This is a genomic window from Echinicola shivajiensis, from assembly GCF_018642165.1.
GTDB classification, from domain to species: Bacteria; Bacteroidota; Bacteroidia; order Cytophagales; family Cyclobacteriaceae; genus Echinicola; species Echinicola shivajiensis.
The window spans coordinates 1-57,671 of sequence record NZ_JAHHZM010000011.1 but is presented as its reverse complement, the minus strand read 5'-3'; the positions used below and the strand labels follow the sequence as shown (position 1 = coordinate 57,671).

At 37.8% G+C, this 57,671-nt stretch carries 41 protein-coding genes and 2 pseudogenes (1 of these 43 running past the window's edge); 24 read left to right on the top strand and 19 right to left on the bottom strand.

The features are described from left to right. On the top strand, positions 1 to 626 hold the end of the coding sequence (locus KMW37_RS16760) for a Gfo/Idh/MocA family oxidoreductase (protein WP_215225809.1). 856 nt of this gene lie to the left of the window's left edge; only the last 626 of its 1,482 coding nucleotides appear in the window; the start codon falls outside the window, past its left edge; it ends in the stop codon at positions 624 to 626. Positions 627 to 1,152: 526 nt separating this feature from the next. Beyond that, the gene (locus KMW37_RS16755) at positions 1,153 to 2,883 is read left to right on the top strand and encodes a DUF6044 family protein (protein ID WP_215225808.1); all 1,731 of its coding nucleotides are present in this window, start codon (positions 1,153 to 1,155) and stop codon (positions 2,881 to 2,883) included. A gap of 69 nt (positions 2,884 to 2,952) precedes the next feature. Here KMW37_RS16755 and KMW37_RS16750 read toward each other — a convergent pair whose 3' ends face one another. Next, positions 2,953 to 3,717 (bottom strand): SDR family NAD(P)-dependent oxidoreductase, encoded by a 765-nt coding sequence (locus KMW37_RS16750; RefSeq protein WP_215225807.1) that lies wholly within the window; start codon positions 3,715 to 3,717, stop codon positions 2,953 to 2,955. Positions 3,718 to 4,720: 1,003 nt separating this feature from the next. Between KMW37_RS16750 and KMW37_RS16745 the strand changes: the two genes are divergently transcribed. Genes KMW37_RS16745 through KMW37_RS16735 form a run of 3 tightly spaced genes read left to right on the top strand, consistent with a single transcriptional unit; the run spans position 4,721 to position 10,450 of the window. Next, positions 4,721 to 5,872, top strand: coding sequence for an efflux RND transporter periplasmic adaptor subunit (locus KMW37_RS16745; protein ID WP_215225806.1), 1,152 nt, complete (start codon positions 4,721 to 4,723; stop codon positions 5,870 to 5,872). Positions 5,873 to 5,876: 4 nt separating this feature from the next. Continuing rightward, the gene (locus KMW37_RS16740; protein ID WP_215225805.1) at positions 5,877 to 9,029 is read left to right on the top strand and encodes an efflux RND transporter permease subunit; all 3,153 of its coding nucleotides are present in this window, start codon (positions 5,877 to 5,879) and stop codon (positions 9,027 to 9,029) included. Next, on the top strand, positions 9,029 to 10,450 hold the full coding sequence (locus tag KMW37_RS16735; protein WP_215225804.1) for an efflux transporter outer membrane subunit: 1,422 nt from the start codon (positions 9,029 to 9,031) through the stop codon (positions 10,448 to 10,450). Before KMW37_RS16740 ends, KMW37_RS16735 begins: the two co-directional genes overlap by 1 nt. Before the next feature lie 80 nt (positions 10,451 to 10,530). Here KMW37_RS16735 and KMW37_RS16730 read toward each other — a convergent pair whose 3' ends face one another. Beyond that, positions 10,531 to 10,920 carry a VOC family protein gene (locus KMW37_RS16730; protein ID WP_246581542.1) on the bottom strand — a complete coding sequence of 130 codons (390 nt, stop codon included), beginning with the start codon at positions 10,918 to 10,920 and terminating at the stop codon, positions 10,531 to 10,533. A gap of 642 nt (positions 10,921 to 11,562) precedes the next feature. Here KMW37_RS16730 and KMW37_RS16725 point away from each other — a divergent pair. From KMW37_RS16725 to cysC, 6 genes are all read left to right on the top strand, one after another. Further along, on the top strand, positions 11,563 to 12,618 hold the full coding sequence (locus tag KMW37_RS16725) for a hypothetical protein (protein WP_215225803.1): 1,056 nt from the start codon (positions 11,563 to 11,565) through the stop codon (positions 12,616 to 12,618). Positions 12,619 to 12,843: 225 nt separating this feature from the next. Beyond that, positions 12,844 to 14,064, top strand: a complete 1,221-nt coding sequence (locus KMW37_RS16720; protein WP_215225802.1) for an NAD(P)/FAD-dependent oxidoreductase — start codon at positions 12,844 to 12,846, stop codon at positions 14,062 to 14,064. Positions 14,065 to 14,417: 353 nt separating this feature from the next. Next, positions 14,418 to 15,902 carry an MBOAT family O-acyltransferase gene (locus KMW37_RS16715; RefSeq protein WP_215225801.1) on the top strand — a complete coding sequence of 495 codons (1,485 nt, stop codon included), beginning with the start codon at positions 14,418 to 14,420 and terminating at the stop codon, positions 15,900 to 15,902. Between the two features lie 40 nt (positions 15,903 to 15,942). Next, positions 15,943 to 16,827 (top strand): hypothetical protein, encoded by an 885-nt coding sequence (locus KMW37_RS16710; RefSeq protein ID WP_215225800.1) that lies wholly within the window; start codon positions 15,943 to 15,945, stop codon positions 16,825 to 16,827. 1 nt (position 16,828) lies between these two features. Then, positions 16,829 to 17,875 carry an alginate O-acetyltransferase AlgX-related protein gene (locus KMW37_RS16705; RefSeq protein WP_215225799.1) on the top strand — a complete coding sequence of 349 codons (1,047 nt, stop codon included), beginning with the start codon at positions 16,829 to 16,831 and terminating at the stop codon, positions 17,873 to 17,875. 238 nt (positions 17,876 to 18,113) lie between these two features. Then, positions 18,114 to 18,710, top strand: a complete 597-nt coding sequence (cysC, locus tag KMW37_RS16700; protein ID WP_215225798.1) for an adenylyl-sulfate kinase — start codon at positions 18,114 to 18,116, stop codon at positions 18,708 to 18,710. A 132-nt stretch (positions 18,711 to 18,842) separates the two neighbouring features. Here cysC and KMW37_RS16695 read toward each other — a convergent pair whose 3' ends face one another. Next, a complete protein-coding gene (locus KMW37_RS16695) occupies positions 18,843 to 19,586 on the bottom strand; it encodes a hypothetical protein (protein WP_215225797.1) in 744 nt (247 codons plus the stop codon). A gap of 203 nt (positions 19,587 to 19,789) precedes the next feature. Next, a complete protein-coding gene (locus KMW37_RS16690; protein WP_215225796.1) occupies positions 19,790 to 20,671 on the bottom strand; it encodes a TraB/GumN family protein in 882 nt (293 codons plus the stop codon). A gap of 285 nt (positions 20,672 to 20,956) precedes the next feature. Here KMW37_RS16690 and KMW37_RS16685 point away from each other — a divergent pair, with 285 nt between their 5' ends. The 3 genes from KMW37_RS16685 (at position 20,957) to KMW37_RS16675 (ending at position 23,167) form a co-directional block, all read left to right on the top strand. Beyond that, positions 20,957 to 21,586, top strand: a complete 630-nt coding sequence (locus tag KMW37_RS16685) for a hypothetical protein (protein WP_215225795.1) — start codon at positions 20,957 to 20,959, stop codon at positions 21,584 to 21,586. A gap of 74 nt (positions 21,587 to 21,660) precedes the next feature. Further along, on the top strand, positions 21,661 to 21,933 hold the full coding sequence (locus KMW37_RS16680; protein WP_215225794.1) for a hypothetical protein: 273 nt from the start codon (positions 21,661 to 21,663) through the stop codon (positions 21,931 to 21,933). A 265-nt stretch (positions 21,934 to 22,198) separates the two neighbouring features. After that, positions 22,199 to 23,167, top strand: coding sequence for a hypothetical protein (locus tag KMW37_RS16675; RefSeq protein ID WP_215225793.1), 969 nt, complete (start codon positions 22,199 to 22,201; stop codon positions 23,165 to 23,167). Positions 23,168 to 23,377: 210 nt separating this feature from the next. Here the strand turns inward: KMW37_RS16675 and KMW37_RS16670 are convergent, their stop codons facing one another. Together KMW37_RS16670 and KMW37_RS16665 are read right to left on the bottom strand one after the other, a co-directional pair. Beyond that, positions 23,378 to 23,911 carry a zinc-binding dehydrogenase gene (locus KMW37_RS16670; RefSeq protein WP_215225792.1) on the bottom strand — a complete coding sequence of 178 codons (534 nt, stop codon included), beginning with the start codon at positions 23,909 to 23,911 and terminating at the stop codon, positions 23,378 to 23,380. Positions 23,912 to 24,273: 362 nt separating this feature from the next. Further along, positions 24,274 to 25,848, bottom strand: coding sequence for a sulfatase-like hydrolase/transferase (locus tag KMW37_RS16665; protein WP_215225791.1), 1,575 nt, complete (start codon positions 25,846 to 25,848; stop codon positions 24,274 to 24,276). A gap of 424 nt (positions 25,849 to 26,272) precedes the next feature. Here KMW37_RS16665 and KMW37_RS16660 point away from each other — a divergent pair, with 424 nt between their 5' ends. Genes KMW37_RS16660 through KMW37_RS16645 form a run of 4 tightly spaced genes read left to right on the top strand, consistent with a single transcriptional unit; the run spans position 26,273 to position 32,618 of the window. Next, entirely contained in the window at positions 26,273 to 27,007 is a 735-nt protein-coding gene (locus KMW37_RS16660) for a hypothetical protein (RefSeq protein ID WP_215225790.1), read from the top strand. A gap of 3 nt (positions 27,008 to 27,010) precedes the next feature. Then, positions 27,011 to 29,770, top strand: coding sequence for a TonB-dependent receptor (locus KMW37_RS16655; protein ID WP_215225789.1), 2,760 nt, complete (start codon positions 27,011 to 27,013; stop codon positions 29,768 to 29,770). 7 nt (positions 29,771 to 29,777) lie between these two features. Continuing rightward, positions 29,778 to 30,965 carry a DUF4249 domain-containing protein gene (locus KMW37_RS16650; protein WP_215225788.1) on the top strand — a complete coding sequence of 396 codons (1,188 nt, stop codon included), beginning with the start codon at positions 29,778 to 29,780 and terminating at the stop codon, positions 30,963 to 30,965. Positions 30,966 to 30,977: 12 nt separating this feature from the next. After that, positions 30,978 to 32,618, top strand: coding sequence for a hypothetical protein (locus tag KMW37_RS16645; RefSeq protein WP_215225787.1), 1,641 nt, complete (start codon positions 30,978 to 30,980; stop codon positions 32,616 to 32,618). Positions 32,619 to 32,903: 285 nt separating this feature from the next. Here the strand turns inward: KMW37_RS16645 and KMW37_RS16640 are convergent, their stop codons facing one another. The 3 genes from KMW37_RS16640 to KMW37_RS16630 form a co-directional block, all read right to left on the bottom strand. Further along, entirely contained in the window at positions 32,904 to 33,596 is a 693-nt protein-coding gene (locus KMW37_RS16640) for a DUF4386 domain-containing protein (RefSeq protein WP_215225786.1), read from the bottom strand. A gap of 79 nt (positions 33,597 to 33,675) precedes the next feature. After that, positions 33,676 to 34,248, bottom strand: a complete 573-nt coding sequence (locus KMW37_RS16635) for a Crp/Fnr family transcriptional regulator (protein ID WP_215225785.1) — start codon at positions 34,246 to 34,248, stop codon at positions 33,676 to 33,678. A gap of 314 nt (positions 34,249 to 34,562) precedes the next feature. Next, positions 34,563 to 35,129 (bottom strand): cysteine hydrolase family protein, encoded by a 567-nt coding sequence (locus KMW37_RS16630; RefSeq protein WP_215225784.1) that lies wholly within the window; start codon positions 35,127 to 35,129, stop codon positions 34,563 to 34,565. A gap of 499 nt (positions 35,130 to 35,628) precedes the next feature. On the opposite strand from KMW37_RS16630, the gene KMW37_RS16625 reads away from it, so the two are divergent. Next, positions 35,629 to 36,225 (top strand): dihydrofolate reductase family protein, encoded by a 597-nt coding sequence (locus tag KMW37_RS16625; RefSeq protein WP_215225783.1) that lies wholly within the window; start codon positions 35,629 to 35,631, stop codon positions 36,223 to 36,225. 741 nt (positions 36,226 to 36,966) lie between these two features. Here KMW37_RS16625 and KMW37_RS16620 read toward each other — a convergent pair. The 5 genes from KMW37_RS16620 to KMW37_RS16600 all read right to left on the bottom strand — a co-directional run bounded on the left by KMW37_RS16620 (position 36,967) and on the right by KMW37_RS16600 (position 45,348). Continuing rightward, positions 36,967 to 38,352 carry an FAD-binding oxidoreductase gene (locus KMW37_RS16620; protein ID WP_215225782.1) on the bottom strand — a complete coding sequence of 462 codons (1,386 nt, stop codon included), beginning with the start codon at positions 38,350 to 38,352 and terminating at the stop codon, positions 36,967 to 36,969. A 482-nt stretch (positions 38,353 to 38,834) separates the two neighbouring features. Continuing rightward, positions 38,835 to 39,485, bottom strand: coding sequence for a class I SAM-dependent methyltransferase (locus tag KMW37_RS16615; protein WP_246581541.1), 651 nt, complete (start codon positions 39,483 to 39,485; stop codon positions 38,835 to 38,837). Between the two features lie 853 nt (positions 39,486 to 40,338). Continuing rightward, positions 40,339 to 41,691, bottom strand: a complete 1,353-nt coding sequence (locus KMW37_RS16610; RefSeq protein WP_215225781.1) for a hypothetical protein — start codon at positions 41,689 to 41,691, stop codon at positions 40,339 to 40,341. Between the two features lie 615 nt (positions 41,692 to 42,306). Beyond that, on the bottom strand, positions 42,307 to 43,743 hold the full coding sequence (locus KMW37_RS16605; RefSeq protein WP_215225780.1) for an amidohydrolase family protein: 1,437 nt from the start codon (positions 43,741 to 43,743) through the stop codon (positions 42,307 to 42,309). Positions 43,744 to 44,301: 558 nt separating this feature from the next. Beyond that, a complete protein-coding gene (locus tag KMW37_RS16600; RefSeq protein WP_215225779.1) occupies positions 44,302 to 45,348 on the bottom strand; it encodes an alpha/beta fold hydrolase in 1,047 nt (348 codons plus the stop codon). Positions 45,349 to 45,763: 415 nt separating this feature from the next. Between KMW37_RS16600 and KMW37_RS16595 the strand changes: the two genes are divergently transcribed. Both KMW37_RS16595 and KMW37_RS22560 read left to right on the top strand, forming a co-directional pair. Further along, positions 45,764 to 46,069 carry a nucleotidyltransferase family protein gene (locus KMW37_RS16595; protein WP_215225778.1) on the top strand — a complete coding sequence of 102 codons (306 nt, stop codon included), beginning with the start codon at positions 45,764 to 45,766 and terminating at the stop codon, positions 46,067 to 46,069. Beyond that, positions 46,059 to 46,187: a hypothetical protein gene (locus KMW37_RS22560; RefSeq protein WP_262898203.1), complete on the top strand. Its 129-nt coding sequence runs from the start codon at positions 46,059 to 46,061 to the stop codon at positions 46,185 to 46,187. The genes KMW37_RS16595 and KMW37_RS22560 overlap by 11 nt, the downstream gene beginning before the upstream one ends. Positions 46,188 to 47,174: 987 nt before the next feature. Here KMW37_RS22560 and KMW37_RS16590 read toward each other — a convergent pair. Then, the gene (locus tag KMW37_RS16590) at positions 47,175 to 48,257 is read right to left on the bottom strand and encodes an alpha/beta hydrolase (RefSeq protein ID WP_215225777.1); all 1,083 of its coding nucleotides are present in this window, start codon (positions 48,255 to 48,257) and stop codon (positions 47,175 to 47,177) included. A gap of 95 nt (positions 48,258 to 48,352) precedes the next feature. On the opposite strand from KMW37_RS16590, the gene KMW37_RS16585 reads away from it, so the two are divergent. Continuing rightward, positions 48,353 to 48,583, top strand: coding sequence for a hypothetical protein (locus KMW37_RS16585; protein WP_215225776.1), 231 nt, complete (start codon positions 48,353 to 48,355; stop codon positions 48,581 to 48,583). Between the two features lie 116 nt (positions 48,584 to 48,699). Here the strand turns inward: KMW37_RS16585 and KMW37_RS16580 are convergent, their stop codons facing one another. After that, entirely contained in the window at positions 48,700 to 49,650 is a 951-nt protein-coding gene (locus tag KMW37_RS16580) for an alpha/beta hydrolase (protein WP_215225775.1), read from the bottom strand. A gap of 1,100 nt (positions 49,651 to 50,750) precedes the next feature. Next, positions 50,751 to 53,096: an arylsulfatase gene (locus tag KMW37_RS16575; RefSeq protein WP_215225774.1), complete on the bottom strand. Its 2,346-nt coding sequence runs from the start codon at positions 53,094 to 53,096 to the stop codon at positions 50,751 to 50,753. A gap of 772 nt (positions 53,097 to 53,868) precedes the next feature. Here KMW37_RS16575 and KMW37_RS22665 point away from each other — a divergent pair. Further along, a pseudogene (locus KMW37_RS22665) lies at positions 53,869 to 54,252 on the top strand (transposase); the annotation flags it as partial. 283 nt (positions 54,253 to 54,535) lie between these two features. Here KMW37_RS22665 and KMW37_RS16565 read toward each other — a convergent pair. Together KMW37_RS16565 and KMW37_RS16560 are read right to left on the bottom strand one after the other, a co-directional pair. Then, positions 54,536 to 55,519, bottom strand: coding sequence for a PDDEXK nuclease domain-containing protein (locus tag KMW37_RS16565; protein ID WP_215225773.1), 984 nt, complete (start codon positions 55,517 to 55,519; stop codon positions 54,536 to 54,538). Positions 55,520 to 56,038: 519 nt separating this feature from the next. Further along, a complete protein-coding gene (locus tag KMW37_RS16560; RefSeq protein ID WP_215225772.1) occupies positions 56,039 to 56,530 on the bottom strand; it encodes an SMI1/KNR4 family protein in 492 nt (163 codons plus the stop codon). A gap of 447 nt (positions 56,531 to 56,977) precedes the next feature. Here KMW37_RS16560 and KMW37_RS16555 point away from each other — a divergent pair. Further along, a pseudogene (locus KMW37_RS16555) lies at positions 56,978 to 57,671 on the top strand (DDE-type integrase/transposase/recombinase); the annotation flags it as partial.

Below are 57,671 nucleotides of genomic sequence, written 5' to 3'. Positions count from 1 at the left end.
CCTTCCATCAGTTTTTAGACTGCGGATTGCCATATGAAGTTGACCCAGTAAAAATTGAAGGTTATAATAAATTGTTCTATCCCCAATCAACTACTTTGGCCTTTAAGTTCCCTAAACGAGGTAAACATCCGAAGTTGACGGTTACTTGGTATGATGGAGTGGATAATGTTCCCGAGGTACCAGCAGGTTATGGAAACTCTGAATTGGATGCCAATATCCCTGCAGCTAGTAACGGGAAAATCCAACCTTCTAAATTGAATCCAGGAAAAATTATTTATGGTAAAGATTTGACCTTTAAAGGTGGATCCCATTCAAGTACGCTTTCGATTATTCCAGAAGAAGCAGCTAAGGACATGGCTGGTAAGCTTCCTGTGGTTCCTGAAAGTCCATCTGATCATTTTGAAAACTTCTTGTTAGCTTGCAAAGGTGAGGAGAAAACAAGATCTCCATTTGAAGTGGCAGGCCCATTGAGCCAAGTATTTACACTTGGAACCTTGGCGCAGCGTTTGAATACCAAATTAAAGTTTGACAGAGAGAAAAAGGTAATCACCAATAATTCCTTGGCCAATGATCTATTGGTAGGAGAGCCTCCAAGAAAGGGATGGGAAGATTATTATAAAGTGTAATTAGCTAGAATCGATAAAATTGGCCGCAGTAATATATTCATTATTGCGGCTTTTTTGTTCTTATCTGATAGAACGATCTATTTTATAAGCTTTCGGAGTGTTATTCGTAGGTTTGACAAAGCAGTAAATTATAAGCAGATCATTAAAGACGGCCCTTGGAATATCCGGTTTTGAACAATTGTGTAAGGTGTTAAGAAAATGAGTTAGCTTGCGAAGTGTACGAGTAAGCTAACTCATTTTTAACCAGAAGCAATTATTCAAAATGAAATTGGGGAAAAAGGAACATTATCTAAAACTAAAATGGCCAATTTGAAGGATATTCCACAGGCCTAGATTCCTGCCTGCAACAGGCAGGTTTGGTCCTTTTTATCAATAGAAAAGAACAGAAAGACAAATTAAAATTATTAGCCCATGGAAGTAAAACATGTGAAACTTAGCACTATGTTATTATTCCTATAGTAAATCAAATGCTATCTTTACCAGATCGATTTTTTAATGATCACCGTAATTCCCTTGAAATATTAATATGCCCAATGAATCTTTTTCTTTCGATTTAAAAGCCAGCAACACTTTCTGGTGGGGAATTATTGGGGTATTTGTTTTCATGTCTCCCTATATCATTCTAGGACAGGATAGCGTTTGGTATGCCAATGATTATTTGGAACTGGTGATTCCTTGGTATAAGTTGCTGGTTGATCAAAAGGCTGTATTTAAGCCAAATAATTTTGAGATTACTGGCATGATTGACTGCTTGCCAAGGGGAGTATTTGCTAGTGAATGGTACCTTAAAACCTGGTTGTTCTATTTTTTTGAGCCCTATAAGGCAATAATATTGAATAAACTGCTCATTCATTTGACAGCCTATATCAGTGCCTATCATTTCTTGACAAAGGTGACAGGGAAATGGCTTAATGGCCCCATTTATTTATATGGATTGCTATGGGCTACTCTTCCATTTTGGCCCGAATCGGGAATAGGCTCGGCTTTTTATCCAACGATCTTTTATGTGTTTTATAGGCTGAATAAAGGAAACTCGCTGCGTTTTATTGATGTTGGTTTGATTCTGTTTTACTGCTTTTATTCTCTACTTCACCTGCATGGTTTTTTTGTTGGTCTAGCCCTATTTATTTGGGGAGTTAGTCACTTGCTAAAGCATAAAAGAATGAATTGGGGATATTGGGCTGCACTTAGCTTGTTTACCCTGATTTACTGCCTGTTCAATTATCGATTATTTGCAATTTACTTTTTTGGAAGGGATTGGTTCATTCCTCACAGGGTGGAGTATAATATGTATGACTTTGCCTATTATCATCAAGACTTTTTTGGCGTTATCTGGCAGCATTTGGCGAAGGGAAACTTACACGGAGCGATGTTCAGCCCTTTACCTGTCTTGGTCATTTTGGTGTTTTTAATTTTTAAGCTTTTTAAGGGAATCAATCAATGGGATATGAGGTCTAAGTTGATATTCAACTTATTCCTGCTTGGTTTTTTCTTGGCAATTAGTGCCTCTTTAATAAAATACACTCCTTTTGTGGAGCAGGTATCTATACTGAAGCTAATGAATACTTTTAGCTATGACCGGTATGTGTTATTTATTGCTCCTATTTTGGTACTGGCTTTTATTATGGTAGTTGACCAGGGATATGTCAGGTATAAATGCTTGTTTTATGGGCTTGTGGGTTTGGTGTTTTGCTATAACATCCTAGTTCTGGACGATAACTATCGCAATAAATTTTTAAAGCCATTGACTGGAAAAGGAGAGCATTACCCTACTTATAGGGAATTTTATGCTGTTGATCAATTTCAAGAAATAAAGGCTTTCCTTGAAGGGAAAGAAGAGGTTGGTTATAAAGTGGGAAGCCTTGGTTTACATCCTGCTGTGGCCACTTATAACGGGGTACATAGCATTGATGGGTATACAGGGAATTATCCTTTGACTTATAAACATCGTTTTTTCAAAGTGCTGCAAAATGAGTTGCAGCCGGGAGATCCAGAAGGGCTATATGGCCATTTTGTTGGTTGGGGCAATAAGTGCTATTTGTTTAATCATGTGCAGGGAGATAATTTCCTTCGATGCAAATGGTTTGATAGAGTGGAGCTGGAAAATGTAAAGTATGATTTTGTGGCTTTAAAGGAATTGGGCTGCAAATATTTGCTGAGTACTGATCCATTTGTGGGAGAAGAAAAAGTAGATTTGCTCAAGGTTTTCAAAAATGAGGAATCAGCTTGGGATATTTATTTATATGAAATTGATTAAATGAATTTGAAGATAAGAGGTTTAATAAACAACTATACCAAAGTGGTCAGAATATTATGAACATTGGGACTATAAATTCTGTCCACCAGAAACTTCAATTCTCTGGGCATTTATCCATTTTGCATCTTCAGTACATAAAAAGGCCACAACTCCTCCTACATCCTCAGGAAGACCGGCTCTTTCAAGAGCATTGGATTGAGAGATGAACTGATTGATTTCCTTATTATCTCTGACAGCTCCACCTTCAAAATCTGTCTCAATAGGTCCTGGAGCAACCACATTTGATCGGATACCCCTGGAACCTAGTTCTACTGCCTGATAGCGGCTTAAAACTTCAATGGCCCCTTTCATTGATGCGTATAGGGAATATCCAGGGATGGCAAAGCGGGTAAGTCCGGTAGAAATATTAATGATTCCACCACCGTTTTTCATATAAGGTATCAACTTTTGGCTTATAAAAAACACGCTCTTCAAATGGACATTCATTAATTCATCAAACACCTTTTCTTCGGTATGACCTTGAGGACTCTTGAGTCCTATTCCTGCATTATTGATTAAAAAATCAATGGCTTCTTCTTCAAAATTAACTTTTAAGCTTTCCAACAAAAGGGCAACAAATCCATCTAAAGTGGCGGTTTTGGAAGCGTCCAACTGTAAGGCATCAGCTTCTTGACCTAAGGATTGTATTTCTTTGACCACCTGATAGGCAGCCTCTTTATGGGTTTTGTAAGTAATTATTACATCTAGTCCTTTTTCTGCTATTCTAAGCGCCATGTTTTTACCAAGCCCTCTGCTGCCTCCAGTGATCAATGCAATTTTCCTTTCAGTGCTCATGGTCCAATGTCTTTTAGAGTAGATATATACAGACAAGAAGTTACAAAAAAATCCCCGCAATTTGGAGCAAGGGATCTTATGGCTTTGGGAATTAGCTTATTTAATGGCCCTAAACGGAAGCATAAATATATTTCTTATCAATGAAAGGCTTAAGTCTATTCCCCAACCCAACAACTTAAATGGCAGTAGGATCAGCCAAACAAATGGATATAGAAATATAAGGATAATGGCCAATGGCCAGCATAGTACGAAAAGGATGGTCCAAAGAACTAAATTCAGAAATAAATTCATGTTATATAATTGATATGTCACTTTTGGGGCTTCTAAAATTATGCCAATGGGCTGAAGCATTAATACTACGGATTCTTGGATTTTCTTGTCTTGGAATCGTACACAATATGATCGATTTTGGACATTATATCATTTGTCTTTATGGTTGATCTGATGAAAAATCAATGTATTCCTCCTGAATCTAAAGGAAGAATATTCATTAATTGTTATGGTATGTCTTATAATAGCGATAATGAAAAAAATTAATTAATGTCGTTTTGAAAATGTAATATATGTGTTAAGTATGGGCAGATACAGGAAAAACACCTATATTTATAAGGTAAGTTGAATGTGGGATCATGGGATTGGCATCTATGTCCTTAATTCAGGTAAAATAGAAAGGGGAGTAGTTGAAGTCCCTTTTTAACATCCTTGTTTTAATGGAAAATGGTCCCTACTTGCCAATGGGTTTATTGTTTAATTGACTAAGGCTATGAAACTTTGTTTCGTAGCTTTTTTATTTTTAAGGAAGGGGCTAAAACCTCGAGAAACTAGCTTCAAGTAGTATTTTTAAGAAGGTGAAATATTGCTCAAAATTATAATTATTTACAAAGCTAGTCCTATTTGCTTTGTTAAGTCACATGGAATTATCAATGTTTGTTTATACACCCTGCTTTTGGTCACCCAAGCCATAAGGAGTGTTTGAAAGGCTGTGTGTTAATCTTAGCTGACTATGGAAAAATCTCTTTACATAGCTTTATTGCTTCTCCTGATGGCCTGTTCCAAGGATTCCAAAAAGCAAGCCCAAATGCCAATTCCCTCTTTAAAGGTAGTAGAAGTACAAAAGTCAAATGTTCCTCTTTACAATGAGCATGTAGGGCAGGTTTATGGATTTTTTGATATTCCAGTTAGAACTAGGGTAGAGGGTTTTTTGGAGGAGATGGAATTTAAGGAAGGCTCGAGAGTAGAAAAGGGTCAGCACCTTTATACCATAGATCCCCAAGTTTATCAGCAAAAAGTGCTGGCCCAAAAGAGCATGGTTGCGGCCTCCGAAGTAGAAGTAATCAATGCAGAGAACAATTTGAAAAGGATCAAGCCCCTTGCCGAAATTAATGCAGTTTCCCAAAGGGAACTTGATGAGTCTGAAGCTTATTATCAAGGGGCAATGGATAAATTTAGGGCTGCCCAAGCCGAATTAAAAATGGCTGAGATAGAATTGGGGTATACTCGGATTACATCTCCTATTAGCGGTATAATTGGGAAGTCAGAGGCCAAGATAGGTGAGTTTGTGGGCAGATCACCTAATCCGGTCATATTAAATACTGTATCAAAAATTGATTCTGTCCACGTTAGATTTTTTATTTCAGAGAATGATTACTTGTTATTGGCCAGGGCTGTAATAGATGTTCAGGAGAAGTTGGTGATGCATGAGGGCTATGAACTGACCTTTAATTTGGTTTTTTCGAATCAAACAGTCTATGAATTGCCTGGAAGTTTTGATTTTATAGATAGAAGCATCAACCCTGAAACTGGAGCAGTTTTGATCCAGACTACTTTCCCCAATCCTGACCTTTTAATTCGACCTGGCCAATTCGCAAAAATTAGGACTACCATAAAACGTAATAAAGCCAGCATACTGATTCCCAAACGTTGTGTATCTGAATTACAGGGGGAATTATTTGTTTACACGATTAATGCAGAAAATACCCTTGAGAGAAAATTAATTCAGGTTGACTTTTCTTATGGAGATTTATATGTCATTTCATCAGGGCTTTCCGATGGTGAAAAGGTGCTTTTGGAAGGTTTAAAGACTGCACGTTCAGGTATGGAGATTCAGCCTGAATTGGTGAAATTCGAGTCAAAATCAGGCCTTGAAACCAAGTGAAACTATGAAGATAGAAGATCATCATTTTTTTGTCAGAAGGCCCATAGTAGCTTTTGTCATTTCTATAATAATGGTCATTGTCGGCGCCGTTTCTCTACTGAGTTTGCCAATAGAGCAATATCCTGATATTACGCCTCCAGTGGTAAGGGTAAGTGTAGCATATACTGGTGCCAATGCGGTTTCTGTAGAACAATCTGTCGCAGCCCCTTTGGAGCAGGAAATCAATGGGGTGGAGAATATGATTTATATGAATTCTACCAATTCCAATGATGGAACCATGTCATTATCCGTTTCCTTTGATGTGGGTTCTGACCCGGATTTAAGCACTGTATTTACTCAAAACCGTGTAGCGGCGGCCACTGCAAAATTACCTGAGGAAGTTAAGCGTCTAGGAGTAAAAACCGAGAAGTCTTTACCAAATATATTGATGCTCATCACCCTAACTTCGGATGGAGATAAGTATGATCAGAACTTTTTGGGCAATTATGCCCTGATTAATATCAAAGATCAGTTAGCCAGGATCAAGGGAATTGGCCGTGTGGATGTCTTGGGAAGTAGTGACTATTCCATGCGGATTTGGGTGAAACCTGACCTGCTATCAAAAATGGGGATTACCATTCCTGAAATGCTCAATGCAATACGTTCTCAAAACGTAATTGTTCCAGGCGGTAAGTTTGGCGCTGAACCAGCTCCAGCTGGAACAGAATTTACTTATACTGTTCGTCTGCCGGACAGGTTGCAGACAGAAGCTGAGTTTGGCGAAATTGTCATTCGTTCGGATTCAAATGGCTCGCAGGTCAAGATTAAAGATATTGCCAGGGTAGAGTTGGGTGTTGAGTCTTATTCAGCTATTACCCGTATGAATGGGAAAAAGAGTAGTATTTTGGCCATTTATCAGGCTCCAGGTTCTAATGCAGTTGAATTGGCAGAAAATATTACTGGAACTATGGATCGTCTAGAAAGAAGTTTTCCAGAGGGTATGAAATACACTGTTTCATTAGATTCTACCGAGCCCATTACGGCAGGTATTGAGGAAATTGTGGTAACCCTGGTCATTGCTTTGCTCTTGGTGATTTTGGTCGTGTTTATTTTCATTCAAGATTGGCGGGCAACCCTTATTCCAACCTTGGCCATTCCTGTTTCTCTGGTAGGCGCCTTTATGCTTTTTCCGATTTTGGGTTTTACCTTAAACGTACTTTCATTGCTGGGATTGGTATTGGCCATTGGTATAGTGGTGGATGATGCCATTGTAGTGGTGGAAGCAGTTCAGGTTAATATTGAAAAGGGCATGTCACCTAGAGATGCTACCACTTTGGCCATGAAGGAGGTAACCGCCCCGGTTATTGCAACCACTTTGGTTTTGGTTGCTGTTTTTATTCCTGTGGCTACCATGGCGGGAATCACAGGACGATTATACCAGCAATTTGCCATTACGGTTGCTGTTTCTGTGGTGTTTTCTTCCATGAATGCCTTATCCCTTAGTCCGGCCTTATGTGCCATGTTATTGAGAAAACAAGAGCCATATGGGGGCATACTAGGTAAGTTTTTCAACGGATTCAATAATACATTTGAAAAATCTACCATTGCCTATGCAAAATGGACTAGGGTAATCACAGGTAAGTTGAAAAGGGGATTTTTGTTCCTGTTAATTGTATGTGTTGCAGCTGCATTTATCGGTTCAAAAGTTCCAGGAGGCTTTATTCCTGAGGAAGACATGGGGTATTTGTTTGTCAATATTCAATTGCCGGATGCAGCTTCTTTACAAAGGACCGATGTGGTAGCAAGAAAAATAGAACAGATATTGGCTCAGGAAGAGCAGATTGAAATGGTGACGACAGCCTCGGGATTCTCTCTTTTAACAGGTGCCCTGTCCACAAATGCAGGCTTTATGTTTATTTCATTGAAGAACTGGAATGAGCGGGAAAATACGGTAAAAGAACTAACAAGGAAGATTAATGGAGCATTGGTGATGAATATTAAGGAAGCTGCTGCATTTTCATTTGGTCCACCGGCTATACCAGGACTTGGTAGTGGATCTGGTTTTTCCATAGTCATCCAAGACCAAGCCGGTAATAGTCCTGAATATTTAGCAGAGAATACTGCCAATTTTGTTAAGATGGCCATGGAAAAACCTGAAATTGCCACTGCATTTAGTCCTTATCAGGCAGCAGTTCCTCAGCGTTTTATTGATATAAACAGAGATAAAGTATTGAAAACTGGTGTGCAACTGAATGACCTGTACACCACCTTTGGTGCGTTTTTGGGAGGGGCATATGTCAATGACTTTAATCGCTTTGGACGCCTTTATAAGGCTTATATACAAGCTGAACCTGAGTATAGACAGGATGAAGAAAGCTTGAACTTGTTTTTTGTGAGAAATTCAAAAGGAGATCAGGTCCCGCTGAATACCTTAGTTGCAGTTAAAAATTCCTATGGACCTGAATATACCAATAGGTTTAACTTATACAGATCAGCTGAAGTTACAGGCTCACCAGCTTCAGGATACAGCTCCCAACAAGCCTTGGAAGCCTTAGAGGATGTGGCGAACGAGATCTTGCCAGAAGACATGGGCTACGCTTGGTCTAATATGTCTTTTCAGGAGAAGCAATCCTCAGGATCCACTTCAGTTGTCTTTATCTTTTCACTTGTATTCGTTTACCTGATTCTTGCAGCCCAATATGAAAGCTGGACTTTACCGTTTAGTATTTTGTTGGGGACTCCCTTTGCTATTTTCGGAGCATTGTTGTTCTTGTTTATTTTTAGGTTGTTTAGTGAATCCTATGAGCTGAATGTTTTTGCGCAAATTTCATTGGTTATGCTAATTGCCATGGCCGCTAAAAACGCCATTCTAATTGTGGAATTTGCCAAAATCAAATTTGACGAGGGGATGAATTTGTATGAGGCAGCCTGTGAAGCTGCAAAACTGAGATTTCGTCCTATTCTAATGACGGTGTTTTCGTTTGTACTGGGGATTTTGCCTCTGATTTTTGCTTCTGGAGCAGGGGCCGAGGCCCGGAAAGTTATGGGAGTAGCCTTGTTGGGAGGTATTGTTTTGGCTACTTTGATAGGGGTGTTTATGTATCCGCAATTTTTCTTGTTAATAGGTAAATTGGGCAGATATGAGGAGGCAAAATCAAAAGAGAAATCCGATACCTGATGAGAATAAAAGGGAAAATATTATGGATGCTTTTGCTCCCTTTATTTCTGAGTTGGGGATGTAAGGTAGGGAAGAATTACCATGGAACAGAAATTATTGTCCCAGAGAGATTTTATCTTGAAGATCCCAGCTTGGCAGTGGATACTTCGCTGGTGAATACGGATACATTAGAGGTAGATTCCTTGGCCGCAATCCAATGGTGGGGGATTTTTGAAGATCCGGTTTTGGATTCACTGATTCAGGTTGCCTTACTCAACAATCAGGATCTAAACATTGCTTTAGAATCTATTATTCAGGCCAGCTATATGCTTCAAATCCAAAGAAGGGAAATGCTTCCCAAAATTGATTTGCAGGCCGGATATGCCAGGGGTAATTATCAGGGGATCAGGCTTCCTGATCCTACCAATAATGTTTTTGTTACCGGTAATTTGAAATGGGAACTTGATTTTTTTGGTAAACTAAGGAGATTGAATGAGGCAGCAATGGCCAGCTATATTTCGACTGTTGAAGGAACAAGAGCCTTAAAGATCAGTTTGGTAGCAGGAATAGCCCAAACTTATTTTAACATGTTAGAGTTTAAAGCTCTTTGGGATATTTCAGAGCGGACTCTTAGGTCCAGGGATTCCGTGCTTTATATTGTAGAAAGAAGGTTTGAAGAAGGTATTATTCCACAATTGGATGTGGATCAATCTCAGATACAGCAAGCTATTGCAGCCTCAGCCGTGCCGTTTTACCGGAGACAGTTTTATCAAAGTGAAAATGCTTTACATGTCTTATTAGGGGATAGACCTGGCGCTATTGAAATGGGTGTTGCTTTGGAAGATCAAGATATCAATATTGATATTCCTATGGGTTTGCCCAGTGAACTGCTTTTTAGAAGGCCTGATTTGGTGGCCGCCGAACAGGAGTTGATTGCTGCTAATGCCTTTGTCGGAGTTGCGCAGGCGCAAAGACTGCCATCAATAAGTTTGACAGGATTATTGGGACTTGCCAGTGATGACCTATCAGACCTTACTTCAAATGGTATGGCTTGGAATATTGGGGGTGGATTATTTGGCCCCCTCTTTTATTGGGGGCAAAACGCCAAGCGCGTGAAAATTGAGAAAAGTAGGCGCAATCAGGCGGTGCTCAATTACCAAGCTTCTGCAATTAATGCGTTCAGAGAAGTAGAAGATGCTTTAATTCAAATTGCCACATTAAAAGAAGAGCTGAAGGCCACCCAGGTAAGGGTAACAGCTGCTGATCATGCAGAGATGCTTTCTTTCCAAAGATACGATAAAGGGGTGACTTCCTACCTTGAGTACCTTGAGCAACAAAGGCAGGCTTTTGATGCGGCCCAGATATTGATCTCTACTAAAAGCCAATTATTGTCCTCTTACGTGAATCTTTATAAGGTTCTCGGCGGGGGATGGGATTTGTAAATACCATCCTGGGAGTTGAACTTTGAAGGAATTACTAGATTATTGTTTTTTTTACCTTCGTTTCTAGGAGAACAAGTCTTTTACTTTTTACCTGCGGAACTATCTTCCTGAAAAATTCCAAAAACATTATTGTCAGCATCCATGAAATATCCTTGCCAGCCTTTTCCAGGAATAGAGAACATGGGCATAGCTAGCTGCCCGCCATTTTTTAGAATTAATCTTTGAGTAAGTTCAAATGACTTGACTACTACGGAACACGTAAATGCATTGGTGCCATGTTTCTTGGGAGGAACTTTGGCAGGCCTTTTAAATAGCGCTGCATTTAATCCAGCGTTGTCTAATTGGTAAAATTCTATAGGTACGCTTTCGTCTCTAATAAATTCCCAACCAAATACATTCCTGTAAAAATCTATTTCTCTTGCAGGTTGGGAAGATTGGATTTCAAAATAACAAATGGTATTCATTGACATACTAACTCGGGTTTATGATTTGCTGATCAATTAATTGTATAATGATTGCCTGTTTCTGATTACTAAAGTAATAAAGTGAAAGAACTTAAGCCATACCTATTATTTAATATGGCTGGTCATGGATTTTGTTAGTTTAGCCCAGTTGGAAGGGGAGTGCAAACACTTATTTTATAAAGGAGTTTTATGTATCTGTATAGCATGAAAGTTTTATAAATGAAGTATATCATTCAGCATTAAAGGAGCAATTGTAATTAATTATATTTTATTTGGTAAAAGAAAATATAATTAATTACAATTTACCTGAATCGGGGTTTTTTATAATTATTCTATCAATTATCCTATTTTGTCTAAATTTTTTGGTTGGATTTTTGTACTCTAATTAGTCTAAAGAAGTTCATTTCAATTAAAGTGCAAATAATGACATTGTACCTACTTAGGCTTACGATTTTTGATAAATTCATGATTCTTTAATCCAGTCAGGTAAATTTGTTCGTATTTGTTTGTTGAAATTGAAATGACGCAATAGCATCGCAGCATTAAGCTGTGTACTTGTTTTGATTAAGGCATTCAAATATCCTTTTTAGGTATTTTTTGTCGCCATTATTTTATTAATATTTTGTTTAACCAATTCATGTTAATGATATGGCTGTTAATGCATTGTTTCAACGATTTAATGATTTCTTATTTAGTAATAAGAAATCTAAAAAAGGGGATGAGTTTCCCTTTTCCATGCCTGATGGATTTAATGGGAATGCCGATATTTACCTCTTAATTTTTCAATCCAATATGATCAAAGCTAAAATTCAAAGGGTTTTGGAAAGTGTTCCTGAAGCTTTTCATGGAATTGGCTTGTATCGTGATGTTTTATTTCAAGAAAGTAAGCTTGAAGAATTACTAAAGTCAAAATTCGGTGAATCACATGTACTATATACCAAGAAGGGAGCTGGAGAATCCAAATTCATTTCCAAAGATGAATTTGCTTCTCAATTGGAAAGTGTTCTAGACCAGGTGGATGATTTGCTAAAAGCCTCTGAATTATCTGTTTCCCTACTTAAACAAAGCTCGTTTTCCTTTTATAATGATAAATGGGGGCAATTATCTAGGGAGTTGAAGTTGGCTGTCCATAATGAAGGTTTTTTACCCAACCAGTTGAGTGAAGTAGAACACTTATGTATTGAAATGCCATACAGGTTGAACAGATTTCATTATGATGTATTTAAAGGAATCAATGCCTTAGAAAATATATTTGAATTGGAAATAAAAGGCAAATTGGATAGCGAATCTGATTTCAATAAGTTGGCACAATTGTCAAGACTGAATAAGCTAAGTCTAGAAGAGGGACCAAAAATAAAATGGCCAAATGATAGCCTACATATTGATAAAGGCTTTATGCTGGAAGAGGTTTTCGTTAGGAATGCCCAAAAATCAGAAGCGTATCAATTTATTTATAGCCTTGAAAGAGTGAAAAAGATTACCTTAATGAATTTCAATAAACAGAATATTTATCACATTCTAGACTTCTTGATTTATAAGGACCTTGAGGAGATAAATATCCATTTTAGTTCTAAGATAATAGGTGCTAAGGATGGATTGTTGGAGGATATTATAAACCCTTATAGTGGTAATGTGAAAGTCAATTTTTACCAACCAACCGAAGGTATGGAGGAAAGAGTCCTAAAGGATAATATTTATTGGTAAGCTTATTACATAAACTTCAGAAAAGTTTAGTGTAATTCGGAGATAGTCAATTTTTATGAGGACTATCTCATCATTTTTTAACTGTTCTTACTCACTTTCTAGGGACCAAAAGGCTCAATTTTTCTGGTCTTTAAACATGACAAATTTCAGGTTTCAGTGTGCCAAAAGTTACACAGGATCAGTGTGTAATAATGTAAATTTATTATAGACAAAAATCGGATCGTCATGAAAAATATAATTATTCTGGGTAGTAATTTTGCTGGCTATACTGCAGCCATCCAAATTCAAAAGGGGCTTGGAAAACACAAAGCCGATTATAATGTCGTCGTTGTCTCACCGAGCCATGATTTTCTTTATGTTCCCTCATTGATTTGGGTTCCCTTCGGCAGAAGGAAAGTAGAGGATATACGTTTTGACCTTAGGCCAATATTCAATAAGAAGCGAATAGATTTTATTCAGCAGGCTGCCAAATCTGTAGATCCTGATAATAACCAAGTGATTTTGAATAATGGCGAGATCCTAGATTATGAATACCTTGTGGTCGCCACTGGGGTGAAAATGAATTTTGACATTCTTGATGGGCTTAAACCTGAGGACAATAAGATCAATAATATTGTGATTCCTAAATTGGCATTGAAAACTTATGAGGCTTTTGAAGAATTGGTTAAAAACCCTGGTCCGGTGGTTATTGGCGCCACTCAAGGAGCTAGCTGCATGGGAGCCGCCTACGAATACCTTTTCAATATGGATAAGGAGCTAAGAAGAAGAAATGTTAGGGATAAAGTAAAACTATATTGGATCACTCCCGAGCCATATCTAGGTAATTTTGGTATTGATGGAATGCCTGGAGGAGAGTCCATGCTCAAGACATTTATGAAAATGTACAATATTAAGTGGATTACAGATGCCAGCATAGACAAAATTGAGGACAATAAGATCATCCTTAAAACTGGAGAGGAACTGCCCTATAAAATGGCTATGCTTATGCCTCCATTTGAAGGAGCCGAGGTGATGAAAGCCAGTCCAAAATTGGTGGATCAAAAGGGGTTTGTTGAAACCAATGCTGCGTACCAGCATATAGGCTATAAAAATGTATTTGCGGCAGGTTTGGCAGTCAAGGTGGCGGTACCATTTGAAATAAGGAATACGCCATTTGGTGTACCAAAAACAGGATACCCAAGTGATGTGACTGGTAAAATAGTTGCCAAGAATATCCTAAGGTTAATTAATGGTAAGGAAAACTTGATTGAAAAAGAATGGGGAAAAATTCCTGCAGTATGTGTTATGGATGCAGGGCATAAGGAAGTGTACCTATTAGCGAATCACCTTTTTAAACCTAGACAGTTTGCCATTATGATCCCAAATATCTTTAATGACCTAGGTAAGGTGGCCTTAGAAAAATATTTTATATGGAAAAATAAACATGGTTATGCTCATCTACCATAAGGCTGAGGGTAGAAGATAGATTTGTCAACTTTTTGCTTAAACCAGCCCAGAAAGTCCCCTAAGCCCTTACTTTCTGGGCTTTTTATAGTAAATGGGAGCGATTGATGCTTGAAGCGGGTAGTGGGAAGGAACAAGAGTTCAAAATGTGGTTAACTTTTCAAAGTTGGAATACTGAGTATGAAGACTCCTATTATTAATTGTTCCAAGTCATCGCTTTGTTAAAGATTTGGAACAGATTTATTTTGATGTTTTTTCGATTTAGATCAATTACTTGAACTTTCTTCTTTTAATAATAATCGCTTTTGATTAATTTAAATTTACCTTATTGATCCACACCCTAGCCTAAATATTATATGCTTTTTAATTCCATAGAGTTTTTAATATTTCTTCCTATAGTATTTCTGCTTTATTGGTCAGTGTTCCAAAAGAACCTGAAGGCTCAGAATGCATTTTTGCTTTTGGCCAGCTACCTCTTTTATGGTTGGTGGGATTGGCGTTTTTTGAGCCTCATTGCTGCCAGCTCCTTAGTGGATTATTTATGTGGATTAAAGTTAGGTGCTATTAAAGAATATCAAATTTCTGAAAATATATCAAAAGGTCCTTTATCATGGTTTAGGGGAAGGAAGAAATACCTTAGTCTCAGTATGGCCTTTAATTTGGGGCTATTGGGATTTTTCAAATATTTCAATTTCTTCATTGGGTCTGCAACTGACTTAATAAATAGTTTGGGTTTCCAGGCAAATGATTACTCGTTGAAATTGATCCTGCCTATTGGGATTAGCTTTTATACTTTTCAGACGATGAGCTATACTTTGGATATTTATAAGGGTAAATTAAATCCCACCAAAGGTCTAATTGCATTTTTTGCCTATGTGAGCTTTTTTCCTCAGTTAGTGGCAGGGCCAATTGAACGTGCTAAGCATTTATTGCCGCAATTTATGAAGAGAAGGACATTTGATTATGCTAAGGCCATGGATGGGATGCGACAAATTCTTTGGGGGCTATTCAAGAAAATGGTGATCGCGGATAACTGTGCCGTATTTGTTGATCAAGTTTTTACCAACCCTTCCGATCAGCCAGCAAGTAATTTGGCAGTGGGGGCGGTATTTTTCAGCTTTCAGATTTATGGGGATTTTTCAGGTTATTCTGACATTGCGATAGGTGTTGGAAGGCTGTTGGGCTTTGATCTTATGAAGAATTTTGCTTATCCATATTTTTCAAGGGATATAGCTGAATTTTGGAGAAGATGGCATATTTCTTTGTCCTCATGGTTTAGGGATTATGTTTATATTCCTTTAGGAGGAAATCAAGAAAATAAAATGATGACCATGCGCAATGTCTTGATTGTCTTTTTGGTTTCAGGCCTATGGCACGGGGCCAATTGGACCTTTGTGGTTTGGGGTGGATTGAATGCCTTGCTATTTTTACCATTAATGCTCAATAATAAACATAGGAATCATATGGAGATTGTGGCAAAGGGACAAACCTTTCCACATTGGAAGGATATGGGCTTGATATTGGTCAATTTTGTTTTGGTAACATTGGCATGGGTGATTTTCCGCTCCGCTTCCTTATCAGATGCATGGGTGTATTTTCAGGGCTTGTGGTCAATGGATCTTTTCTCAAAGCCACAGATGGATATAAGAATCTATTTATTTACAATTTTGATTATTTGTTTTGTCTTTATTGAATGGATGGGCAGGGAAGATGATTTTGCAATCCAAAGGATGGGTTTTAAGTGGCCTTCTCTTGTGCGCTATGGCTTTTATTATAGTATTGTGATGATGATATTCCTGTTTGCCACCAAGGAGCAGGAATTCATTTATTTTCAGTTTTAGTATGTGGGGTTTTCTGAAGAAATGCATATTGTTTTCGTTGGTGCTTGCATTAAGTTTTTGGGCAGTTTGGGCCGTTGAAGGTGGTAATGCGGATCCATTTGGTATGCGTTTTACTACAGGAAAAAAGAGCGCATTGATTGTTGGGAATTCAAGGGCTGCTCAGGGATTGATACCTGAGTTTGTAGAAGAGGGAATTGATACACCATTATCCTCAGGTCTGTATAATTATAGTTTTGGAATAGGTTATTCTGCCTATGGTCCAATCTATCTTGAAAGCATTATGGATAAGTTGGATCAAAAGACAATCGATGGACTTTTTATAGTTACTGTTGATCCTTGGGCATTGGTGGAGGGAGGTAACCATCCAAATGATCCGGTATTTTTCCCAGAGAGGGATTCACCTTTGGCTGAACTGCAAAACCAAAATTTTAAGCCTCATTTGGTTTATATGATGAATTGGTTTGGTCCATCCTATTACGAAATTATACACCGTTACTTCAGACCTGCCAATGAACGCTTACACAGAAATAATGGCTGGCTGGAACTAGTATTGCCTATGGATACAGCAACGGTAAATTATAGAATACAACAAAAGGTGAGGCAGTTTGAAAGTGGTTACAAAAGTCTCCAGCTTTCAGAAACCAGATTGAAGTATTTGGAAAAAACCATTATCGAACTCAAGAATCATGGAAAGGTTGTATTGGTTTATATGCCAGCGCATCCTAAGATATTGAAATATGATCAGTTGGTTCTTCCTGACTTTCAAAAAATGATGGACAAAATAAGCGACAAATATAAGGTCGCCTATAAAGATTATAGTTCTCAGGCAGGGAAATTCATCTACACTGATGGTATTCACTTGTATCAAGAGTCCGGGAGAACGATATCAAAGGATCTTGGTAGATGGATTAAAAGTCAATTGTAACATGAAAGCTTTTTTTATTAAGAAAATAGGAGTTTTTCTTATTCCGGTCATCTTTTTGGGCTGTGTGGAAGTATTTGTTTTGCCACATACATTTTGGACTCATAGGTTTTGGGAGGCTATTTCCTATCAAAAAGATATGTTGACTTATGGTCAGTTCTATCAAAGCCAATCTCTGGAAATGTTGGAGAGGGGGGATTTGAGTGATGGAGCAGACTCTGCAATATATTCTCTGAACAGCTGGATTACTGATGAATATGGTTTTAGAAATGATTACTTTATTAAAAATCCTGATATCATTTTGTTGGGAGATTCTTTTATAGTGGGAACTGGCTTGAACCAGAGTCAAATATTGTCCAACCAATTGACAAGATTATACAATGGGCAGATAAAGGTATATAATATGGCCCCTGTTCCTTTAAGGACCTTTGATATAATGTTAAAAAAAGGATTGGTAGAAAAGCCGGATATTTTGGTTTATGAATTTGCTGAAAAATTGTTCCCTGAGACTTTTGTGCCTTATACATCCGGAAAATATGATATGATTAAGGTACCTGTTACTAATTGGATAAATGAATATCAACTTAATTTGGTTTGGGATAAGATCAGCAGGGTTCATTGGGCATATTTTTTACGCCATAAATTGTTTGAGGAAAAGCCAGTGTATCCAAAGCTTAAGGACCAGTATTTATATAAAGGTGAAAATTACAAGATTTTCAATAATCAGGACAAAATTCATTCTCTAACTAGCTTGATTGGCTATAAGGATTATTGTGATAATCAGGGAATAAAATTAATTGTCATGCCTATACCGACTAAAGAAACGGTTTATAATAAAGTCTTACAAAAGTCTGATTTCCCTAAGTACCTTAATGGTATTCATGCAGGACTGGATTGTCTTGGGATCAATAATATCAATGTGTTAAAAGTAATGTTGGAGGAGGATGGAGAGTATTACCAAAGGCAAGATACCCATTGGAATGAATATGGAGTGGACTTGGCAGCGGGGCTATTGAAAGATAAAATCGAGGAAATTCAAAACTTAAACTAAACCAATATTGGGTTATAGAAAACCATTGACCTAATCTCATTTATTAAGAAAATAGGAATGCTTTCACTAGCTCTTTTATTGATCTTCTTCTTTTACAGGATTTATATTATAACAGTTTCTTTATCCAGGATATGATTTAAAAAGATACGATCCAATTATTAGGAATTGTTTATTTTTAGATATTGCGAACACCGGAATTAGCGGAATTTCCCGCCTTTTTGTGAAAATATTATACCTTATGACTGCTCATGTTTTTCCAAATCAGTTTAAGATTACGCAATCAGATAGGATAATTTTGCTTAAGCAAAAACCATTTTTACTCTGGTTTACGGGATTATCAGGTTCAGGGAAATCAACTCTGGCTAGTTTAACCGAGACCATTTTATATAATAAGGGATATAAAACCTATTTACTGGATGGTGATAATTTGAGGTCAGGTCTCAATAAAGATTTAAGTTTCACTAAAGAAGGCAGAATAGAAAACCTTCGTAGAGTAGGGGAAGTGAGTAAGTTAATGTTGGATGCAGGACTGATTGTTATTGCGGCTTTTATTTCCCCTTTTGAAAATGAACGTCAGATGATCAGTGAATTGGTGGGAGAAGAAAATTTTGTTGAGGTTCATGTTGACTGCCCACTGAAAGTTTGTGAGGAAAGGGACGTCAAAGGTTTATATCAAAAGGCCCGATCTGGGATAATTACCAATTTTACTGGTATAGATTCACCTTATGAAAAGCCAAGAAATCCCCATATTCAAATAAAGACACATCAATTATCTATTGATACATCAGTGGAAAGGATTATTGAATATTTAATGAAATTTCAATTAAATAGATAATTTAAATGGCTTTCAATTCATTCCTAGTGTGATTGCAAAAGATTAAAATAAGAATCTTAATAAGATTTAAGGGAGGGTAAAATATATGGTCTAATATGGTTTTCTGATAAATAACTCTGAATGCTTATAAGTCTATTTATTTTTCATCCGCTCTAATTGTTCATTAGCCTCCTGGAAGATTTTTCTAATTACTTCACCGTTGGACGGTTCTTCTTTTAGTGTTTCAGGATCCCATTGACTACGCGCGGTGGCAAAGAAATCTCCTCCGTATATATGAATCCCGCCTGTAAAACGCTGTAAGGGATTGGTTACTGAGTGAATGGCATTGGGATTTAGCGTAGCAACATCTCCCTCAAATAAACACCTAACATCATTTGCTTCTAATGTTTCTGAAGATCTTTCCCATAGAATATTATCTTCCCGACCAGTATAAATACCAATGTTTGCCCACATTAGATGATTATGTGGCATGAGGTTCATTTGAGGGGTCCAAGTAGCAGCAAATATGGTCAGCTCTTTTGAGCGGAGAAAGACTTTTAAGCCAGCTTCCCTGGGTTCTCCAATATTTTTTAAAATTTTAGATGGATCTGAAAGAGCCCTGGTTAATACTTCCTTTACAGCTTCTTGAGGATTACTTTCTTTGTTTGCTTCAATACATTCTTCGATAAATTTCTGCATCTCCATAAATGTCCTTTCATTCAAAGGAATTATAGTTTCGCCATGATCAAGAGATTCTTCAGGTATGTCCATCATATGATAAGGGATAAAAGGAGGCAATGATGCCAGGCTTAATCCAAATCCCAAGGTTTTGATTAAGCCTCTTCTTGATTGTGCCATTTTTCCCTTGTTGTTTGAGGTATTCTGTTTATCTGACATTGCGCCTTTTTTATTTAATATACGATATATATATTGATTAAACTATCAGATATTCAATATGTTATGATTGTTTTTGAGTGAGGGTCGTACCGGTTTCAGGAATGAATCAAACAGCTTAAATTATAGGGAAGTAGGTTTAATACAGTATTGAGTGGGCTTTACCGAATTGATTGAAGAGGCTTCAAAATATAAGCTTCACTGTATTATTTTACATTTATGGCTTGTACAGTATAACCAAGATCTTGGATCTGGTTAATCAGTCCGCATTCATACATTAAATGGCTTAATCCAACAGCAATGAAGCAGTTGTTCGTTTTTAGCAAACTCTCTAAAGTTTGCATCCATCTATTGTTTCTGTCAGTTAAAATAAGTGTATTCCTGCAGGGAGTGTTCAATTGATAGTCAATTTGCATGTTACTGTACCCGTTGGTTTCTACACAGTCCTTGATGTTTTTTGTCCTCATTTTTTCGATGATGTTTTTTAACCTTCTTTGATGCGTTTTTCGAGGCATTCCTTCCACATCTTTATTGATCAGTTTTATTTGTTCTTCAGCTGTTTCAAGCCCCAATAGTTCTATGTTTTGTTGTTTGGCGATTGAACCGATATAATCATCTAAAGACATTGAAGTGTCCGAAGGGACTTTTGAAAGGCAAACTTCCTGCTTAAAATGCCTGTTAAGAAAAACGTACATTTCAGTGGGAGTCATTTTGTTGAAGTTCGTTGGACTTGTGGCAAATAGGCTTTCTACAAATGCCAAATCCTTTTTGCTCAAATATTTGTCCCAATCAGTAATCAATGTACGCCTATTGATGATTTGCTCAGCCGAATTCTCCGGATCGTTTAGGTTTTCTTTGATTAAGAGATCACTAGCAGACAAAACTTGATTGGCATTGGTCAAGGAGTCAAAAAATTCTTTTCCAAAAGCATGATGTGTTCCAAATAAATAGGAAACATTTTGGGAATAGGGGTGAGTAATTTTAAATAAGATTGTAGGCTTTGAAAAAGTATCCTGTGCGCTTTGCCCCATTGAAAATATAGAAATCAGCAATAAGAATAATGTTATAAACTGTCTTACAAGTGCCATGATTGTTTTATGTCCAGTGAACTAAAATATGATCTTGTTTTTTCAACTGATAATGTGCTGGTTTTAAATATAAATAGTCTATTTAAAGGTGTTTAATGTTTCTTTGTTCATTGTCAAAATGAAAATCAGCAATGATTAGAAACGTTTAAATTGGAGAAAACAAATTCCAAGACACCATTTTCAATATAAATTCACCCAAGGCTGATCTTTTAAAAATAAAAAAACTTTTAGCTTCAATTTAAAGTTTAACTACTTTATTATAAACTTAGATTTTATTGAAATTGGATGAAGACGATATTGTTTTTGATCGCCTATTTAGTCATGGCAGTTTCTTTTACTGCATGTACAACCGATAATCATGAATTTCCAAAATTTGAACTTGATGGTGCAGACCTCCAAGATCTGGAGGATTACTCGGTTTATCAAACGATTTTGGAGGATTATTCCTTAAGTAATATGCTTGTCAAGCAGGAAACGTCAATTATTCTTCCCTTATCAAAGGATTTACAATTGTTTTTTAATTCAAATACTTTAAAGATGATGGAGGATGGATTGTTTCAAAAGTTTATGGAAGAAAATACCTCTGTTTCTTTCCTTGACCAAAACAAGATCAATTTCCATAAAGAAGTGAAATTAATTTCAAATGGTGAATATTCCTTTATTTTCGGAAATGACGATCACAAAGCCTGGGAAATTATGCAAAGCCGATATGATGTGCCTGATGGCTATCATACAGTTCTAAATAAAATTGCATATAGTGCTGACCGAAATCAGGCATTTGTCGGTGGACAGGATTATTATTTTTTGATGGTGGATGGAAAAAGACAGACTAAAAAAATGGGCTGGGTAAATTATATGGAAAAGGAAAATAATGAATGGATTAGTAAAGGTCAAGCTAGCTATTTTTTTGACTAAATTTCATAATGCTCTATGAATCTATGTAATTGTTTCTGTATTTAGATTAAGGGCTGTCTCGATTAGATTCCAAGATGGACTTTTCAATTTGGTACACTAATTATATTCTTCCAAGTCATTGGCAAATAGACTCACTTGAAAAAGTGCTCTACCAGTTCCTTAGTAGGTATTACAGATCAGTTATGGCTGCTGTTCCAAATATTTATCGGAATAATGATGGGAATGAAAATAAGGGAGCCTTCCAACTCGCTTCTTCGGTCTCTCCAATTTCGCGTCCTAACTTGAAGTCGACAATAAAAAACAAGGGAACACTGACATTGCTCAGGTTAAAAGTTCCTTTACATTAATGCCGAAGCACCATTTTCAACCTTTTGGACTTTACCATTGTTCCACAACATAAGTGTACACTTGGGGAATGGGTAGTGATTTCAGTACAGAGTAAAGGAGTTACAGCTTTAGTGTTAAGTTTATCTAAAGCTTTGAAGATGAAGTTTTCTGTTGATGGTGTTAAGTAGTTGGTAAACAGTTTTTTATGATTTGTTTTTTAGATCGAAATCTTTGGTGAAAAAAAATAATCTCTTCAAAAAATAGTAGTAAATTAATGCTTATTGGATGATAGGATCGAATGATATGATAAGGTTTTTTACTAAAATAGTCTTGTTTTCCATATTCCCGATCACTTCTTTTTGGTTGGTTTTATTTTTCGACCAAGGGCGGACAGATTCCTTTTATAGAAGGTTTACTACCCCTAAGCAAAGCGCATTGATTATAGGTAATTCCAAAGCCGCTCAAGGAATAGTTCCAAATGTATTGGACGCTGAATTAATGGAGCTATTTAATGCCCCCATTTATAATTATAGCTTTTCTGTTAATAATTCCCCCTATGGCTCTATATATCTTAATAGCATAAAAAGAAAGTTAGATGAGAATGCTAGGGGTAGTTACTTTATCGTAACTATTGATCCTTGGGGAATATCCAGTTATAAAGAAGATCCAAATGACACCTCAATTTTTGATGAAAATAATAAGTTCTTACATGAAGTGAAAAAAGTGGATTTGGATCCCAATTGGTATTATTTAAATGGTCATTATAAAAATTCTTTTTACGAAATACCATTACAATGGCTTAGACCTGGTCCATCCAAACTGCATGACAATGGTTGGTTTGAAACCAAAAGGGAGATGTCAGAGAATGCAATTTCATACAGGACTGGCGTTATGGTAGAAATGTTCGAGGGCTATCTGAGGGAATTTACTTTTTCTGAAGTAAGATTAAAATATTTAATGGAAACCATTTTATTTTTAAAAAACTTTGGTGAGGTATACCTTGTTAGAATGCCTTTAGAAAAGCCAATTCTTCAAATTGAGGAAAGATTAATGGGTGATTTTGATCAATTGATGATGGAGTTTTCCTCAGATTTAGAAGTGCCTTATATTGATTTTACCAAGCAGGAAACGAGCTATGAGTTTAAAGATGGTCTTCATCTATCCTCGAAAAGTGCCAGGGCTTTTACTGCCGACCTTGCCAACTGGATTAAGTTAAATTCCTCTTCTGCTGTTACCACTATAACAAGTAAATAGTACTGATTTGAACCTTAGATAATAAATAACTTTATAATTCAGTTCCTATCTTTCCAGATTTATGCTGCTCTAAGCTTTTGGGTAAACAGTGACTTGGAATAAAAAATAAGGGAGTCTCCCAACGCTCCTATTCGATTTTATGAATTCCTTTTTCTGCTTTAGATTTCCTTTGAATTCGCTAGTTATCGAATGAAGTACAATTGCCCAAGTCTAAAAGTCTTTCATGTCAATGACAAAGCGGTATTTAACATCCCCTTTAATTACCCTGTCCCAAGCTCCATTGATATCTTCCATTTTTATCATTTCTATGTCTGAAACAATATTGTGCTCTGCACAAAAGTCTAGCATCTCCTGAGTTTCCTTTAGTCCACCTATCAACGAACCGGCAATATTTTTCCTCCCGAAAATGATCCCCATAGTATGTAGGTCCACAGGCGTTGCCCCCAATACCACCATGGTTTTTCCGACCTTTAGTAAGGGAATATATGGATTGAGATCATGCTTTACAGGTACAGTATTTAAAAGAAAGTCAAAACTGCCAATGTTGGCCTTCATTTGCTCTTCATCTTTTGATATAAGGACTTCATTGGCTCCTAAGTGCATGGCATCTTTACCCTTTTCTGGCGAAGTAGTGATCATCACTACATGTGCTCCCAAGGCAGCTGCAAATTTAACCCCCATATGTCCAAGACCTCCAAGACCAATAATTCCAACCTTTTGGTCTTTACCTACCTTCCAATGCATAAGCGGGGAATAGGTAGTAATTCCTGCGCATAATAAGGGAGCTACGGCTTTAGTGTCTAGCTTCTAGGCGGCATATCCTTCTGTATTGCTCATGACTCTGATATTTATGCTTGTTAGATTAAAGTTCAGTTAATACAATTTACAAAATACACAGTGTAAAATATGTAATCTGTTGATAAAAAGCTGGTTAGTTGGTGTTTGGGTGCCTCGCTTCACACGGTCTAGGTAACAGTCTTACATCTAAATAAAGAACAAAAAAAATGGAACCCCGAGGATTCGTTACCGAAAGTAAAAAGGTTCCAGTTTCATTCTTAAAATCCTTTGATCCTGCTAAGTGAGGTGAATCAAATCTAGTTTCTAAATTAAAAGCCTAATCCTATATCAGTATTGGGAAACTTTTTCATGGTAGCAATATGTCTCTTATAAAAGGCCAATGAAGCGGGCATACCCCATTCGAAATAGCGGTGTCCCTCGCTAGCCATTTCTTTTGGATCAACATTTAGATTGAAGACCCATGGAGCAGTGCCAACCTTTGAGAGGGTAGAGGCATCAATATTTCTTCTTGTTTCAGTTACGTCAAATACCTGGAAGTGGACTTTGTAATCTTTCCATCTCAAAGCACAGAAATCAGTTGAGTTCCATAAAAATACTACTTGACGATGGGAGCGTCCGTTTTCAGTTAACAAATATGAAGTTTGGTCTATACCATCAAAATATAAATTATTTGGAAGTTGATCCAATACGCCTCCTAAACGCAAGCAAACCATATAAAGATCAGAAAGGTCTATCAGTTCATTGGTTTCTTGTCCTGGTTCGATCATTCCCTTCCAGTAAGCTATTCCAGGAACTCTGACACCACCTTCCCAGGTCGTTCCTTTTCCGCCACGCCAAGGGTGGTATCCCGCATCTGGAAATACATCTTCATTTGCTCCATTGTCTGAGGTAAAAAAGACCAAGGTGTTTTCAAGCAGACCATTATCTTCAAGTACCATCATAATCTCTCCCACAATATCATCCATTTGAACAATGGCATCTTTAACTGGCATTGCAGCAGGGCTTTTGCCTATATATTCTTCGCCACAGTAAGTGTCATTATGGATGGCGGTAAATGAGTGAACTAGAAAGAATGGCTTGTCAGTATTATTATTGATAAACTTGATGGATTCCTCTTTTAGTCTTTCGTCGATTTGTCGGAGATCATCAATATTATTGATTTCAAAACCAACCTCTCTCGGCCCACCTTTTTTCCCCATGATCAGTCCTTCTGGTTGCAGTTGAAATGCTTTATCATGAAGCTCCTTATTATTGATCATATCTGAATATTGTCTTTCCACCAAAAACTGGCTATAGTCCGATTGTACTGCTGGAAGCCCATAGAAGTAATCAAAACCAACTTCATGGGGCAACATATTTTCACCTTCACCAACATGCCATTTTCCTATCAGAGCCGATTGATAGCCAGCTGATGAAAGCAGTTCTGCTTGTGTAACTTCTATATCCCAAGGGTTAGTAGTAACCTTGTCTCCACTCAGTAATGGTCGGGTAAGTCCACTTCTAATAGGTTGTCTTCCGGTTACCATCATCGCTCTTGATGAGGTACAGGTTGGTGTAGAATAGAAAGATGTAAAACGCTTACCTTCTCGTGCCAGACGATCAACATTTGGAGTAGGAGCCCCGACGGCTACACCTCCGCCATTTACACCAATATCTCCCCATCCCAGATCATCCACCAGAAAGATAAGTATATTGGGCTTTTGACCTGTTTTTGATGCTAAGTCTTTTAATTTTTGATTCGCAATTTTCTCTTGTTCTGGTCGTGGGATGATAGGTTCTAGGTTTTCTTTTATGACGACAGATTCATCAAATATGCTTATTTGCTGGGCTTCTATTTGTAGAGAAAATATTAATGCCAGAATACTGAATGTGATTTTTTTCATAACAATCAATTTTATGGGACAAAGGTTTAGTTAAAGAGAAACTATTGGTATAATTTATAGAAAAAAAATGATTAAATAAACATGTTGTTTAGTTCAGTAACTTTTAACTTTGGCAGAAGTTGACGGATTGGGTTGCAAAGTATTCTTTCGATAATTTGATTCTTTTTAATTTGTTTTTCAGGTGTTTATAAAAATTGCGGTGCAGGGATTATAAATTTCAGAATTCTCCATCCTCCAATACGATTGATTTCTTCAATACCATACAACTCTCTAATGATCATCTCAATACTCAATACCCATGACTTTCTCCTAATGACTTTATACTCCTATCTGAACTAAAGAAATTACAAACCGTATATATAATTCATGTTTTTTGTTAATGATCTCCTGTTTATTTTATGGAACATTATTATTTTGTTTTACTATGAAACATTTTTACAAGTTCAGCATTATACTGTATTGTCTGACGCTATCTCGATCGGTTTATTCCCAAATCAATGATGCTGTCCCACAAGAATTGATTGCTTCCTATTTGAAGCTGATTCCCAACCCTCAGGAAGTGTATTCAGGAGGTCAATATGCCGTGAGTGAAGCGTTTCATATCGAAGGAACTGCATTTTTGGAATCATCGGAATTTACAGAAGGCAGCTTAAGTATTAATGGCCTCTTCTTTGAGAACATCCTTTTGAATTATGATATTCAGAAAGATCAGCTTGTCACTTTCCATCCCAATAACTATCAGAGAATAATATTAAATGCCAGAAAAGTGGATTCGTTTACCATGGGAAATGGTAGATATTTTATTAAAATCAATGGAAATACTGATTACTACCTTCACAAAAATGGATATTACGAAGTACTCTTGGAGGGAGAAATGGCAGTATTGGCTAAGCACAGCAAAGTGGATGAATTAAAAAAGGAGGTTAGCAGCGACGACGTTCGGAAGTTTTATTTCATTCATAATACCCATTTTTTTATTTTTTCAAATGGCCAGTTTTACCGGATTAAGAAGAAAAAGGATTTGGCTTCGTTGCTGGGAATTCCTAAAAAGCAAATGAATAAGGTCCTCAAGAAAGAACAGCTTAAGTTCAAAAAGCAAACAGCGGAAAGTTTGGTGGTTGTTGTTCAAGCTCACTTGTCAAATGTATCTAAAAACTAAGTGATGAAAGTTTACAGGTTGATTTTATGCTTTAGCATCGTCTTTAATCTTTTTCCTTTGGTAGCTGTTTCCCAGGAAGTTGAAGATGAAAAGATTTCTGGCTTGTTCCCCGGGATCAGCTTTGCACGCTTTGTCAATGCCATAGAAAAAGAAACTAACTATCGCTTTTTCTTTAAAAGGGACGATATTGAAGGCATTCAGGTGAATGTCAGTGCCAGTCAAAATGATCTGAAAGATATCCTAGATCTTATTTTTAGTGAAACAGAACTCCACTATACCATCGATCGCCAAAAAAGGGTGTTTATTCACCGTTCTCAAGAATTCCATACGCAATTGTCCAATGATTTTTTTGATAAGGAGTCCTCCGAAAGCGACCAACAAATTCAGAATAACGAGAGTTATCTGGACAGGGCTTATACCAAAAACAAATTATGGCGTATCGGTGCACCTGAGCCTTTGCAAACTGGAGAAAAAGCTTCATTGACAGGTACTGTTTATGGCTTAAAATCCGGTGAGCCTGTTTTTGGAGCAGTTATTTTTGAGAAGAATGATTATACCAGGGTAGTCACAGATGAAAATGGTCGTTTTAGCATTTCACTGCCCGTTGGCCGTCACACCCTGTTTATCCAGCATTTGGGCCAGTTTCAGGAACAGCGGCAAATAGAACTTTTGGGAAATGGAAACTTGCACCTGCAAATTGATGAAAGCATTGTTTCTTTGGATGAAGTGGTGGTAAGTTCTGATAGGCTCTCCAATATCAATCGATCAGAAATGGGCGTGGAGGTAATGTCCATAGAGTCCATGAAGAAGCTTCCTTCATCCATGGGTGAAGTTGATGTCATCAAAAGCATTTTGACTTTGCCGGGTGTAAAGACAGTGGGGGAGTCCAGCGTGGGCTTTAATGTAAGAGGGGGGGCGGCTGACCAAAACTTGATTTTACTTGACCACAGCACCATTTATAATCCTTCACACTTTTTCGGTTTTTTTTCCTCCTTCAATGCGGATATGGTGGATAATGTCGAGTTGCATAAAGCAGGGATGCCAGCTGATTTGGGAGGACGGCTTTCTTCTGTTTTGGATATACAGGGCAAATATGGTAATCAGGAGAAGCTGCACGGAAAAGGTGGTATTGGGCTTTTGACGAGTAGACTGACACTGGATGGGCCTTTAGGAGATAATACCAGTTTTTTGGTCAGTGGAAGAACGACCTATAGTAATTGGCTATTGAATTTAGTTAATGATAGATCGGATTTAGATGCTGCTGGAGCCTCATTTTATGACCTAAACCTCAACTTGAAACATCAATTTGACAATAATAATATCTTGAAATTTTCCTCTTATTGGAGCCAGGATGATTTCAATTTTGATGCCGACACCTTATATAATTACAGCAACAGAAATTTCAATATCAATTGGACCCATTATTTCAGCAAAAGGCTGGAAAGTGAAATTATCTTAGGATATGACCATTATCAATTTGGGATAGAAGGTAGGGAAGATAGTTTGAGTGCCTTTGACTTTGATTTTGATATCGCCCAGTACAATTTTAAGGCCCATTTTGACTACGATTATAATGATCGTCACCACCTTAACTTTGGCTTGGACAATATCTACTACCAGCTTAACCCCGGTAGAAGGCAAGCTATAGGACCATCTTCCATAGTTGTTCCAGAGACTGTTAATGGGGAAACGGCCATGGAAACAGCGTTCTTTATTAATGATCTTTTCGAAATCAATGACAAACTCAGTATCAATTATGGACTAAGGTATGTTTTGTATAGCTTTCTCGGACCAAACGACTTGTATGAATATTCCCCCGGCTTAGCCAAAAACGAGTCTACCATTATAGGTCAAAAATCATATGGCAATAATGAAATCATAGAAACATATCATGCACCTGAAATCAGGGTGTCTGCGAGATATATTTTAGACAATTTTACCTCAATAAAAGCCGGATACCATACTACCAGACAATACATCCATCTATTAACCAATACCTCTTCGATTACTCCAACGGACACTTGGAAACTCAGTGATCCATTTGTTAAACCTCAACAGGGTAATCAGGTATCTTTGGGCTTTTACAAAAACCTTGGTCAGGGCCTAGTGGAAACTTCTATTGAAGTCTATCATAGAAGCATGAAAAACCTTATTGATTATAGAAGTGGGGCAGAACTATTGCTCAATAATGAAATAGAGCAGGATGTACTCAATACCGATGGAAGAGCTTATGGTGCTGAATTGATGATAAAAAAGCCCACAGGTAGATTGAGTGGTTGGCTTAGCTATACTTACTCCAGGTCGCTTCTTAAAACATCCCCTGATGAACTTGCTGAAAAGGTCAATGATGGAAAGTGGTATCCGAGTAACTTTGATCAGCCTCATGATATTATGCTGGTGACCAATTATGAGTTTAACAAAAGGGCAAACATTTCGATGAATGCCAATTACAGCACTGGACGCCCTATTACACTACCTGTGGCCAAGTTTAACTATAATGGTTCCGAACAGGTTTATTATTCAGATAGAAATGCCTACCGAATACCTGACTATTTCCGAATTGACCTATCCTTGAATCTAGAGGGAAGTCATAAAATCAAGAAATTGGCCCACGCCTCATGGTCTTTGGGCGTCTATAATGTATTGGGAAGAAGCAATCCCTATTCTGTATACTTTACTCCTGTAAATGGGATTTTGAGAGGGTACCAGCTATCCATATTTGCCCAGCCTATTCCTTATATTACTTATAATTTTAAATTCTGAATTGAGGATGAAAAATATATATATCAAGCTGCTTTATTGTGTGCTTCCTCTGCTGAGCTGGGGATGCAGAGAGATCTATGATCCAGAAATCAAACAGGAAGAACTTGAAATTCTCGTGGTGGAAGGGCATATAGAAGTAGAGGGTGGTGTTTCAAAAGTGAGTTTAAGTTATACTTCTCCCATTTTTTCCGATGGGTCTTCCTTTCAAAACATACCCAATGGAGAAGTAATTGTAGAATACCAAAGCCCGGGAGGGGAGCTTATCCAATTTCCTATGCAAGGTGATCAATCAGGTAATTACCTGCTGGATACTTATTTGGACAGTGAACAAGAATATAGATTGAACATTAATGTACCAGAAAAGGGTAGGTACCTAAGTGAATGGATAAAACCCCAAATTAGCCCGCCCATAGATTCAGTAGGCTTTTTCCAAAATGAAAATGATGATGTAGAGGTTTACCTCAACACCAAGGGAGAGGCAAATGCCCAATATTTCATTTGGAATTTTGAAGAAACATGGATCTTCAATACGCCTATTATCAGCTTACTCAAATATGTTAGGCGAAGTGAGACCAGGGACACCATTGTGGCCAGGACTCCTGATGAAATGACTGATCAATGCTTTCTTTCAGAAAAATCAAATAAGGTTATCATAGGTTCTTCCGGCCAATATAGGGACCAAATCATTTATCAAAGAGAAATTCAGCAGATTCCCTTTGGCTCAGAAAAGTTGGGAAGGCGATATTCTATTTTGGTCCAGCAAAGAGCCATACCAAAAGAGGCATATGATTTCTATGAAATACTTAGGAAAAATGCGGATGATATCGGAGGAATATTCAGCCCCTTACCTTCAAATTTGAGCAGCAATATCCATCATGAATCCAATGATGAAATAAAAGCAATAGGGTATGTTACCGTAGGGACTTCCGTGGAAAAGCGAATATACATTGGCCGTCATGAAATATTAAATTGGCGTGTCAATATCCCTTTTTATGCGGGCTGTGAATTTTCAGTAGATACTGTTGAGGTGCGATATGTTACAGAAAATTTCAATAATAATTATAGGGTGCCAGTAGCTGCATTAACTGCCGCCAATGATCCAAGGATAATCATTGGTTACCTTGGGTCAAGCAGAAAATGTACAGACTGTACCTTAAGAGGACAAAAGGAAAAACCTGATTTCTGGGAGTATTAATCGATATAGAACATGAGAATTTTTATTTATTTATTCCCACTCCTTTGTTGCAAACTATCTCTTGCATTGGCTTTGCAAGAGACCAAGCTCTATGATTTTTCTGAGCAGGTTTATATACATAAAAGTAAATCCATTGCAGTCACGGGAGAAACTGTTCCTTTTTCGGTGGATATTAGATCGCATGATAAGCCTACCTTTTCAAAAATGGCCTATGCGGATTTGATAAGCAGGGAAGGTGAAAGGATGACTGGAACCATCATTCCCTTGGAATCAGGTAAGGCTAACGCATACCTAACAATCCCTACAGGGATTCCTTCAGACCATTACCTCCTCAGGGTGTATTCGAGGTTGGCCAGTAGCTTGGGGAATGAAAATCATTACCACCATAGCTTGATCACAGTAATCAATCCCGAAATTCCTCCCCAAGGTAGCCAACAAATAGGAAAGGCTTGGGAAGAAAGAAGTGTCAAAAGCCCCATCAAGTTGAGCTTAAGTAAAGAAACACTGGCCCAAACTGAAGAGGCTGAACTTATCATAACAGCTCCTTTAAGTAAAGATCTGAGCATTTCGATAAGCAAAAAGAATCCATACCTGCCAGACTTGAAGGTTAAAAGGCTAGACACTGAAATACATCAGCCAAGAAGTTATGAATTAATTCCTGAATTGAGGGGGCATATTATTAAAGGGGCTATCTCAGGTTCTCAGATAGATACTACTCAGGTTTATTTCCTCTCTGCCCACGGGAAGAAATCGGATTTGTTTTTAGGAAAGCCTAATAAAAATGGTCAGGTGTTTTTTGAAATGGGGGCCATGAAAGATTATGATTTTTTGCTTCTCCAGACTGAACAGGATACGGTGCCATTTGGTATGTCCATCCAGCACCCCTTTGCCCCAGCACCAAATGAGGAACTTTTAGCCTTTCCTCCATTGCAGCTTGCTGAAAAGGATATGGATTTATTAAATGACATGGTAATATCTTCCTCAACAACGGGTTATTATTTTAAACCTGAAGAAAGCATAGGTCAGACCATTATCACAGGATTCGATGCTGACAGAGCGTATCACTTGGATAATTATAATCGCTTTGCTGACGTGGCGACTACTTTAAAAGAGTATGTTCCTACGGTGATGGTCAGGAAAAATGGGGGAAAATATCATTTTAAACTTTCCAATTTTCCAGAAGATCGCATGTTTAAAAATAACCCATTGATGCTGATTGATGCCATGCCTGTTTTTGACAGTGATGATCTAGGGAAACATCGTGCAGATAGTATAGAAAGAATTGAGGTGGTAAACAGGAATTTCTATATACTTGACAATATTTTTGAGGGAGTGATCAATATTAAATCTTACCACAACGACTTTGGTGGTTTCCCCATCCCGGACCGGGCACTATACCTTGAATATCCAAAAATTCAACAAGCAGTGGACTGGAAGTTTAATAGTCCATTAAAAGAAGAGGAAGACCGTTTGCCTGATTTCAGGACCATTCTTTTCTGGGATGAAAATATCCATGTAGATGAAGAGGGAAAAGCAAAAATTAAGTTTACTACTTCTCAGATACCCGGAGAATACGAAATTAAAGTGAGCAGTATCTCCTCTGATGGGATACAGCACTGGTCTAAGATGGAGTTTGAAGTTTTAGGAGACTAATTAAATAAAGAACCAAAATCGTTTATAAGCCTTTAGCGGTTATCAGTCTTTAATGTAGCGGTGATTTGGAACAATTAATATAGGGGCTCCCAACCTGTCTGTCAATTGGCAGGCTTTATACTCCCGCCTATTCTACATGCGTAGAGAGTAAGGAACGAATTCAAAGCCATCTTATTTGGATTGAAACCGCCAAGAACTAATAAAAAGGCTCCTGTTTTTTCCGGCTTATCTTTAACTACTTTTGCAAAACCTTCAAACTTTTGAGTACACTGACCCTTTTATGAATTATGCAGTGCGTTGTAAATTAAAGTTTTGTATAGAAAATCCTTTTGTAATGAGCCAGATTGCTAGTACTATTTCCAACAACGCTGTCGGAAAGGCTAATGCAATATAAGTAGGAGTAATGACACCTATAATGCCAAACATGAGCAGTAGACTTGCTATAATACCGCCTAACACAGTGGCAATAAGACCCCATATAGATAGGGACCTTGGGATAAGTTTTGATTGATACAAAATAGAATAAAATATGAGGTTGCCCACACTCAGAATTAAGGGCATTGCCACATGGTTTATTAAATCTCTACCCGACCGTATTAAATTATCTAATGTTTGAAAATACGATAATTCGGGACTTCCTGCTTTGAAAAAATCTTGGCTCAAGGACAATAGTAATAGGATACTTAACCAACCTATAAAAATAAATGTTACAGAAATAATTCTAAAAACAAGAAAACCAATTGTTAGACAGAGGTTGATTTTATTCAGTACCGAAAATAGTATCATAGGAATGCTAACATAAATTAGGGCTAAGATAAACTGCATGAAAGCTCTAATTAATATTGGATTAGCTTTGATGGAAATATTTTCCAGGTTATTAAGCTCATCAATTACTGGATCTATACTAAGAATACCTACAACTATGCTAAGAATTAATAATACACCTACAATAATCGATTTTTTTCTGATTGGAGCCATGATATTTTTGTTTATTACTATTTATCACAAAAATAGAATGGTCTTATGAGGAACGCATTGACTTAAGTTAAGAAGCAATTTATCTGTTCATTAATCTTTTTTTAATTCGGCTTAAAGACTCCGGTTTAATCCCCAAGTAGCTGGCAATTTGATGTTGAGATGCTCTTTGGAGCAAATCTGGTCTAGTTTTCAGCAAATTCAAATAACGTTCTTCTGGACTGGATGTTTTAAACTCAGTAAATGATTCTTGTTGCTTGGTTAAAATTACTTCAGCTATTACCCTTGATAAGGATTCTAATTGCGGGTATTTTTGAAACATTTCTTTTTCCACTGTGGGATTACCTACATTTACTACTATATCCTCTAAGCATTCTAAGTAATATGGTGAAGGTATTGGTTTGCCAAAATTGGCTGGTGTAACAACTTGTTCTTCTGTATAAAACTCTATGGTTTTTTCTTCCCCATCTTTCAAAAAATAACTTCTGACACATCCCTCCAATATAAAATAGCATTCATTAGAAAAATCACCTTCCTTAAGTAGAATGGTCCCTTTTTTATAGCTTTTGAAAAACGCACTTTCATAAATAGCATTCTCTAACTCCTCTGTAATTGCAGTATACTTTGAGAGGTATTTTAATATTCTAATTTCCAAAATTCAATACTTTTTGTTTTGTAAACCAATACTTGGATGCTGCATCTAGAATGTATGGTATAAGGATTTAACGATGAGCTACTACCTCCCTGATGCAATATACATGTAGTTTATGTTGGTTTGGTAAACCTAATGTAAATATAACTCTAAGGACAATTGGGATAGCTAAATCCTAAATCTTCCACCTATACTTCATCAGATAAATTACAACAAATAATCAAAATTCACTCACATTAGGAAGGAAAGGAAGGTGCAGTCTATGACTACACCTGATGGGGGGAGAGTGTTATACATCACCCAGTTGGGGGACTTATTTATATTTCATTCATTAATTTTTCAGAACTCCAAACAGTGGCAAATTCTTCATTTAAATTCGCGAGGGTAGTCAAGTGTATTAATTCAGCGTCATATTTTTCTCCGTTGATTCCAATTCGGTCAAATGCTGCAGTGGCATCAGCAATTAAATATACATCGTAACCAAAGTTTCCGGCCATTCGAGTGGTTGTTGATACACAATGATTTGTGGTAATCCCAACTATCACTAGACTTGTAATCTTGAATTTATCTAATTGTTCCTTTAGATTGGTTCCGATAAAAGCACTGTTTACATTTTTTGTTATGATAGGTTCATTTTCTTTGGGCAAAACATTTTCATTGAACCCAAATCCTGGGTTTTGATGATTAAGTTTCGAATCCGGGTTTGTAGAACTATGTCTAATATGAAAAATGGGCAAATTTAGTTCACGCCATTTATTTAGTATCTTACCGCAAATGATTTCAGCATTTTTATTATTTCTGTTTCCACCCCAATAGTTTTCATCCAAAAAGGCTTTTTGTACATCTATAAGAATTAAAGCTGGTTTTTTTTCTCTTAATTTCATTTAAATTTTAATTCAGTTCTAATGACATATTCCGCTTTTACAATATTGGCTGTTCGTTGTTTTATGCTGTTTTTCTCTAAGAAATGCCTAGGTTAAATAAAACACCCCACATTAAGGGGTATTTTACCCATCCCCAAAAACAAAAGAGCCTCGGCTTTGACGAGGTCTTCTAAGATATGGTTTTTTCTACTGGAATTGCAAATTCCAAGGATAGGAAGGTTTAGTTACAGACTGGACCTAGTCGGGGAGTTCCGGCTTCTTAACCTAAGGTTCCTGAGCCTGTCGAAGGGCCGAAGCTTTCAAAGTTATTATAGGACTTAAATTACCTTATCAGGATTTGAATGTCTACTCTAAATGTTAGGAATCTAAATGACAGTAGTTTTTGACTTTTTCCTTGGGTATTCATGGCGCAACACCAAAATTCCATTCCCATTTTTATAATCCAGCCTGTTATCTAACTTTTTTATAGATTGCATATTCCAACAAAAGGACCTTTATAATGAGAAAAATAATTGTTTTATCGATGCTAACAGTGGACGGTGTAATACAAGGGCCAGGCGCACCTGAAGAAGATTCTTCCGGTGGCTTTGAGTTTGGTGGCTGGGTAGCCCCTTATGGTGATGAAGCATATGACGATGCGGTGGCAAAAGAACTGGGAGAACAAGTAGATTATCTTTTGGGACGAAAAACATTTGAGATTTGGGAGAATTACTGGCCTGATCATGCAGACTTTTGGCCACAGATCAATGATGGTGTCAAATACGTCCTTTCAGGGACAAGGGAAAAATCAGACTGGAAAAACTCTGTGTTCCTAAGGTCTATTACCGATATTCAAAAGCTGAAAGGTACTGAAGGAAAGGATATTCAGGTTTGGGGCAGCGGCCAACTTATTCAGTTGTTGTTTGCCCATGATTTAGTAGACGAGCTAAGGCTCAAAATTCACCCCTTGACTTTGGGAAAAGGGAAAAAACTTTTTGACTTTGGAGTGATCCCTTTAGCATTTAAGTTGACCGAATGTAATTACACCTCAAAAGGAGTGATCTTGGCTAATTACACACGTTCCGGAAATGTCGAGACAGGGACTGTGGGGAAATAAAAACATTTCTTACTGGGCTGATTCCTTACTGCTTTTTAAGCTGTTCAGCTTTTCCAATTCTTGAGCTAGGACTTTTTTTTCCCCTTCAGGGTCCTGAGGATTTGGTATTATATTGTATTTACGTATGTTCTACCTCTTCGTGGTACGAAGCAAAAGAATCTCCCACCGTTAATTCAATACGTCATATTGGGCTTGCCTTGCCGTCAGGTAGGGGAGGGGCCTGCTATGCCGCAGTCTCTATCAAGCTTCTATGTTCAAGCAGGGCAGATCCTCCCAATGAAGGAAATCATATTGTCATACATCAATGCGATCCGCCTTGGTGTAGAAACAACCTCCTAATAGAAAAACTATTTATGTTATAAATTTTCAGAGCAGTGCTGACTTATACCTTAGTATCAATGGTCTTCTGACGTAAATGAGCCTAGATCTGTTCCATTCTTACTGCTTCTACTTTTACTTTTAGTCATCAAGGTGCCTATTTTATTTGAAGGTGTGGAAAAAACGAAACAGCTTCTTTATGCAGCATAGTGTTAAAAAGTATCTTTTGGATATTGCCATATTCAATAGAAACCCTCAAAGAATTTCTTGGAGATGAAAGAGATTTTATAGAATATGAATCCAACAAACTTTTACCTAGGGAATTGGAAATAATAGGTGAGGCGAAGAATCGTCTTCTAGAAATTAACCCAGAAATTGAAATTAATGAAGCTAAAAGAATTCTAAACTCATCAATCAGTTAAATTAAATGGCCGGCTTAATATTCTGATTCACACTAAAAAGGTTTTCAGGATCGTATTGCTTTTTTATTTCGGCCAAACGGCTATAATTATGTTTATAGCTAGCTTGAACACGTTCTTGTCCTTCGTCCATCATAAAATTAGAATATGCACCTCCTGATGAATACGGATGCAAGGATTCCCAATAATCCTTACACCATTTCGTAATCTTACTGGAGTTTGCTGGATCTGGATCTACCCCCACAATGACACCTGCATACTTGGCATCACGGTATGCCCAAGGGGTATCTTCTGCGCCCACTCTGCTAGCTGCCCCACTGAGTGGGTATAAATGCATTTGAGAAAGCGGAGTGGGTATAGAAGAGCCAAATTTGAAATGTTGTTTTCTTACTTCTGGCCCTAATTCATTGAAGAAGTCTGCACGCCAATACCACTGAAGCCCAGGAGGAAACAATCCGTCAAATAAGGTCTGAATAGAAGGGTAAGGCATTTCACCTAGGTGTTCAAATATAGGATTTTGAGCTAGGATAGGCTTGAATGTCTCTTTGGCTTTATCCATCTCGCCAGTATAGCACCACACTATTCCACAGAATTGCTTATGGTGTAAGGCCTCAGGGAATGGTGGACCAGGAATTTCCAAAGTGGCGATAAACCCATTTAACTCATCTGGGGATTTATGGATGAAATCCTGGTACCATTTCATTATTTCGTCTGTTTTTTCAATAGGCCACAAAGTAGGACCTCCAAAAACAGTTTTTACTTTATGAGCTTGAAATTTAAAAGAGGTTATAACCCCAAAATTTCCACCTCCCCCTCGGATGGCCCAGAATAAATCTGTATGTTGTTTGGCGTTTACCGTTACAAAGGATCCATCAGCCAATACCATGTCAGCTTCTAACAAGTTGTCTATGGTCAGGCCGTACTTTCTTGCAAGATAGCCAATTCCTCCGCCCAGTGTTAATCCTCCAACTCCAGTGGTAGAGATAATTCCTGCAGGAATAGCAAGTCCAAAAGCATGGGTTGCATGGTCCACTTCTCCCCATAGGTTTCCTCCACCCACCCGAACGGTATTGTCGGAGGTATCTACATGGACAAACTTGATCCCTGATAAATCGATCACCAATCCGTCATCGCAAATACCCAGACCACCACCATTGTGACCACCACCTCTTATGGCGATTAATAGATTGTTTTCTCTACCAAAATTTACGCACGCAATCACATCAGCAACATCCACACATTTCACAAGCATTCCTGGTCGCTTGTCAATCATTGCATTATATACCTTTCGTTCTTCATCATAGTTAGGATCTTCCGGTAGTGTTATGGTTCCCCTAATCTTTTGGCTAAGATCTTCAATTAAACTAGCATTAATCTTTTGAGTAGACATGATGGTGTGGACTTGTTTAGAATAATATATCGAATTTTATCAATATATCAAAGACAAGTGTTTGACATATAGGTATATCCTTGCTGGTCCAGATTTGCAATCTGGACCTATAAATACAAGGCATTTGCAATGCCCAAAAATGAAATACAATAGTTTGCTCTCAGTCTCTGTACTAAATTATTAATGTCTCTATTTTCAATTACTTCCCCCACTTAGGGTATTTTTACCTATTCCCTGAAGCAAAAAAGCCTCCACTTAGACAAGGTCTTCTAAGGTATCGTTGTTTTTACTGGAATTACCAATTCCCAGGATAGTAGGGAGCATAATTCAACCAGTCGGGGGTAGGACCAACGGGTGGGTTTATGGCTCTGGGCTGTTTACTCTACTGCCTGTTGGTGTTTCGTACATCGGCCAATTAGCTTTTCTATTTAATCCCACCAAATGCACCAAAGCACATGTTTTTATGTAGAATTTCAACTTTTCTAAACCCAACATGCTTCATTAGGTCTAATTGATAATTCATTGACCTTGGGGAATCTTCCTTCTCCACATAGTCTAAAACTTTTTGCCGATACTCCTTTCCGTTCAATGACTCTAGATAGTCGCCATAACCTTTCCCAAGTATACTCATTAAGTAGTTCTGTATCCTGTGTGATTAAGTCCGAAATCATTAAGCATCCATCGGGCTTTAGTAGCTTAAAAAGCTTGTTGAATGTTGTTTCCCAGTCTTTGTCATCTCTTAAATGATGTAAAACTGCTCCTGCTAAAATAATATCATAGTAATTCTCAGGTAATGCTACTTCTCTAATATCGCCTTGTAAAATAGTCACATTGTTATTGGTCTTTTGAGATACTCTTTCAAATGCCTTATCTAACATAGGCTTGCTTAAATCAACCATTGTACAGTTTAGGTTTCCAATCTTTGTTAACATCTTTAAGGTATAATTCCCTCCTCCACAACCTATGTCCAATAGATTTTCAGCATTCGGAACAATTCTTTTTGATGCTTCTGTAATAAGCTCCAATGAAATTTTTGCATCTATAGTTGAAACTTGGCCTGTATCTAGGTTGGAAAATCTATCTACATCTTTGTCAAACCTTTGCTTAATTTCTTCTATTGTCGATTTATTCATTTGATATCCTTTAGCTATTGTTTTCAATTTGGTATCGCTCTTTCACTTGTCACCAAGCCAAAAAAGGGGAAATGCAATCTAGGTAAAAAATAAACTATTTTCTTAAGACGATCAAGATTGCGCTTAAAACATCCTTGGACAGCTTGTCCCGATTATTAGGGTTTAACCGGTTAGCCTGCTCCCTGTATAAATTAGGCAAGCCTCATTCCAAAATCAGGAATCAATAATTCAAAGGATAGGAGGGGCAGGGGCATACTCACTCAGACGGGTGGCATACTTCACGAACTTTGCTGGTCCAGATTTGCAATCTGGACCTATAAATACAGGGCATTTGCAATGCCCAAAAATGAAATATAATAATTTGCCCTTAGCCTTATAACCAAATTATTTATATCTCTATTTTCAATTCCTTCTATTCTATCCACCACTAAAACTAACCATCTCCCGATTCCCAACAAATACCCCACCTAGTGTATTTTTACCCATCCCCCAAAAGCAAAAACGCCTCGGCCTTAACGAGGTCTTCATAGATAAGGTTTTTAGTCTCATGAATCACAAATTCCCAGGATAGAAGGGGGGCATAATTCATCCAGTCGGGGGATAAGTTCCCAGCTCTATTAGCAAAACAATCCGTAATCTGGAATTACACATTCCATGGATAGGATGGTGTTATACTTAGTCACACTGCTATCAAATGTGATAAGCATCTTAGGCAAGATGAATAGTAAGCAAGGGCGAAACATAGTATCTACGAATAGGCTGGGCCCAACTACAAATTATACCCAGCCTGTTCTTATAGAGATGTACACCTTCTAATGGTCTAAAAAAGCCTATTTGGTTAAAATAATAAATACTAAACCACAAGGGTTGAAGCATCTTTAAGAATGGATGATTCTCCCGAATCATTCTCTACAATCATGGGTGTTCCTAAAGGAATGGAATTTTGGTCTCCAGATATTTTGAATTGCCTCCATATCTGTCTGGTGCCTTGACCAGCCTTCAAAGTTGGTAAACCGCTAATTGTAGGATTTGATTTCCCATTGGTATCTACCCAAGCTCCACTCCAATCACTTCTCAATGAAGGTCCATTCTCATTGGTAAAACTCACACCATACCTAACCTGTTCCACTCCGTACCAATGGCTTTCGGAAGTGGCTTCTTCTCCCCAAGAAGTAATTTCAATTGAGCTTTGAGAAGGTTGGCCCAAGGGAAGTAAAGACTTCCAGTGAGTGACCATTTCCTTCCATTGATTAACAACATTTTGTACACCAGTTATCATTCCCTGAAAAGGAGCAATCATTTGATTTCTCGTGTAAACAGCCCATTGTTCTGCTTGTTCTTTTGTCCATCCTAAATCACTGGCTTGTTGATTACCAGTACAATGGTCAGTAACCCAAAAAACCCAGCCTATATCTGCGCCACGGACAACTTTACTTGTCGTTTGTACCTGACCTTCCCTGTAAGCCAGCCAGTCGTTTAAGTATTTGCTTATTGCACCTGCCCAGCCAATAAATTGTGCACTTTCCTGATAGTTTGCACCTTCTGGAATGGGCTCTCCGTTACCATTGACAAACAAATCAAAGGAATTTTGTATATCCATCCAATCGGTCATATATGATTGGAACTGTGTATCATCATTTAATGAATCAGGACTAATGTCTGGTTTTGGCATTCCAAAAGAGGCCAGTTTGGCATTTAATAGCATCATCATTTGTCGGGTACTACAGAGCGCTGAAATACATAAAACCAAAACATTCAATGCAGTATTATCACCAGGGTTAGTACAGATATTGGCATTTAAAAACCTTGGGTCGGATAACATGTACAACTGAGATATTCCACTATCTTTTAAAGAAGGATCCAGCTGATTGGATAGTATGGGTAAAAGGGAATTTACTATATAATCCTTGTCTTCCGGAGAATCTATTGGGCTCTGATTATTTAGATTCTGCTGGTACCAACTCAAAAATGCGTTAATGGAATCTTGACCATTTTGTATTTGGTTGTTTTCCCAGAAGTTTTCAAGGTCTTGAACTGCCTGTTGAATAAGCTGACTGATATTTGGAGAGGATTTGCCAAACAATCCAAAAAGTTCAGAAAGGACTTTTACTACCACTCCTGCCCCGGTACTCCAGGGTGGAGGTAGCTGAGCGGAAGTTGTTCCAATTATTGATAAACTAAGGGATTCGATCTGTTGGTTGTTCATGTTTTAATCTAATGGTTAGTGATTACTGCTGATTTTCTTGAGATGTTCTTGTAAAATATTTGATTTATTAAACAGAGTTATTTTATGCACTTAGTCCAAACAATAGGTACTGATCCCTTTCGGTTATTGGTTAGATAAATAAAGGTCTTAGCAGTGTCCCATCAAACTTCCAAAACAGCTTTGGAAGAAGTAAGTAAAAAGTGTTTATAAATAAACAACTTATAATCGGTAATAAACAATATTTTATTGTAAATTTTATATGACCATTTCGGAGGTGGACATATACATAGAAAAGTTATAAATGGTATAATCGTTCACTGTTCGCACCGATCTGCTTTAATGCTAATGTAAATAACTATGTATATTGAGATACGTCAAATTGGTATTTTGGCATTTTGAAATTATCGATTTAAATTCTTTTCTATCACTGGGAGATGGGATACAAATTGGTCTAACTTAATGGACTATTAACCGACTGCATAATAAGAGCCATATGAACCGAGAGGTTCACAGCCTGTTCCGCAGACTTGCTTGATACGGTTTTCCCGCTATGGAGGGATAGGTGGTGAGAGGTTTGGGGGTGGAATTCCCCTTTACCTACTCGACTCTATGCAGTTATTCTTCTCCAAATTTCCCGTCCATTTCCTCTAAAATTAATTTTGTGTTATACCCATAACCGTCTTTAAAAACGAATTCAATATTTCGTATATTTTTTTCAATATTTCCTTCAATAACTATAAAATCAGCTTTTTTACCTTTTTCAATTGTACCTATTTCGGGGTTTGAAAGTACTCCCGCTCCATTGCTTGTCATAATTTTAATTGCCTCCTCGGTTGTAAATCCAGCTTCTTTTAATAGTTCAAAATTTCTTTGGTCTCCAAAACCTGGGAGTACGTGTCTTCCTGCATCAACTCCTGCCGTTAAAGTTCCCCCCATTTTAAAAAATTGGTATTCAAATTCCATTATTCGTTTTAGCCTTTTCTCCCTTATGTTATCACTTGTTTTCTGGGTGTCATAATTATTTCTTCTTTCACGATATTGCGAAAGTAAAAATGGCGACATTGCCCTTAAAGTGCGTTCATCTGCATAGGCTCTATTTGGAATACTCGCTTCGTATATGGCCAGGGTTGAAGTCAAGAAGACTTTGTTGTCAACCATCAATTGCTGAAGCCGTTTAACTTCCTCGCTATTAATAGTTAACTCATCCATATATTCTCTTGAGCCATCACAAATGCCGAATGTCTTGTTTTTTCTAAAATCGCTTGTGCTATTCAGTCCGTGTTCTATTCCATCAATTCCCAGATTTGTAGCTTGTTCAAAGGTGATTGAACATAAATGCCCTGTTACTTTCGCATTTCGTTTATGTGCTTCTTTGATGATGATTTCTAAATCACTTGGTGTTGTATTGCGATAAACTTTAAACCAGCTAACTCCTTTTCTAGTCCAATACTCAATAGTATCTCTAATCTGTTTTTCATTTTTCGGAATAATCATATTGGGATTTCCTCCTTTTCCAGTAAAAAATGGACCACTTGTTATTATGTTAGGGCCAAGAGATTCGCCTTTATTTATTTTATTGGAGAGTTCAACATCCTGTTCCGGTGATGCTGAACCACACGTTTGAATTGTTGTTACTCCAGAAGCTAGGTATAATTTTGATGCGATATCTCCAACAAAGGGAAATCGTGGAATATGAAGATGGTTATGAACGCCAACAATTCCTGGAATAATAGTTTTTCCTTTTAGATTTAATATAGTTGCATTCTTAGGGATATCAATGCCTGAACTTTGTCCAATTGATTGAAAATATCCGTTTACAACAATCAAGGTTTGGTTTTCTTTAGCAGGATTTCCATTTCCATCAAAGAATGTCACATTTTTTAAAGCAAGGGTATCAGCACTGAATTTTACATATTTAAGCAGGCCTTGATTTAATTTAGTTCGTTCTGGGATAGAACTTTTATCTGAAATCAAAGCGGTTAATTCAGATTTAGAATTTTGTTTGCAACCAAGAGAGGTTATTAAGAGAAGTAAAAGTGTTAAATGTTTCAAAGAGTTGTTTTTTATAATTGAATAGAACGGTCTAGGCTATGAGTAGTTGCGTGGAGTAGCGGTTAATTTTACAAGTACACACCAAACTGAAAATCCGCGCAGATTTTCAGAAGTAGGTGAGAACAAGCAATTACTTATAGTCCTTGCTGGTCCAGATTTGCAATCTGGACCTATAAATACTGGGCATTTGCAATGCCCAAAAATGAAATACAATAGTTTTCCCTCAGTCTCTGTACCAAATTATTTATTATGTATATCCACAATTTTGCACGTACTGGTTTATAGGCAGAATATGGTATCGAAAAGTAAGGATGGCTCTTGTATATCTTTTTCTGATTCCTTCCTCAGGAATATAGTTGCCCTGACTAGGTGTCACAGACTACACCTAGCGTTTTTTTTCAACGGCCCGGTTAAAGACAAGTGACGCGGAATTATGGTTGCGGATTTGCCTGCTTACGGTTTGGCTGATTATGGAAACTAATTTAGTTCCTTTTATATGAAACCTGTTATTTGCGGTAAACGTGGTTGTAGTGCGTTTAACTTCAAAAAGGCTTGTGATTAGTGCAGTTGATCAAGAAATTTTTTAATATAATTAATAATCAATTCAGGATTATCTCGATACTCATATCCTACTATTTGAGGAACATCGAGTTTTACAAGTTTTAGGTAGTCACCAAATGCATTTATAAATTTGTTCTGTGACTCTATAGTTGAAGGATAAATGTTTTCCATATGATAATCATAAATTTCTCTTTGTAAAATAGTATCTGCCGCTAAGTTGAGAAAGTACTCTCGCGCTAATGAATCATTGATATTATTAATTTGCTCTAATCTATATAATGAATCACTTGCCATTCGGTCTAAGTGAGTTTTTAGTGCAGATGGTGGAAAAGTTTGTCTCACATCTTCCATTAATTTTGATCCTACAAAAACTAATATTGCCACTCCTTTCTCATGACCTTGTCTTCCATTTTGAGCAATAAAAGCTAAAGCTGGAACCTCAATTTTAATAGAATCAGATTTAGCATGTTTTGGTTGATAAGATTCCCTTGCCTTAGTAATAGCTTCTCTATCATTTTTCTCTGAATTTGCTACTGGACTTGATCTACTAAACATTTCATCAGCTTTGTACGGATCTGAATTGTTTACACCCCAAGCACCTGCAAGACCACTTAGATAAATTACTCCGGATATTCTTTGAGGATAATTTTCTGCAAGGTAAGTTAGTTCAGAGGTGACTGATGAATTTCCAATGATGACTGCTTTATCAATTTTCAGTGCGTTAATAAATGCAATTAAATGATCTCCTTGATATTGCACCGAGTAATTCCCTTTATCCGATTTGCCGTATCCAGGTCTTGTAATTGCTAATACTTTATTGTTTTGAGTTAGAAGTGGACCAAAATCCTTATATGTATAGGCATCCCATGCCTCCGAATGTAACAGAATTACCGGAATCCCTTCGCCACCAAAATCAAGGTAATGGGTCTGAAGTCCGTTTACCTCAATAAATTTGCTTTTGAAGCTGTTGTCGTTTTCATTTTGACTAAAGCAATTTCCAAAAGAACTTATTATTAGAAGTAGGAATATGGTTTGCTTTTTCATCTTCCTTTAGTATATGAATTTTATCGTTAAATGCACTACAACCTAAAGTGTTTTAACCTTAATCTAGGCAAAAAAATAAACTATTTCTTAAGACAATCAAGATTGCTCTTAAAATCCTTGCTGGTTCAGATTTGCAATCTGAACCTATAAATATGAGGCATTTGCAATGCCCAAAATGAAATACAATAGTTTGTCCTCAGCCCTAATACCAAATTTTTAATGTCTCTATTTTTAATTACTTCCGCCATATAGGGTATTTTTACCCATCCTCCAAAAACAAAAAAGCCTCGGCTTTGACGAGGTCTTCGTGGATAAAGTTATTAGTTTCTGGAATTACTCATCCCGGCTTCTTACACCCAAAACTCAGCAATCATTTAAAACTTTATTTCTTATATTTGAGTATAACTTTTACAATATGGTTGATATTATAAAAAATAATAAACAAGCTTTGACGGCTTTGTGCCAAAATTATGGCGTCAAAACCATGTATATTTTTGGATCTGCCTCAACTGATCAATTTAATGAATCTAGTGATATCGATATATTGGTTTCTTTCAAAGAGATGTCTATCGAAAAGTACACGGACAATTATTTTAATTTACATGAGGATTTGGAGAAACTATTTTCCCGTAAGGTTGATCTAATTACAGAAAGGTCTTTAAGCAATCCTTACTTTATTGAGGGTGTAGAAAAAACCAAGCAGCTTCTTTATGCAGCATAATATCAAAAAGTATCTTTTGGATATTGCTACATCTATTGAAACGACCTTGCTGATCCAGATTTGCAATCTGGACCAGCAAATACAGGGCATTTGCAATGCCCAAAATGAAATACAATAGGTTGTCCTCAGCCTTAATACCAAATTTTTAATGTCTCTATTTTTAATTACTTCCTCCATATAGGGTGTTTTTACCCATCCCCCTAAAACAAGAAAACCTCGGCTTTGACGAGGTCTTCGTGGATAAGGTTCTTCTTTACTGGAATTAAAAATTCCAGGATAGTAGGGGGAAGTGGATTACTCTACGAAATCAGGTATTCCGGCCTTTGGAGCATTCGCTTTTGGAATGGTTGCGGAGGGCGTTAAGAAAATGAGTTAGCTTGCGAAGTGGACGAGCAAGATCCACTCATTTTTAGCCCATAGCAAGTGTTCCAAAATCAAATTGAGGGAAATTGTTCTGATCGAAACTGTAATCAGCTCAATTTGAAGAAAGCTCCACCGGCCTAGATTTTTTGCCCACTTTTTCATCAATGGAAAAAGTGGGAAACCTTACAAGAAAGCGAGAACACAAGTTAATTTGAGCACATGCAGTAAAGCGGATACACATATACTTCTATTCTATCCACCACTAAAACTAACCATCTCCCCATTCCAAACAAATCCCCCACTTAAGGTATTTCCTCCAATCCCCCAAAACATAAAAGCCTTGGCTATGACGAGGTCTTCTAAGATTTAGTTTTTTTACAGGAATTTTGAATTCTCAGGATAATAGGGGGAAGGGGCATACTCACTCAGACGGGTGGCATACTTCACCAAGTTACTGTCTCTTATCCAAAACTGTTCTATCACTGGGAGATGGGATACAAATTGGTCTAACTTAATGGACTATCAACCGACTGCATAATAAGAGCCCCCGAAATAAATTCGGGACAAGCTGTATGAAATGCCAAAGCATTCGTGAAAACAATTGGAAAAGATTCATTATGAACAATCGAGATGTTCACGTATCCCGGTCCACCGGGATGAGAGGTTTAGGGGTGAAATTCCCCTTTACCTACTCGACTAGCGGTTCGTTGTTTTTATTTTTGAAAGGTTAGTTTGATAGTAACTATTGCTGTACTTGAAGGAAAATAGACATTTGAGGCATTATCCGATATTCCAAATTCTCATTCATTCTATTGTAGTGGTCACCATTAAAGATATGTACTGAATGCGGTATATGTTCTTCCGTCATATAAGATGAAAGTTCTTTTACAGCTCTTACATTAAATCCTAATTGATCATAGTATCCCACATCCATGCCGTAATAGGTATAGCTTTTTAGATTTTCCTCAAATCTTTTAACCTTTCCCGGTATATTTCCTGCTCCATTTCTCCATAGTTCCCAAACGGATTCATTTTTTTCAAAGGTACCATCATCTTTATAGTAAAATGGCGAATCCATAAGTAATGATTTACCGGCATCCGGAGAAAATGCTACACCATAACCTACACCAAGCCACAAATCACCAACTTCATTCATTGCCCTCGTTAGGTTTTCAGTATAATGATCATGAATACCTTCCATTTTATAAGATAGACTTTTCAATGACATAACTATGGAATCATTCGAAAACATCCAATTTATTATATCATCACCTGCGCTAATAGCAGGACTCATTAATTGAATACAAGAGTACTTATCTGGGTGATTTAAACTGATGTTAAACGCTCCTAAACCTCCCATGGAGTGACCTGCCAGTCCTCGGGATGCTTTATCAGGTATCGTTCTATAATTATTATCCATAAACGATATCACATCCAAGGTTACATAATCTTCCCAATTGCCAATCACAGGTGAATTAGCATACATACTCCCTTTGTAAAAGTTATACCCTGACATTTGAACATATATCATTTCCTGAGATGTTTCATGTTCCATGATTTTAAAAATTTCAGGGCTGTTTTCCATTACCTTGGTAGCATGACCAAGTAAAAAATAAACCACCGGATATGATTTATTTGAAATATGATAAGAAGGAGGTAGATATACTCCAATTTGTTGAATGGTGTCGGTTCCTATAAGATTATTTTTTAATGAATGGGCTGGTATATTAATTACTTCGTAAGTTCCGTTAGCTGGCTGTTTGTCTTTACAACTACTACTCAATATTAAGAATACTAATTGAGCTATTATCAATATCTTTTTCATAATTGTTTACTTTAGTTTTCCTAGTGAAGGCTAACGTATAGTGTTTTAAACGTAATCTAGGCAAAAAAATAAACTATTTCTTAAGACAATCAAGATTGCTCTTAAAACATCCTTGGACAGCCTATCCTAATGATTTAAAGTTAGTCGGTTTGTCCCCTATTATTCAAAAACCTACCTTGGCTGCAGACAGGCACAACCTACAATCCAGTGAACTGGGGCCAAGCATAAAGAAAATGTCCACTGGACATTATTGGCGAAGGAGCCGGGTAGTGGGAGGGATCAGACTCGTACTGCCTGTCCAGCCTATGCGGAATACGGTGGTGTGAGACCGTGTGCGACGTGGCGTACGCCCACTCTCGCTTAGGCGGGACAGGCTGTGAGCTCATAGCTCAGGTCGGGCTACTCGATTAACAGCAGTTATATTCAACTATTATTATCTCTACTAAAGGTTTTTCAAAAACCAGTCTGTTACTTTTTTTGCATATTCAATAGGTGGTTCATGACCAACATTGTATTCAACAAATTCCTTTTGATCTATTGGGATTAAATCAAATAATAGATGTGCATCCTCTATGGTGTATACTGGGTCTTCATTTCCCATAAACATGAGAAAAGAACCGCACTTGATATGACTTGCATAAGTGGAAGGTAACCAGGGTTGAAATTCTCGTGCCTTCCAAACAGGGGTTAATCCTGCAACTGCTGATTTAATTCTTGTATCGACGCTTGTTAATTCAAATGTTATAAGTCCGCCCATGCTTAAGCCCATGACACCTATCCTAGTTGTATCAATATCATTACGTGTTGATATATAATCAATGGCACGTCTATACTCTATCGCTGTATTTAAAAACACTTGTCTAGCCTGATATGGAAATTGACGTGGCCAAGGTGGTGGTATAAAGTCATTTTCGTAGGACCTTTCACCATGGTAAACAGCGTCCAATGTCATTACAGCATAGCCCTTATTTAGTAATGACTTTGTTACTAATCCACCTTTGGGCCAACTATCATCCTGTAACCAACGATCTTTTGAACCATAAATGCCATCAATTAAAAATACAATAGGATGTGTAGCTGATCCATCATTTGGAATAATCAAATAAGCCGGTACTTTACTATTATTAACTCCTGTAAAAACAATACTCTCTTTTGTACTTCCTTCAAATTCATCCTTTGAAATAATTCTGTCATCTAGTGGGATATTTCTATCATACTCCAAAAATTGGGCAAGAGCTTGATACACCTCATTGCTAACCAAAGGAAGCGGGGTTTCAGGGCTTAGTTTTTCTACTTGAGCCACCACCTGTAATTGAATAAAACAAAATACGATCGTTTGAAAGAAGGATAAGAGTTTTTTAAATATTGTATTACTTAAGTCCAATGTATTCATATCCCTTATTTTTAATTTTAAAATTTTTATAACAAGTTCCGATATATTATTAATCTATATGTATATCCGCAATTGCACCAGCAAATATTAAAAGCGAATCGAAACGATCCTTTTGATGAAAGTATCAATTGCTTTAGTCTTCCGACCACTTGAGCAAAGGTTTTATGGTTACTGGCATCATAGCGGATAATCAGATTAATTTATTTTTTAGTTTCCAAAACCGAATTGCTGCTAGCCTAAAGTGTTTTAACCTTAATTTAGTCAAAAAAATAAACTATTTTCTTAATACGATCAAGATTGCTGTTAAAACATCCTTGCTGGTCCAGATTTGCAATCTGGACCTATAAATACTAGGCATTTGCAATGCCCAAAATGAAATACAATAGGTTGTCCTCAGCCTTAATACCAAATTTTTAATGTCTCTATTTTTAATTACTTCCTCCATATAGGGTGTTTTTACCCATCCCCCTAAAACAAGAAAACCTCGGCTTTGACGAGGTCTTCGTGGATAAGGTTCTTCTTTACTGGAATTAAAAATTTCAGGATAGTAGGGGGAAGTGGATTACTCTACGAAATCAGGTATTCCGGCCTTTGGAGCATTCGGTTTTGGAATGGTTGCGGAGGGCGTTAAGAAAATGAGTTAGCTTGCGAAGTGGACGAGCGAGATCCACTCATTTTTAGCCCATAGCAAGTGTTCCAAAATCAAATTGAGGAAAATTGTTCTGATCGAAACTGTAATCAGTTCAATTTGAAGAAGGCTCCACCGGCCTAGATTTTTTGCCAACTTTTTCATCAATGGAAAAAGTGGGAAAGCTTAAAAATAAGCTAGGACCCAAGTTAATTTGGCAGGTGCAATGAAGCAAATAGACATATACTTTTATTCTATCAATCATTAAAACTAACCATCTCCCCATTCCCCACAAATACCCCACCTAGGCTATTTTTACCCATCCCCCAAAACAAAAAAGCCTCGGCTTTGACGAGGCTTTTTAAGTTTTAGTTTTTTATTGAAATTACAAATTTCCAGAATAGAAGGGTGGAGTGGAATACTCCACCCTTTCTGGGGAATATATTATCAATAAACAATACACAACTCAATATTATTCTAGATGAAATTTCACGTATTCAATATTACCAGTATATGCAAATGGTGTTTTATAATCGGTGGAAACAGTAGATCCTAAATCCATTCCGATATCCATTGTTTCTGTTGCCGAATACCGAGACGGAACTACTTTATCGATCATTCCATCTCCGACTTCATTACCATTAACAAATAAACGAGCATTACCACCACCACCTGGTTCATCTGACTCTTGACTGTAAATCATTTGAATTTCCAAATTGCCTTCAGGTAGGCTTGAAGATGCTACTTCATAGTGATTTAAATGAAAGAAGTTATAGTGATAAATTAACTTTCCGCCTTTGATAAATAGAGTATACCCAGCAGAGGTACCGCCATTGGCTACGATAACTCCTTCATCTCCCCTGGAATAATCAATTTTAGCAGAAATAGTATGTGTACGTGAATATGCGGGAGGAGCACTGCCTTCTGGAATTCTTGTAGTTCCGGATAAATAAGTGAATTCGGTTTTACCTCTAACTACAGATGGTCGGTTGGGATTTGTAGCCCGTTCCACAAAACGATCATCCAGTGGATAGACATCGAATTTTTCTGCTTCTTGATCAAAAATAGCTTTTAGCTCTTCCAGCTTTTCAGGATGCTCTTTTGAAATATCAACAGCCTCGGAAAAGTCTTCTTCAATATTATATAATTCCCATTCGTTATCCTCAAATCCTATAGATCCTGATAATTGCCAAGGGACACCATGAAATGATGCGGCCACCCAGCCATCATGATAAATGGCACGATGTCCTCCTGTTTCAAAATATTGAGTAGTGCGGGTATCCTCAGCATTGGCATCTGAGAATGAATAATTCATAGGCACTCCCGCCAATGGTGTCTGGTCCACGCCATTGATACGTATTGGCATTTCGATATGTGCAGCCTCATAAATAGTGGGAGCAATATCAATGACATGGTGAAATTGGGTTCTTTTTTCTCCTTTAGCTTTTATGGAGGCAGGCCAAGAAACAATCATGCCGTTTCGGGTTCCTCCAAAATGGGAAGGTACACGTTTCATCCACTGGAATGGGGTACTACCTGCCCATGACCATGGCACAGCAAAATGATTTTCATGTTCTGGTCCACCTAAATTTTCCATTTCTTTTAATTGTCTTTCCACATTATCAGGAAAACCATTCTGAGTCATCATATTATTTAATGTCCCTGTCATACTTCCTTCTGCACTCGAACCATTATCTCCAATAATATAAATAATCATGGTGTTTTCGCCTCCTGGAAGGCTTCTGGCACTTTTTATCAATTTCCCAGTCCAATAATCTGTATGTGCCAAAAATCCGGCAAATACTTCCATTTGATGGGCAAATAACTTCTTTTCATCTGAGCTTAAACTTTCCCAGGATGGAATGGACTCTGGTCTAGCCGTTAGTTTTGTGTTTTCTGGTACAATACCCAGTTTCTTTTGGCGCTCAAGGGTATGTTCGCGCATGGCATCCCATCCTTCATCAAATTTACCTTTAAACTTGTCAATCCATTCCTTTGGAGCATGTAATGGGGCATGGGTAGCTCCAGTAGCAAAGTACATGAAATAAGGTTTGTCTGGATTGATGGATCGCTGTTGGCTTACCCAGGAAATGGCATCATCGGTGAGGTCTTCTGTCAGGTGGTATCCTTCTTCTGGACTTTTGCTTGGTTCCACAGGGATGGTGTTTTTAAAAAGCTGTGGGTAATATTGATTAGTTTCTCCACCTTGGAATCCATAAAAATACTCAAAACCTAAACCTGTTGGCCACTGGTTAAATGGTCCAATGGGATTGGTTTCCCAGTCTGGCGTATTATGCCATTTTCCCCAAGCAGCAGTGCTGTAACCATTTTGTTTCAATACCTCCGCTACTGTTCCTACATCTTTTCCCCAAATACTGTTATAACCTGGGTACCCTGTTGACAATTCGGAAATAGTGCCAAAACCTACCTGATGATGATTCCTACCTGTCAATAGCGCAGCTCTTGTGGGACTACATATTCCGGTGGTATGAAATCGGGTATAGGTTAACCCTTCTTTTGCTAATTGATCCATTGCCGGAGTAGGAACCGGTCCACCCATAATTCCCGCTTGTCCGAAACCTACATCGTCTAATAGGATGACAATTACATTGGGGGCTCCTTCGGGCGCTTCAAAAGGTTGCGGATAGTCCTCCTCGGAGTCTTCAAAACTCTTCCCGATTTTTCCATTGAACGCTTGTTCAGGATAGGGCAAAACCTTTCCTTGCTTATCGCTTTCCTTCCCATCGTTTGAGTCGCCCTTTTCTTGATTGCAGGATATGAGCAATAGGGCAAGTGTGAAAATTAAGAAGATTTTCATAGTTGAAAATTTAATTGTAACATAAGCATTAAAATGTGTGTTAGGTATTGGTGAAAAAACAGTAATATTCATATTTTAAGTTATAAAAAATAATGGATTTGTTTTAATTGTTATAATATTTATTCAAAATAATTTATGGAGCTTCTAATTAAATTGTTTCTATCCTACTATTTCAATGATTAGTTGTTATTGCAAACAAGTAATTGGATGATAAGTCCACTTGTATGGGGAATAGTCGGGGAGGAAATAGCTGTGGGAATTTTATATTGCCCTAAGGCTGTTTTTAAGGAGTGATTACAGCGGATGATTTAAAGTTATTCAATAAAAAAGGTTTGTCGTCACCTGACATAAAGCTGATACCGGTTGTCCCTTTAGTTGAGCTGCGGGACAATTAAAATTGAGTCTCTGACTCTCCCATCTCCCATCTTAAATCTCCCGTCTCCGGTCTGTTTTCCTTCCTATATCCTATTTTCAGTTGATTGAACACTTGGATTCGTAACCCAGTGCCATCGGCACGCCAGAATCTGGTTCCAAGGGGATTTATCTTTGCTGGTCCAGATTTGCAATCTGGACCTTTAAATAAAAGGCATTTGCAATGCCCAAAAACAAGTACAATAATTGCCTAGTAGTAATCCACTTCGATAAGCTCACTTAGGGTGTTTTTACCCATCCCCCAAAACAAAAAGCCTCGGCTTTGACGAGGTCTTTATGGATATAGTTTTTTGTCACTGGAAAGACAAATTCCAAGGATAGAAGGGGGAGTGGCATACTCCACTCAGCCTGGGGCTTCCAGAACGGAAAGGTTCGCTTCTCGGTAAAGGACTACCGGCAACAGGGAAAAAGGAAAACCTGTGAACTGGAAGCAGGAGAGTTCCTCAGGAGGTTCTCCCTCCATATCCTGCCCAAGGGATTTACCCGCATCCGGCATTACGGCATCCTGGCATCGGCCTTCAAGAAAGACCACAAGGCCACTATAGACAGCCAGATCGGCGAAGTGGCCCTTGAAGAAGCTGAGGGTACCGTTTCCCTGTTCAGGAAATGCCCATGCTGCAGGACCGGCACGCTGCATACAGTGGCACGCTTCGACCAAAGGGGGCCACCAACCTTTTGGGTGAACAAAATCAGAAAACAACCGTCGGTACACCAAAGGGGGTAAGGGGAAACCTATGCCCAAAAACCAAAAAACAGCCTGTAAAGCTGTCCAAATGTCTATAAGCCATACAAAGAAAAACCTAAACACTGCCAAAAAGAAACCAACAAGTTCCAAAAATACCGTAATTTTTGATCCCGAACCTCCAAAAATACAAAAGGGGAAAAAGCTTTCCCCGTAATTATCCTTTTCCCAGCACCACTCGTTCAACACTGCATTCAGGCCTGCCTGCCGAATTTTGGTAGGTTCGGCCTTTCCGGCCACACGAATGCTTAGTTATTAGTACTGGTTATTTTTCGCCGCTCTCATTGTCAAACAGTTCGTGTAATTTTTGTTGCAAAAGTTTCTTGTCTGGAAGTTGTGTTTTGTATTCCGAAACCATTGTTGGTGATAAGCTTCTGCTCAAGGCGTACTCAACGACTTCGCTGTCTTTGTCTTTACACAGCAATATTCCGATACTCGGATTTTCATTCGGCTTCTTTATGTCTCGGTCTAAGGCTTCCAAATAAAAATTCAGTTGTCCTAAATGGTCGGGCTTAAATTTATCCGCCTTGAGTTCAAATGCCACCAAGCATTGCAGTCCGCGATGGTAGAAGAGCAAGTCGATGAAAAAATCGTTGTTGCCAACTTGCAATCTGTATTCTTCTCCTATGAACAAAAAGTCTTTTCCAAGTTCGAGTATGAATTTTTTCATTTGCCTTACAAGTCCACGCTGCAAGTCATTTTCGCTGTGTGGCTCTGACAGGTTTAAGAATTCAAACACATAACTGTCTTTGAAAGTGTCCGTAAGGTCCTGTTTGCCTTCTCTCAACGCTGTCGAGAGTTTTGAGTTTCCAATCATTGTCCGTTCGAAAAGGCTGGCGGAAATTTGGCGATCAAGTTCACGGAAACTGTAATTTTCTTGTTTAGCCTGTTTTAAGTAAAACTCTCTTTCTTCGACGGTCTTGCACCTAGAAAAAATAGCCAAGTTGTGTGACCAACTTATTTCTCTCAACAGTGTTGAGAGTTTTGGGAAATCCTTGTAAGTCTCATAAAATTGCTTCATTCTCCATATGTTCTTGTCGGAGAAGCCTTTTATTTCGGGTTCTGTTTGTTGAATGTATTTGGCAAGTTCAGTTACTACAGAATCGCCCCATTCCGATTTTTCAATTTTTTGGCTGATATGTTCGCCAACGTTCCAATAAAGGTTAATCAGTTCAGCGTTTACGGCTCTTATGGCATTTGTTCTAGACTGCTTTATGAGCTGAATGATGTCTATAAATCGTTTGTCCATTTCTTTTTTATATGGAATAAATTTATGGTTTTTTAGTTGGTAATTTCTTTTGGAAGCGGATTTTCACCATTAATGCCAACGTAAAGGATTTTAAACGCAATCTAGGCAAAAAAAAATAAACTATTTTCTTAAGACTAACAAGATTGCGTTAAAACATCCTTGGATAGCCTGCCCTGATATTTTCGAGGAAGCCGGTCAAAAGAATGGTTGGCTTACAAGAAGGGAATTGCAAATTCCAAGGATAGTAGGGTGGAGTGTCATACTCACTCAGACGGGGGGCATACTTCACCAAGTTACTGTCTCTTATCCAAACCTGTTCTATCACTGAGGGATGGGATACAAATTAGTCTAACTTAATGGATTATTAACCGACTGCATAATAAGAGCCGTATGAAATGCCATAGCATTCGTGAAAACAATTGGAAAAGATTCATTATGGACAATCGAGAGGTTCACAGCCTGTCCAGCAGACCTGCGGGATACGGTTCTCCCGCTATGGCGGGACAGGTAGTGAGAGGTTTAGGGGTGAAATTCCCCTTTACCTACTCGACTATCAGCTTTTTCTTCGTTTACCCAATCATATAGTCCATGTTCCTCAAAAAGTCCATAGTTCAGAAATCTTGTTATAAATTCGGAGAAGGAGTTCGTTAAAAACATCCAATGTCTGCTTGAATGATCAGAATTGTAAATTGAAAGTTGGCCCGTTAGTTTGTTAACTCGAAGCGTCCAGATGTCACTGTAAATAAGGTATTCAGCGATATAAAATTCATCCTTTTCGTATTCGTCCTTTTGTTCGAGTATTTCTTCAAGAGGGAGTATCCGAAATAGGAGTTCCTCTGTTTCAAAACCGTTTGAAAATCTATAAAACTCTCTTAGTTCGGTCGGAAGTCGTAAGTTTAGTCGTTGTTCGAAACTCAGTATGTCAGATTCGGACACAGCAGGTTTCAGGGTTACCACTTGATTGTGATTTCCTTCCTTGAGAGTTCTTATTACATCTGCGATTTCGTTCATTTCTGATAACGTAAAGGATTTTAAACGTAATCTAGGCAAAAAAATAAACTATTTTCTTAAGACTATCAAGATTGCGTTAAAACATCATTGGATAGCCTGCCCTAATATTTTTGAGGAAGCCGGTCAAAAGAATGGTTGGCTTACAAGAAGAGAATTACAAATTTCCAGGATAGTAGGGTGGAGTGGCATACTTTACCCAGTTGTGATATTTGATTTAGATTCCATATTTAACAATTAAATGAAGTATTAGCATCGTAATAATCACTCCAATTGTTTTAAGTTTCAACCCATGGATATAACGGTTTGAATTGTGCCACCCTTTTCGGTCAAACTGTGCCAGGCCTTTCGGTTTAAACCGTGCCATTTCGAGTTCAGATTTCGGTTCGAACCGTGCCACTTTTGAAAGATCAAGTTTAACCTGCTATATCGCCTGAAGAAAAGAGCGATATGGCCAACGTACTTGATCCCATGGATATAAAGCAGATTTTCAGTTTACACAGGGACGGGCTCAGCAACCGGAAGATAGGTGCCGTGCTGGGGATTTCCCGCAATACGGTCAACCAGTACATCTCCTGGCTTGCAGCCTCGGACTACGAAGTGGATGAGGTCATGTCCCTTACCAACACTAAATTAAGGGAGCTGTTCCCTTCCCGCACCACCATAAAGAATGACAGGTTTGATGCCCTGATGCGTTATTTTGAACGGGGAAAAGCAGCTAGAAAGCATCCCGGGTTTACCTTTTTGCACCATTACCAGGAGTACAGGCAGCTGGTGGACAGTCCCTACAGCTATACGCAGTTCATGGAGCATTACCATAGAAAATATCCCAATGCAGAGGGCTCCATGAAGCTTGAGCACCTTCCCGGCCACGAGGTGTTCATCGATTTTGCGGGCACAAGGATGGAAGTTGTGGACCGTGATACCGGGGAAGTCAAAAAGGCAGAAGTCTTTGTGGCCGTGCTTCCCTTCAGCCTGTATACCTATGTAGAGGCATGTTGGAGCCAGAAACGTGAGGACCTTGTCCACTGCATGAACAACATGATGTGGTTTTATGGGGGCGTTTCCAAGGCCGTGGTCTCTGACAACCTAAAATCGGCGGTCACCAGGGCCAGTAAATATGAACCCGAGATCAACCGCTCCC

Excerpts from the sequence above, each read along its gene's own strand:
- KMW37_RS16755 (WP_215225808.1), top strand. The coding sequence starts at position 1,153 with ATGCCCAATGAATCTTTTTCTTTCGATTTAAAAGCCAGCAACACTTTC.
- KMW37_RS16750 (WP_215225807.1), bottom strand. The coding sequence starts at position 3,717 with ATGAGCACTGAAAGGAAAATTGCATTGATCACTGGAGGCAGCAGAGGG.
- KMW37_RS16745 (WP_215225806.1), top strand. The coding sequence starts at position 4,721 with ATGGAAAAATCTCTTTACATAGCTTTATTGCTTCTCCTGATGGCCTGT.
- KMW37_RS16740 (WP_215225805.1), top strand. The coding sequence starts at position 5,877 with ATGAAGATAGAAGATCATCATTTTTTTGTCAGAAGGCCCATAGTAGCT.
- KMW37_RS16735 (WP_215225804.1), top strand. The coding sequence starts at position 9,029 with ATGAGAATAAAAGGGAAAATATTATGGATGCTTTTGCTCCCTTTATTT.
- KMW37_RS16730 (WP_246581542.1), bottom strand. The coding sequence starts at position 10,920 with ATGTCAATGAATACCATTTGTTATTTTGAAATCCAATCTTCCCAACCT.
- KMW37_RS16725 (WP_215225803.1), top strand. The coding sequence starts at position 11,563 with ATGGCTGTTAATGCATTGTTTCAACGATTTAATGATTTCTTATTTAGT.
- KMW37_RS16720 (WP_215225802.1), top strand. The coding sequence starts at position 12,844 with ATGAAAAATATAATTATTCTGGGTAGTAATTTTGCTGGCTATACTGCA.
- KMW37_RS16715 (WP_215225801.1), top strand. The coding sequence starts at position 14,418 with ATGCTTTTTAATTCCATAGAGTTTTTAATATTTCTTCCTATAGTATTT.
- KMW37_RS16705 (WP_215225799.1), top strand. The coding sequence starts at position 16,829 with ATGAAAGCTTTTTTTATTAAGAAAATAGGAGTTTTTCTTATTCCGGTC.
- cysC (WP_215225798.1), top strand. The coding sequence starts at position 18,114 with ATGACTGCTCATGTTTTTCCAAATCAGTTTAAGATTACGCAATCAGAT.
- KMW37_RS16695 (WP_215225797.1), bottom strand. The coding sequence starts at position 19,586 with ATGTCAGATAAACAGAATACCTCAAACAACAAGGGAAAAATGGCACAA.
- KMW37_RS16690 (WP_215225796.1), bottom strand. The coding sequence starts at position 20,671 with ATGGCACTTGTAAGACAGTTTATAACATTATTCTTATTGCTGATTTCT.
- KMW37_RS16685 (WP_215225795.1), top strand. The coding sequence starts at position 20,957 with ATGAAGACGATATTGTTTTTGATCGCCTATTTAGTCATGGCAGTTTCT.
- KMW37_RS16680 (WP_215225794.1), top strand. The coding sequence starts at position 21,661 with ATGGACTTTTCAATTTGGTACACTAATTATATTCTTCCAAGTCATTGG.
- KMW37_RS16675 (WP_215225793.1), top strand. The coding sequence starts at position 22,199 with ATGATAGGATCGAATGATATGATAAGGTTTTTTACTAAAATAGTCTTG.
- KMW37_RS16670 (WP_215225792.1), bottom strand. The coding sequence starts at position 23,911 with ATGCATTGGAAGGTAGGTAAAGACCAAAAGGTTGGAATTATTGGTCTT.
- KMW37_RS16665 (WP_215225791.1), bottom strand. The coding sequence starts at position 25,848 with ATGAAAAAAATCACATTCAGTATTCTGGCATTAATATTTTCTCTACAA.
- KMW37_RS16660 (WP_215225790.1), top strand. The coding sequence starts at position 26,273 with ATGAAACATTTTTACAAGTTCAGCATTATACTGTATTGTCTGACGCTA.
- KMW37_RS16655 (WP_215225789.1), top strand. The coding sequence starts at position 27,011 with ATGAAAGTTTACAGGTTGATTTTATGCTTTAGCATCGTCTTTAATCTT.
- KMW37_RS16650 (WP_215225788.1), top strand. The coding sequence starts at position 29,778 with ATGAAAAATATATATATCAAGCTGCTTTATTGTGTGCTTCCTCTGCTG.
- KMW37_RS16645 (WP_215225787.1), top strand. The coding sequence starts at position 30,978 with ATGAGAATTTTTATTTATTTATTCCCACTCCTTTGTTGCAAACTATCT.
- KMW37_RS16640 (WP_215225786.1), bottom strand. The coding sequence starts at position 33,596 with ATGGCTCCAATCAGAAAAAAATCGATTATTGTAGGTGTATTATTAATT.
- KMW37_RS16630 (WP_215225784.1), bottom strand. The coding sequence starts at position 35,129 with ATGAAATTAAGAGAAAAAAAACCAGCTTTAATTCTTATAGATGTACAA.
- KMW37_RS16625 (WP_215225783.1), top strand. The coding sequence starts at position 35,629 with ATGAGAAAAATAATTGTTTTATCGATGCTAACAGTGGACGGTGTAATA.
- KMW37_RS16620 (WP_215225782.1), bottom strand. The coding sequence starts at position 38,352 with ATGTCTACTCAAAAGATTAATGCTAGTTTAATTGAAGATCTTAGCCAA.
- KMW37_RS16615 (WP_246581541.1), bottom strand. The coding sequence starts at position 39,485 with ATGAATAAATCGACAATAGAAGAAATTAAGCAAAGGTTTGACAAAGAT.
- KMW37_RS16610 (WP_215225781.1), bottom strand. The coding sequence starts at position 41,691 with ATGAACAACCAACAGATCGAATCCCTTAGTTTATCAATAATTGGAACA.
- KMW37_RS16600 (WP_215225779.1), bottom strand. The coding sequence starts at position 45,348 with ATGAAAAAGCAAACCATATTCCTACTTCTAATAATAAGTTCTTTTGGA.
- KMW37_RS16595 (WP_215225778.1), top strand. The coding sequence starts at position 45,764 with ATGGTTGATATTATAAAAAATAATAAACAAGCTTTGACGGCTTTGTGC.
- KMW37_RS22560 (WP_262898203.1), top strand. The coding sequence starts at position 46,059 with ATGCAGCATAATATCAAAAAGTATCTTTTGGATATTGCTACATCTATT.
- KMW37_RS16590 (WP_215225777.1), bottom strand. The coding sequence starts at position 48,257 with ATGAAAAAGATATTGATAATAGCTCAATTAGTATTCTTAATATTGAGT.
- KMW37_RS16580 (WP_215225775.1), bottom strand. The coding sequence starts at position 49,650 with ATGAATACATTGGACTTAAGTAATACAATATTTAAAAAACTCTTATCC.
- KMW37_RS16575 (WP_215225774.1), bottom strand. The coding sequence starts at position 53,096 with ATGAAAATCTTCTTAATTTTCACACTTGCCCTATTGCTCATATCCTGC.
- KMW37_RS16565 (WP_215225773.1), bottom strand. The coding sequence starts at position 55,519 with ATGGACAAACGATTTATAGACATCATTCAGCTCATAAAGCAGTCTAGA.
- KMW37_RS16560 (WP_215225772.1), bottom strand. The coding sequence starts at position 56,530 with ATGAACGAAATCGCAGATGTAATAAGAACTCTCAAGGAAGGAAATCAC.